Raw genomic sequence first — 57,671 nt, forward strand, 5'->3', positions numbered from 1 at the left:
GTTGTACACGTTCTGAGACCTCAGAACGTGTACAACCACCTGTTCGGCGACGGGGGTCAGCGGCCCAGGACCGCCCGGGTCGCGACGTCGGGCCGCAGGTCGAGGCGCCGCAGCAGCTGCGCGTTGAGGGCCACCACCACGGTGGACAGCGACATCAGGAGCGCCCCGACCGACATCGGCAGCACGAACCCCACCGGTGCGAGCACGCCCGCCGCCAGCGGCACCGACAGCAGGTTGTAGCCCGCCGCCCACCACAGGTTCTGCTTCATCTTCCGGTACCCGGCCCGGGACAGCTCGATCACCGACAGCACCGACCGGGGGTCGTCGCTGGCCAGGATGACGCCCGCCGACGCGATGGCGACGTCCGTGCCGGCACCGATCGCGATGCCGACGTCGGCCTGCGCGAGGGCCGGGGCGTCGTTGACGCCGTCCCCGACCATCGCGACCCTGCTGTCCTCCGCCTGCAGCTCCGCGACACGCGCCGACTTGTCCCCGGGCCGCACGCCCGCGAACCAGCGGTCGACGCCGAGCTCCTCCGCCACGGACCGCGCCACGGCCTCGGCGTCGCCGGTGATCATCACGACCTGCACCCCGAGCCGGTGCAGCGCCGCGACCGCCTCCGCCGACTCCGGCCGGACCTCGTCCGCGAGCTTCAGCCCGCCGACGACGACGCCGTCGCGCAGCACGTGCAGGATGATCGCGCCGTCGCCGCGCCACCCGTCGGCCTCGGCGACCTCGCTCACCCCCTGCTCCTCGAGCAGGCGCGGCCCGCCGACGCGGACCTCGTGGCCGCCGACCGTCGCGACCACGCCGACCGCGGGCGACGACGAGAAGTCCGTCGCGCGGGGGACGTCGAGGCCGCGCGCCTCCGCGGCGCGGACGATCGCCCGCGCGAGCGGGTGCTCGCTGTCCGCCTCGGCCGCAGCGGCCAGGGCCAGGACGGCGTCGTCGTCGAGGTCGGCGCCGGAGGTGGACACCGCCGCCACGGTCGGCTCGCCCTTGGTGAGCGTGCCGGTCTTGTCGAAGAGGACGGCGTCCACGGTGCGCATGCTCTCCAGCGCGAGGCGGTCCTTGATCAGCACCCCGCCGCGGGCGGCCCGCTCGGTGGCGATGGAGACGACCAGCGGGATGGCGAGCCCCAGCGCGTGCGGGCAGGCGATGACGAGGACGGTGATGGTGCGGACGACGGCGTCGTCCGGGAACCCGAGCGCCGTCCACGCGACTGCCGTGACGACGGCGGCGCCCAGGGCGAACCAGAACAGCCAGCCGGCGGCGCGGTCCGCCAGCCGCTGGGCCCGCGACGACGACGCCTGCGCGTCCGCGACCAGGCGCTGGATGCCTGCCAGCGCCGTGTCGTCGCCGGTCGCGACGACCTCGACCCGCAGGCTGGAGTCGGTCGCGACCGTGCCCGCCGTGACGGCGTCGCCCGTCGTGCGGGCCACGGCGCGCGACTCCCCCGTGACCATCGACTCGTCCATCTCGGCGCGACCGTCCACCACGCGACCGTCCGCGGGGACGCTGCCGCCCGGTCGCACGAGGACGACGTCGCCCACGCGCAGGTCCGACGGCGCGACGATGACGACGCGCTGGTCGTCGCCGTCACCCTCGACGCGCTCCGCCTCGTCCGGCAGCAGCGCCGCCAGCGAGTCGAGGGCGGACGTGGTCTGCGCCAGCGAGCGCATCTCGACCCAGTGCCCGAGCAGCATGATCACGACCAGCAGGGCGAGCTCCCACCAGAAGTCGAGCTGGTGGTCGAGCACGCCGAGGCTCGCGCCGAGCGACGCGACGAACGCCACCGTGATCGCCAGCCCGATCAGCAGCATCATCCCGGGGCGGCGGGCCCGGAGCTCCGACATCGCGCCCGTGAGGAACGGCTTGCCGCCCCACGCGAAGATCACCGTGCCCAGCACCGGCGAGACCCAGGAGACCCACGGCGCGGTGGGGAGCTCGTAGCCGAGCACCATCGCGAACATCGGCGACAGCGCGACCGTCGGCACCGCGAGCGCCAGCATGATCCAGAACAGCCGGCGGAACTGTGCCACGTGATCACCGTGACCGCCGTGTCCGCCGTGTCCGCCGTGGCCTCCATGGCCGGCCATGTCGTGACCCGCGTGGGCGTCCCCGACCGCGCCGTCGTGCCCGGTGTGGTCGGTGTGCCCGGCGCGCTCGGCGTGCTGGGTGTGGTCGGGATGACCGTGCTCCAGCACGCGCGCGGCGTCGTCGGGGCGGAGGTGCCCGGTGTGCTGGTCGGGTGGGGTGTGGTCCACGGTTCGATCCTCGTCTCGTCCGGAGGGTTCGCGACTCGATCTGATACCCCTAGGGGGTATTCAACACTCGGAACCATATACCCCCACCACGTATTCCGCCACGCCTGACCACCCCCGCCACGGCGCGCCGAACAGGCGGTTGAGCACGGAATATGGCCTCAGAACGTGCTCAACCACCTGTTCGGCGACACGGCGCGGGCGGGAACGAACTCGCGGCGGCCGGCGTTGGGCCAGGGCCCGTCCGCCGTCCAGATCGAGGTCCCGTGCCCCAGGCTGCCCCCCAGAATCCCGCCGACACCACGCCCGACGCCGACACCACGCCCGACGCCGACACCACGCCCGACGCCGACACCACGCCCGACGCCGACACCACGCCCGACGCCGACACCGCTCCCGACACCCCCACCGACACCGCCCCCGCGCCCGATGCCGCTCCCGACGCCGTGCCCGACGCCGCGAGCCACGCCGTCGCGGAGGAGCAGACGACGCTCGACGCGGCGTGGGCCCGGCGCGCCACGGTGCTCGACGACCTCGACGCGGCGCTGCACACGGCCCGGCCGGAGGACGCGGCCGCCCGCGCCCGGATCGCGCGGCTGCGATCACGGCGCGCAGAGCTGCGCCAGGCAGACCACGGCCTCGTCTTCGGCCGGATCGACGGCGACGACGGGTCGGTGCGGCACCTGGGCCGCGTCGGCCTGCCCGGCGCGACGGAGGACGACGAGCCGCTGGTGGTGGACTGGCGCGCCGCCGTGGCCCGGCCGTTCTACACCGCCACGCCGGTGGACCCGCAGGGCCTGCGCCGCCGCCGGCACGTGCGCACCGACGGGCGCCGGGTGGTGGGCGTCGACGACGAGCCGCTCGACGGCGGCCTGGACGACTCGGGCCTCGTCGGCGAGGGCGCGCTCCTCGCCGCGCTCGACGAGCGACGCACGGGTCGCATGGGCACGGCGGTCGCGACGCTGCAGCGCGAGCAGGACGACGTGGTGCGCGCGGACGCCCGCACGCCGCTCGTGGTGCAGGGCGGGCCCGGGACGGGCAAGACGGTCGTGGCGCTGCACCGGGTCGCGTACCTGCTGTTCGCCCACCCCCACCTGGCGGAGCGCGGCGTCCTGGTCGTGGGGCCGTCGACCCGGTTCCTCGACTACATCGCCCAGGTGCTGCCCGCGCTGGGCGAGACGGCCGTCGTCTCGGCGACGTGCGACACCCTCGTCCCGGGCCTGCGCCCGACACGCTCCGAGGACCGAGACGTCGCGGAGATCAAGGGCCGCTCGTCGTGGCTGCCCGCGCTGCGCCGGTTCGTCGCGTCCCTCGAGCCGGCGGACGGCCCGCTCGCCCTGGTGCTCGACGGTGAGGAGCACGTCCTGCCCGAGGCGCAGGTCACGGCCGCCCGGCGCGCCGCCGCGGGGGCCGGGTCCTATCACCGCACCCGGGACCGCGTCGTCGACCGGGTGCACGACCTGCTCACCGACGCCGTCGCCGACCGGCAGGCCGAGCTGCTCGCCCGCGCGGAGGAGGGCTTCGAGGACGTGCTCGGCCAGCTCGACGCCGCGCTCGCGGCCAAGGACGACCGCGCCGTGCACAGCGGCGCCACGGGCTCCGACGTCGACGGCGTCCTGTCCGACGCGGACCTCGAGACGCTGCGCGAGCGGGTCGCCGTCGACGACGGCGTCGCCGCCGCCCTCGACGCCTGGTGGCCTCCCCGCGACCCGGAGGCGGAGCTCGCCTCCCTGCTGCACGACCCGCGCACGCTGCGCGCGCACGCGCCGGACCTCACGCCGGACGAGGTGGCGCGCGTGGTCGCCGAGCCCGCGGGCGGCGACGCCGGATGGGCGAGCAGCGACGTCCCGCTGCTCGACGCGCTCGCCGAGCTGCTCGGCGAGCGCGACGGCGACGCCTCCGTGCGCACAGGAGGCGACGCGGCGCACGACGAGGACGGCGTCTTCGTCGCCGGCCGGGCGGCCGCGCGCCGCGACTGGACGTACGGCCACGTCGTCGTCGACGAGGCGCAGGAGCTCTCCGGGATGCAGTGGCACATGGTGGTGCGCCGCTGCCCGACCCGGTCGGTCACGGCCGTCGGCGACATCGACCAGGCGTCGTCCGCGCACCGCCAGACGGACTGGGGCGAGGCGGTGGGCGACGCCCTCGGCGACCGCTGGCGACGCGCGGACCTCACCATCTGCTACCGCACCCCGCGCGAGGTCATGGCGCTCACCGGCCCCGTGCTGCGGCAGGCCGGCAGCCGCAACGACCCGCCGCGCGCGGTCCGCTCCGCGCCCGTCGCCCCCTGGCGTCTGGAGGTCGCCGGCGACGCGTGGCCCACCGCCGTGGCCGACGCCGCCGCCCGCCTCGGCGAGCGGTACGACGGCGGCACGGTCGGGGTGGTCGCGCCGGTGCGGCGGCTCGACGTGCTGCGTGCCGCCCTGCCCGACGGCGTCCCCGTGCTCTCGGCCACGGACGCGAAGGGCCTGGAGTGGGACGCGGCCCTGGTCGTGGACCCGGACGGCATCGTGGCGGAGCCTCGTGGCTGGAACGGGCTCTACGTGGCCCTCACCCGTTGCACGCAGGAGCTGGGGCAGGTGGTCGTGGGCTCCCTCTGACGTTCCTCAAATCGCTGCGCGCCGACCGTGCGGGCCAGCAGGATGACGGGGCGAGACACCTGTCGTGAGCTGTGAAGCGAGGAACCACCATGCGCGTCCTGGTGACCGGAGGCGCGGGGTACGTCGGGTCGCACACGGTGCTCCGGCTGCTCGAGGCCGGGCACGACGTCGTCGTGGTGGACGACTTCTCCCGGGGCACGCCCGCGGCGCTGGAGCGGGTGGCGGCCCTTGCCGGCCGGCCGGTCCCGGTGCACGCCTCCGACGCTGCTGACATCGACGCGCTCGAGCGGCTCTTCGACGCCGAGGGCTTCGACGCCGTGCTGCACCTCGCCGGGATCAAGCGCGGGGCGCGCGGCACGCGGCCGCTGGACAGCTACGAGACCAACCTCGGCACCACCTTCACGCTGCTGCGCTGCATGGCCTGGTACGGCGTCGCCCGCCTGGTCGTGTCGTCGTCGGCCGCGGTGTACGGCGAGGGCCGTGACCTGCCGCACCGCGAGGACGCGCCCCTCGCTCCCACGGGACCGGTGGGGCGCAGCCACGCGATGAACGAGCAGATCCTGCGCGACGTCGCGGCCGACGCCGGCCCCGCGCTGCGGGTGGGCGTCGTGCGTCACTTCGCGGCCGCCGGCGCCCACCCGTCTGCGACCCTCGGCCCCGACCGGCCGGGTGCCTCGGCGGGGCTGCTCACCGCGATCGCCGAGACCGCAGCGGGGGTCCGGGACCAGCTCGAGGTGCATGGCGCCGACCACCCGACGCCCGACGGCACGCCGATGCGCGACTACGTGCACGTCGACGACCTCGCGGCCGGGCACGTCGCCGCGCTCGACGCGCTCGACGACGCGGAGCAGCAGCTGTCCACGTGGAACCTCGGCAGCGGCCGGCCCACCAGCGTGCTCGACGCCGTCCGGGCGTTCGAGACCGCGACGGGCCGCCCCGTGCCCTACCGGGTCGCTGCCCGCCGGGCCGGCGACGTCGCCGTGTCGTACGCCGACCCCGGCCGCGCGGAGGCCGAGCTGGGCTGGCGAGCCGGCCGCGGCATCGAGGAGATCTGCCTCGACCTGTGGCGCTGGTACCGGCGCAACCCCGGTGGCTACCCCGCGTCCCACACCCCGTCCGCGCCCTGGCGCGGCGGCGTGGGCCACCGGCTGCGGCTCGTCTCCGCCGTCCCGGCCGCGTCGTCCTGGTAGTCGTCGTCGCAGTAGTCGTCGTCGCAGTAGTCGTCGTCGCGCGGCGGCCTCAGACCTGGCGGTCGCCGAGGTGGCGGCCGAGGGCCCGGCCGAACCGCTCCGAGATGCCCGGCATGAGGCTCTCGCCGTCGGCCGGACGCTCCAGCCCGAAGACGAAGCCGGGGAAGTCGAGGTCCTTCTGCACCGCCCAGATCGCCTCGTGCTCCTGCGGAGGGAAGACCTGGGCGGGGTCCCCGACGGCGACCCAGCCGATCGGCACCAGCGAGTCGGCGGGCAGCGCCGTGCGCAGGTGCACGATCCCGTTGATGCGCACCTCCGAGCGGGCACCGATGCGCGCGCCGTTGAAGACCCGGCTCCCGGTGGCCAGGAACACCTCGTCCTCGACCGAGCAGCCGCTCAGGGAGGAGCCCGGGCCGACCAGGACCTGCCGGCCCAGGACCAGAGGATCACGACGGGTCCCGCGCAGGACAGCGTTCTCCATCACGATGCAGTCCTCGCCGAGCTCCACCGCCCCGCCCTCGGCGCTGAGCACGGCCCCGAACAGCACCCGGCAGCCCGGCCCGACCCGGACGTCCCCGCACAACGTGGCCGTGGGCGCGACATAGGCCGTGGGGTGGACCGACGGCGAACGACCCTCGTGTTCGATGAGCATGCGCGTGATCATGCAGCACGAACGGTCACGCCGACGCGCCCGCCGCGCCCGCCGCGCCGCGCGACTCGTGCGGTCAGTCCTTCGTCTCCCGGTAGTACCGGAGCGCGCCGGGGTGCAGCTCGACCGGGTCGGTGAAGATCGCCCGCACGCGGTCGAGGTTGGCCGCCGACGGCACCTGGGTGGCGATCTCGGACCGCGCGTCGAACAGCGTGGACACCAGGGCGTGCGCCACGGCGTCCGGCATGTCGCCGCGCACCATGAGGAAGTTCGGCACGGCGAGCGTCTCGACCGCCCTCGACGACCCGTACATCCCTTCCGGCACGATGCCGTGCCGGTAGCCGCTGCCGTATCGCGAGCGCACCTTCTCGACCAGGTCGCCCAGGGGCACGAGGCGCACGGGCACGACGTCCGCGAGCGCCGTCAGGCCGGGGGTGCGCAGGCCGCCGGACCAGAAGAACGCGTCGATCTCTCCCGCCCGCAGGGCGGCGATCGAGTCGTCGAGGCCGAGGCTGCGGGCGGTGATCGCGTCGACGGGCAGGTCGGCCGCGGCGAGCAGCCGGTGCGCGATGAGCGCCGTGCCGGACCGCGGTGCGCCGAGCGAGACCCGCCTGCCCTCGAGGTCGGCGATGCCGTGCACGGCGGACCCGGCCGGCACCACGAGGTGCACGAAGTCGTCGTAGACGCGCCCCAGCGTGCGCACGTCGAGCGGCTCGTCGAACTCCCCGACGCCGGCGACGGCGTCGAGGGCGGCGTCGGCGGCGCTGAACGCGACCTGCGCCGTGCCGGCGTCGAGGCTCTGCAGGTTCTCCACCGAGCCGCCGGTCTGGTCGACCTCGACCGGCAGGTCGTACCGGTCCTCGAGCACCCCCGCGAGGGCGACGCCGTACGCGTGGTAGATCCCCGTCGCGCCGCCGGTCGCCACGGTCAGCGCGGCGGGCCGGTGCCCGTCCCACGGGTCGCCCGGGGCGTCGTCCCCGAGGCACCCGGTCAGCAGGGGCAGCACCAGCAGCACGGCCGCGAGCGCCGCGAGCAGGGGTCGGCGGGTCGCGCTCACGACACCACCGCGGCCGCGCGCGCCGGCATCCGCAGGCGCACCTCGAAGCCGCCGCCGTCGGGCAGGGCGAGGCGCAGGCTGCCGCCGCCCGTGGCGAGCAGCTCCGACGCGATGGCGAGGCCGAGGCCCGAACCGCGCACCGTGCTGTGCCCGGGCGAGCGCCAGAACCGCTCGGCCAGCCGCTCCAGCTCGTCGGGCGGCACGCCTGCGCCGTGGTCGCGCACCGTGACCTCGACCGTGCCCGCCGCGCCGTCTGCGCCGTCCGTGTCGTCGGCGTCGTCTGCGCCGTCTGGCCGGACGGCGACCGTCACGTCGATCCGGCCGCCGTCGGGCGAGAACTTCACGGCGTTGTCGAGGACGGCGTCGAACGCGCACTCGAGCACGATCTCGTTGAGCTCGGCCCACGCCCCGTCGGGGACGGCGTCGAACGCCAGGTGCCGGCCGACGGCGATCAGCCGCCAGCTCTCGACGCGCCGTCCGACGAGCTCTGCGACGTCCACGGGGTGCGCGGCGGCGGCCAGGTTGGCGTCGTCGGCGAGCAGCAGCAGGGCGTCGAGGATGTGCGCCATGCGCACGGCCTCGGCGCGGACGTGCGCCACCTCGGTGGCGTGCCCGGGTGGCGTGGACAGGGCCAGGTCCTCGACGCGCAGCATGAGCGCGTTGAGCGGGTTGCGCAGCTCGTGCGAGGCGTTGGACGCGAACTCCTGCTGCCGGCGCATGGAGTGCTCCACCTGCGCGGCCATGGCGTTGAACCGGGAGACGACGGCGCGCAGCTCGGGCGGCCCGGTGGCCGGCGGGATGCGCGCGTCGAGCCGCCCGCGGCCGATCTCGCCCATGGCGGCGTCGACCGCCCGCACGGGGCGCAGCACCCAGCCGGCGGTGCGGTGCGCGACGGCGACGGCGAGCACGCACATCGCGAGGCCCGCGGCGACGAGGATGCCCCAGCTCGACCAGATGCTGCGCGAGATCGACGACGCCTCCGAGACGGTGACGACCGCGCCGACCAGGTCCCCGCCGTCGTACACGGGCTCGGCCACCACGACCCGGTCCGCCTTCCAGGGCAGGGTGCTGAGCACGGCCTCGCCCCGGCGGCCGGCGAGGGCGGCGCGCCGCTCGTCCACGTCCTCGACGTCGAGCCCGTTGGTCGCCCACACGGCTCCCGACTGGTCGAGGACGGTCGCGCCCACCCCGTACACGTCGCGGTAGCGCTGCAGGTCGCCCGCGACGATCGCCGGGTCGTCCGAGGTGAGGGACTGGCGGGCCGTGATGACGAGGTAGCCGGCGTCCGCGAGGCGGTCCAGGTAGACCTCCTGCTGGTTGGCCCGCGCCACGTTGCCGGAGTAGGCGGCGCCGAGCAGCACCAGCACGAGGACGCAGGGCACGAACAGGATGATCGCCAGCCGGGTCCGCATCGGCGCCTACGCCCCCACGACGTGCGGCACGGCCGGGTCCCCGCCGTCGGGCGCGGCCACCCGGTAGCCCACGCCCCGGACGGTCTCGACCAGGTCGGGCTCGCCGAGCTTGCGGCGCAGCGACGCGACGTGCACCTCCAGGGTGCGCCCGAGGCCCTTCCAGCTCGACCCCCACACGTCGCGCAGGATGCGCTCCCGCGTGAGGACCGACCCCTGCTGGCGCACGAGCAGCGCGAGCAGGTCGAACTCCTTGCGGGTGAGCTCGACGACGGTGCCCGCGGCCCGCCGCACCTCCCGTCGTGCCAGGTCGACCACCACGCCCCGCACCCGCACGCGCGCGTCGGGCGCCTCGGCCCGGCCGCCGTCCCACTCGCGGCCGCGACCGCGGCGCAGCACGGCGTCGATCCGGGCGAGCACCTCGCGCACGTCGTAGGGCTTGGTCACGTAGTCGTCGGCGCCCAGCTCCAGGCCGCGGATGCGCGCGTCGAGGCGGGTGCGGGCCGTGACCATGATGATGGGGGTGTCCGAGACGCGGCGGATCCGGCGGCACACCTCGAAGCCGTCCAGGTCGGGCAGCGTGAGGTCGAGCAGCACCAGGTCCGTGCGGGGGCCGAGCTCGCGCAGCCCGGTCTCGCCGTCGCGGGCCCGCACCACCTCGAACCCGTGCTTGCGGAGCACGGACACGAGGGCGCCGGCGACGTGGTCGTCGTCCTCGATCACGAGCAGCTGCACGGGACCGTCCCTCCGTGGGGCGCCTGGAGCGCACAGGTTAGCGCCCGGCCGCGGGCCGTCTCCACCGGGTCCAGGACGGCCGCGTCAGAGCCAGCCGACGCGCCGGAACGCCCGGTAGAGCACCACGCAGCCCACCACCATGAGCGCCAGCGCGAACGGGTAGCCGAGCAGCCAGTGCAGCTCCGGCATGTTCCGGAAGTTCATGCCGTAGATGCCTGCGACCACCGTGGGGTAGACGAGGATCGCCGCCCACGCGGAGATCTTGCGCATGTCCTCGTTCTGCCGCACCGACACCTGGGCCAGGTGCACCTGCAGCATGTCGGACAGCAGGTCGTCGTGGGCGTCGAGGTGCCGGTCGATGCGCTCGACGGCCGACGCGGCACGTTCCAGGGTGCGACGGTCGGCGACGGCACGGCGGGAGTTGCCGACGTCGGTGAGCTCGGGCAGCTCCGCGGAGAACGGCAGCAGGGACCGGCGTGCCTCGGTGATCTCGCGCTTGAGGTCGTACAGCCGCTGCACCGGGTCGGACACGCTGCGGTCGAAGACGATCCGCTCCGTCTCGGCGACGGCGTCCCCGAGCGCCACCTCGACCTCCGACGCGACGCCCACCATCGCCATGAGCACGGCGAGCGCGACGCGCTGCGCGCCCTCCCCGTGCGCCGGGCCGGGGCCCCGCAGGCGGTCGAGGGCACGGTCGTGCACCCCTGCGTCGCCCACCTCGAACGTCAGCACCTGCCCCGGCCCGACCAGGGCGCCGAGCTCGCCGGTGTGCACCTGGCGGTCGGTCTCGGTGTACCAGACGGTCGGGGTGAACACGGCCACCCAGTCGTCGTCGAGCCAGCGCACCGCGGCGAACGGCCGCCGCGGCACGTGCCGCCCGGCGGCGTGCACCGCGGCGAGCCGCTCCCGCAGCGACGGGTCCACCGCCTCCACCGCCGCCAGGAACTCGTCCTTGTCCGCCACCTGGGTCCACCGCGCCGGGTGCGCGTCGTCCGGGGCGTCCACCGGCGCGCCGTGCGGCCCCACGAACCACTGCCCCGCCGTCGCCCGTGTCTCGTCGTCCGTCACCCCCGCATTCTCGGACGAGCCGGGCCGAACGGCGCGAGGGCACGCGACGGCAGTTCGGGTTCACGTCGGCAGTCCGAACTGCCGCGGTGAAGCGGAACTGCCGGCCTGGCGACAGCGGCACGCTTGACGCAGCCGGGATGCCGTGGCGGCCGAGCTGGTGCGGTCGGGGCCCACGGACCCCGCGGCGTCGACCGACCATGTCGGCAGTTCCAGTTCACGTCGGCAGTCCGAGCTGCCGACGTGAAGCGGAACTGCCGACGCGACGCTCAGACCTCGACGCGGACCGGCTCGACGGCGGCCGGGGACGCGGCCCGGGCGGCGACGGCCGCGGCGCCCGCCCCGGCAGCGACGAAGATGGCGCCGAGGGCGAGCCAGCCAGGGGTGCCGTACCGGATGGGCAGCGCGGTGACGACGACGGGCGCGGCCATCCCGGCGAGCGCGTAGCCCGTCTGCGACAGCCCCTGGTAGGCGCCGGCGCGGCGCGGGTCGGCCAGCTCGAAGGCCATGCCCCAGCCGCCGGCCTCGGACACCACCTCGCCGAGGGAGTGCGCGACGGCGGCCAGCACCAGCAGGCCGGTCGCCGCGACGAGGCTGCCGTACCCGGCCGCCGCGTAGAGGACGCACGCACCGGCCAGCAGGACGGTGCCGCGGCGCACCGCATGGCCCGCGCCCCGCACGTCGTGCGTGCCCCGCGAGGCGCGCACCTGCAGCAGCGCGACCAGCACGGTGTTGACGACCAGCAGCGCGGACACGACGGCGGTCGGGGCGTCGGTGCTCGCGACCCACAGCGGCACCCCGACCGTCATGACACCGAACTGCATCGCCACGACGGCGTTGAGCGCGACGCTCGCGACGTAGGTCCGGTCGCGCAGCGGGTGGCGCGCGGGCGGGCCCGCCTCGCCGTCAGCACCCTCGTCGCCCTGGTCGGCGCCCGAGGCGGACGGGTCGGCGAGGAGCCGCGCCGCCAGTTCCGGCACACGACGCGGCAGCGCGACCAGCGGCACGACGGCGCCGAGCAGCAGCGCCGCCGTGGCCACCATCGCGGTGCGGTAGGCGGCCGTCGTGTCGAGCAGCAGCGCGACGCCCGCGGCGAGCGTGCCCAGCCCGATGAAGACGTTCATGACGACGCGCAGCCGCGCCCGCACCTCGACGCGCTCGGGGCCGGTGAACCAGCGGGCGAGCAGCGCCTGGCGGGCAGTGGAGTGCACGCCCCGCGCCGCGGTCGCGACGATCGCGACGGCGGTGAAGGTCACGGCGTCGCCGGCGAACGAGTAGGCCGCCAGCGCCAGCGCCTGCGCCGCGACGCCCCACACCTGGACGCGGTGCGCCCCGGCCCGGTCGGACCAGCGGCCGGCGAAGAACGCCCCGAGGACACCCGCGCCGCCCGCGATCCCGAGCCCGACGCCGACCGTCCCCGCGGACAGCCCGACGACGCGCGTGAAGTACAGCACCGACACCGTGTAGAACACGCCGTTCGACGCGGCGAGCGCCATGGTCGACAGGGTCAGGGCACGCGCGACGGGGTTGCGCGGGAAGAGGGTCTGCAGCACGGCACCAGTAGGCGGCACCCGCAGCGGCAGAAGAACGGATGTAGTGCAGCGCTACATCTATGCTCGGCCTGCGAGATGGTGGCACGACGAAGGGGGGGTACCGGTGGGCTGGATGCACTACGAGCTCGCGGGCATGGACCTGGCGGACGTGCGGTTCGCCGTCTCGCCGCTGAACGAGCTGGTCCTGTCGCTGCGGGCGTGGCGCGACCCGGGCCGCTACCCCATGCACCTGCCGTGGCTGCGCCGGGTCGAGGAGGCACGGGCGTCGCTCGACGACGAGATGCTGCTGGCGCTCACCAACGAGTCGCTGTGGACGCCGGACTACCTCACGCCGCGGCCCGGCAGCCCGCTGACGCGCATCGACGACGAGCTGGCCGCGGTGGCCGCCGTCGACGACGCGACGGTGGCGCACGACCTCGCGCAGGTGCACCCCTGCGGCCTCCCTGCCGCGCTGCAGGGCCCGGTCCCCCGGGTGCGGCGCCGGATCGACGCCGCGCTCACGGCCTACTGGGACGCCTGCCTCGCGCCCGTGTGGCCGCGGATGCGGGCGGTGCTGCAGGCCGACGTCGTGTACCGCAGCACGGTGGTCTCGGCGCGCGGCGCGGGCGCGATGTTCGCGGACCTGGCGCCGCGGGTGTCGTTCGCCGACGGTGTCGTGAGCGTCCAGCTCACCTCGCTGGCGGCGGCGCGGCGGCGCTCCACGACGGGCGCCGGGCTCACCCTGGTGCCGACGCTGTTCACGCGGGGGGCGTCGTGCCCGATCGACCCCGAGGAGCCGCCCGCCATCATGTACGGCGCACGCGGGACGGGCACGCTCTGGCAGGCGGAGCGGCCGGTGGCCGGCGACGCCCTGGTGGCGGTGCTGGGCAGGGCCCGCGCCGGGCTGCTCACCGTCCTTGAGCAGCCGGCGTCGTCCACCGAGCTGGCCCGCCGCCTGGACGTCACGACGAGCGCCGTGAACCAGCACCTGCGCGTGCTGCGCGACGCGGGCCTGCTGACCTCGGCGCGGGCGGGCCGGTCGGTGCTGTACCTGCGGTCCGAGGTGGGCGACGCCCTCGTGGGCGGGACGACCCGCTGACCGGCACGGGCACCGGCCCGAGGACCGCGCGTCTCAGGCGGTGGCGTGGGCCGTCCGGGCCAGGTGCGCGTCCAGGACGTCGAGGGCCCAGCCAGGGTCGGCGTCGGGGTCCTGTCGCACGACGTGCAGCGCCAGGCCGTCGACGAGCGCGTGCAGCTCGCGGACGGCGCCGTCGGGGGCCGGCCCGCCGGCGAGGGCGGCGAGGGCACCCGCGCACACGTCGCGCACGGCGTCCTGCGCGGCGCGGTGGCCCTCGCGCAGCCCGGGGTCGGTCATGGCCGCGGTACCGAGGGCCAGGTAGACCTCCATCTCGGTACGACGTTCGGCGTCGAGCGGCAGCAGCTGCGCCAGCACGGCTCGCGGCCCGCCGGGGGCGGCGACGTCGACGGCGTCCACCCGCTCGCGCAGGCGCTCGACGACGAGGGAGACGGCGCGCTCGCGCACGCTGGCGACGGTCGGGAACGTGTAGCGCAGCGAGCTCTGGGGCAGCCCGGCCTCGGCGGCGACGTTCCGCACGGACAGGGCCTCGAGGCCGTCGCGCACGAGGACGCGCCACGCGGCCTGGGACACCTGGCGCCGGCGTTCGTCGCGGTCGAGTCTCTGGGGCACGAGCCCATGTTCGCACAGTCGTGCGAGATGTGATAGAACTTTGTTCGCACGCTCGTGCGAAAACAGCGGGGTGCCCGATCGAGAGGTTGTGAGAGCCGTGGACTGGCTGATCCTGATCCTGGCCGGCGTGATGGAGGCCGTGTGGGCCACCGCGCTCGCCACCTCCCACGGGTTCCGGCGCCCCGTGCCGACGGCGGTGTTCGTCGTCGGCCTGGCACTGAGCATGTGGGGGCTGGCGCACGCGATGCTCACCATCGAGGTGGGCACCGCGTACGCGGTGTGGGTGGGCATCGGCGCGGTCCTGACCGTGCTGGTCGCCATCGTGCGCGGCGACGAGCGACTGACCGTCGCGCGGGCGCTGCTGCTGGTCGGCCTCGTCGGGTCGGTCGTCGGACTCAAGGTGGTGAGCTGACATGAGCGCACGGAACGCGAACGGCGTGGCCTGGGGCGTCCTCCTGGCCAGCGCGGTGCTGGAGGCCGTGTGGGCCACCGCCCTGCACGCCAGCCACGGTTTCACCGTGGCAGGCCCGACGATCCTCTTCGTCGCGGCGCTGTCGCTGAGCATGGCCGGGCTCGGCCACGCGGCCCGGCACATCCCGATCGGCACCGCCTACGCCATCTGGACCGGCATCGGCGCGGCGCTCACGGTCACGTGGGCGATGGTCAGCGGCGCCGAGACGGCGTCGGCCCTCAAGGTCCTGTTCCTGGCCGGAATCATCGGCTGCGCCATCGGGCTCAAGCTGGTGGGCGACCCGCCGCCCCGCCGCGCCGCCGCGGACCAGGTGGACTGACGGCGCGGTCCCAGGGCGTCAGACCTCGCGCCGGTGCACGACCTGCGCCGCGGCCTGGTCGCGCGGCATGAGCAGCACCTGGTCCACGTTCACGTGCGCGGGCCGCGTGGCGATCCACGCCACCGTCTCGGCGACGTCCTCGGCCGTGAGCGGCTGGACGCCGGCGTAGACGGCGTCGGCGCGCTCCTGGTCGCCCTTGAACCGGACCAGGGAGAAGTCGGTGTGCACCATGCCGGGGTCGATCTCGCTGACCCGCACCGGCTGGCCGAGCAGCTCCAGGCGCAGCACCCGGGTCAGCGCCGCCTCGGCGTGCTTCGCCGCGTTGTACCCGGCCCCGCCCTTGTAGGGCTCGCGGCCGGCGATGGAACCGATGGTGATGACCTGGCCGTCGCCGCTCTCGATCAGCTCCGGCAGGAGCGCCTTGGTGACCCGGACGGTGCCGAGCACGTTGATGTCGTACATGCGCTGCCAGTCGGCGAGGTCGGCGTCGGCCACCGACTCCGCCCCGAGCGCGCCGCCGGCGTTGTTGACGAGCAGGTCGCAGCGACCCAGACGCTCGTCGACCGCGCGCGCGAAGGCCTCGACGGACGCGTCGTCCGTGACGTCGAGCGGGAGCGCGGTGCCGCCGGTCTCGGCGGCCACCTCCTCGAGCCGGTCCATGCGGCGCGCGCCCAGGACGACGTGGAACCCCGCTGCCGCGAGCGCGCGGGCGCTGGCCGCGCCGATCCCGCTGCTGGCTCCGGTGACGACGGCGACCGAACTGCTGATCATGGACCCTCCCGCAAGCGACGACTCTCGCTGTGATGCTAGCCGCCCGTCCCCGCGCCTTCGTTCGGCAGCGGTCGGGCGGCGACTCAGCCCTGGAAGGCCGACGGGTGCGGGCCGGTGCGGCCGTCGCGCTCGAGCCCGTCGACGGCGGCGAGCTCGGCGTCGGTGAGGTCGAAGCCGAAGACGTCGAGGTTCGCGGCGATCCGCTCGGGCGTCACAGACTTGGGGATGACGACGCGCCCCTGCTGCAGGTGCCAGCGCAGCACCACCTGCGCGGGCGTGACCCCGTGCGCGCGGGCGGCGTCGAGCACGGGCGCGTCGCCCAGGACGGCGCCCTGCGCCAGCGGGCTCCACGCCTCGGTGACGGCGCCGTGCCGGGCGTTCGCGGCCACGGTCTCGCGGTTCTGCAGCGCCGGGTGCAGCTCCACCTGGTTGACGACGGGCACGGCGCCGCCCAGCGCCGTGATGCGGTCGAGGTGCTCGGGCAGGAAGTTGGAGACACCGATCGAGCGTGCGAGGCCCGCGTCGCGCAGGTCCTCCAGGCCCTGCCAGGCGTCGAGGTAGGCGTCCGTGGCGGGGGCCGGCCAGTGGATCAGGTAGAGGTCCACGTGGTCGAGGCCGAGCCTGTCGAGGCTCTGCTCGAGGCCCTCGCGGGCGGCGGCCCGGCCCAGCCGGTCGACCCACAGCTTGGTGGTGACGAACAGCTCGTCGCGGGCGACGCCCGACTCGGCGAGCGCGCGGCCCACGCCGCGCTCGTTGCCGTACACGGCGGCGGTGTCGATGCTGCGGCAGCCGGACTCGAGCGCGGTGCTGACCGCAGCCGTGGTGTCGGCGTCGGGCACCTGGAAGACGCCGAAGCCCAGCTGGGGCATGGTGCGGCCGTCGGAGAGCGTGACGGAGGGGACGTGCGTGGTCATGAGGGTCCTTTCGGTGGTGCGAGGTCGAGGGGTCAGGCGGCGACGGTCGCGCGCTCGGGCTCGGGCTGGTGGGGCCGGGCGAGCTCGCCCCCGCGGGAGCGGACGGCGAGCAGCAGGACGCCGAGCCCGGCGAGGGTGACGGCGGCGCCGACCCAGAGGGGCGAGGTGTAGCCGGCGCCCGCGGCGAGGGCGAGGCCGGCCGCCCAGGCGCCGAAGGCGTTGCCGACGTTGAAGGCGGCGATGTTGGCGCCCGAGCCGAGGGTCGGGGCCGCGCCGGTGAAGCGCATGATGCGCGTCTGCAGCGCGGGCACGGTGGCGAAGCCGAAGCCGCCCATGAGGAGCAGCGACACGACCGTCGCGACCTTGCTCTGCGCGGTGAGCGCGAAGAGCACGAGGACGACGGCGAGCACGGCGACGACGGTGACGAGCGTCCGGACGAGGTCACGGTCGGCGGCGCGGCCGCCCAGCACGTTGCCGGCGAAGAGGCCGACGCCGAAGACGACGAGCAGCCACGGCACGGCGGCGCTGCTGAAGCCGCTGACCTCCGTGAGCGTGAAGGCGACGTAGCTGAACGCGCCGAACATGCCGCCGTAGCCGAGCACGGTGACGGCCATGGACAGCCACACCTGGCGGTCGCGGAAGATGCGGAACTCCGCCAGGACGGAGCCGGTGCTGCGGTGCGACGTCGCCGGCACGAGCACCGCGATGCCGATCAGGCCGAGCACGCCGATGACGGTGATGGCCCAGAAGGTCGCGCGCCAGCCGGCCGCCTGGCCCAGGAACGTGCCGAGCGGGACGCCCACCACGTTGGCGACGGTGAGCCCGGCGAACATGACGGAGACGGCGGCGGCGCGACGGTGCGCGGGCACCAGGTCGGCCGCGACGACCGCCCCGATGCCGAAGAACGCGCCGTGGCACAGGGCGGCGACGACCCGGCCGGCCATCGTCATCCCGTAGGTGGGCGCGACGGCGGAGATCAGGTTGCCGGCGATGAACAGGACCATCAGGAGCATGAGCGCCCGCTTGCGGGGCACCCGGGAGAGCGCGGCGGTCAGGGCGATGCCGCCGACGGCGACGGAGAGGGCGTAACCGGAGATGAGGTAGCCCGCGACCGTCTCGGTGACGCCGAAGTCGGCGGCAACCTCCGGCAGCAGGCCCATGATGACGAACTCGGTGAGTCCGATGCCGAAGCCCCCGAGGGCGAGGGCGTACAGGGCGGCGGGCATCGTGGCCTCCAGGGTGGGGAACGAGAACGTTGCGCGTGCATTAGTTGCACGCGCAACGTTCTAGATAGTTGCACACGCCTTCTATCCGCGCAAGGCGCTATGCTGGGGGCTGGGCAACGGGCCGGCACCAGGCCCCCGAGGAGGCCGACATGGGAATCGCCGACGACGCCGTCGAGATCCGCGCGCGCGGCTGGCGCACGCTCGCCGCGCTGCACGGGCTGATCGAGACCGACCTGGAGCGCGCGCTGCAGAAGGACCACCAGCTCTCCGTGGTGGAGTTCACCGTGCTCGACGCCCTGAGCCGCCAGGACGGCTGGCACATGCGGATGCAGCAGCTCGCCCGCGCCGCCGCGCTGTCCAGCAGCGCCACGACCCGGCTGGTGACCCGTCTGGAGGACCGCGGCCTGCTCACGCGCATCCTGTGCGCCGACGACCGCCGCGGCATCTACACCGAGCTCACTCCCGCCGGGCGCGACCTGCTGGACGCCGCGCGGCCGACGCACGACCGCGCCCTGGAGGACGCCCTCGCCCGCGCCGACGAGATCCCGGAGATCGCCCCGCTCGCCGCGTCCCTGCACGCCGGCGCGGTCGCGTAGCCGTCCCGGAACCTCAGCTTCGCGTCAGGCCAGAGGGGTGGCCGCGTCGAGGAAGCGGGTCAGGGCGGTGGCGAGCTCGTCGGGCGCCTCCTCGGCCATGTGGTGCCCGGAGTCGATGCCGTGGCCCTGGACGTCGTGCGCCCAGTCGTGCCAGATGAGTCGAGGGTCGCCGTACAGCTGCTCCAGGTCGTCCCGCAGCGACCAGAGGACGAGCACAGGCATCGTGAGCATGCGGCCCGCGGCGCGGTCGGCCCGCTCGTGGTCGGCGTCGACGGTCAGCCCGGCCCGGTAGTCCTCGAGCATCGCGCGCACGACGCGCGGGTCACGCACGGCCGCCCGCCACTCGTCGTGGTTCTCGCGGCCCATCACCTCGGGGTCACCGCGGTACCAGGCGTCCGGGTCGGCGTTGATCACCCGCTCGGGCGTCTCCGGCTGGGCGAAGAAGAACCAGTGCCACCACAGGGTCGCGAACCTCGCGTCGGCCCGGGCCAGGTGCTCGCTCACGGGGATGCAGTCCAGGCCGCCGAACGCGCTCACCCGGTCCGGGTGGTCGAAGGCCAGGCGCAGGGCGACGAGGCTGCCGCGGTCGTGCCCGACGACGGCGAAACGGTCGTGGCCCAGTCGGTCCATGACCTGCACCATGTCGCGCGCGACCGCACGCTTCGAGTGCGCCGCGTGGTCGCGCGTGGGCTCCGGGCCGACGGAACGGCCATATCCCCGCAGGTCGGCGCACACCACCGTGAAGCCGGCCTCCAGCAGCCGCGGCGCCACGCGGTGCCACGTCGCGGACGTGCGCGGGTGGCCGTGCAGCAGCAGCACCGGGCGGCGGCCGTCCCCGGCGTGCCGCACAAGGATGCGCGCGTCGGCCACGTCGACGAACTCTTCGGTGAACCCCTCGAACATGCGGGCATCGTGTCAGCGCTCCGGGATGCCCGCGCCTCGGGGCACCCCGGCCGTGGCGAGGAGGTCCTCGTGCAGCTCCATCCACACCCCGTGGACGGAGGCCGCCCCGACCCCCGCCACGCGCGCGCCGTCGCCGGAACGCGCGCCCGCGAGCGCGTCGTCGAGCCGTTCGTCGTACCCCGCGAACCGGTCGAGCTCGGCCGCAAGCCCGGCGAGCAGCGGCCGCGCGGCGTCGACCACGGTGCCGAGCGCGTCGAGCACGCGAGCGTCCCAGGCGGCGTCGCCGTGGTCGTTGACGTCGAGGCGCCCGTCCCCCGCCGGTCGGAGTTGCCAGTCGGTGCACGCCCGCAGCAGGCGGGCGTTGAGCGGGTCGAACGTCGGGAGCGCCGCCCGCACGACGGCCTCCGTGCGCCCCGACGGGTCCGCCGCCAGCTCGGCCGCGAGCCGCTGCTCGCCCTCGGCGCGACCCCGGGCGGTGAGCGACCAGGCGCCCGTGCCGGCGAACTCCGACCAGGTCAGGCAGCCGAGCGCCTCCAGGTCGAGCAGGGTCTCGCGCACGACGTCGAGGGCGAGCCCGGAGCGGGCGGCGACCGCGTCGTCGTCCGCGGCGCCCCGCACCCGGACGGCGTGGAGGACCAGGAGCTCGGGGTCGGACGGCCGGCTCATCCCGCCTCCCCGCCGTCGTGCGTCCAGTGCGTACCGTCCGACCGCGCGACGAGCCGGTCGAGCCGCTGCTGCACGGCTTGCGGCGAGCCGAGCCCGAGCGCCCCCGCCATCCGGCCCCAGGTGTGCCCGGCGGCGCGCGCCGTGAAGAGCGCCGCGGTCTCGAGCTGCTCGGCCTCGGACCGCGCGGCGGGCACCAGCGCGAGGGCCGCGAGCGCCCCCGCGGCGTCCTCCTCCGCGGTGAGGCCACCGGCAGCCGAGCGCCACAGGTAGTGCCGGACGAGGTCCGTCGCCGACGGCGGAACCCCGGCCGGCTGCCACGGACGTCGGGCGAGCGCGTCCCCGCCGAGGTCGAGCAGCGTGCGCCGGGCCCGCGCCTCGACGTCGGCAACGTCCTGGTCCGAGCCGTGTCCGGAGCGATGTCCGGAGTCCTCGGCGTGGGGCTTGCGTTCCATCCCGTGACCGTGCACCATCAACACACTGTTGTCAACACCGCGTTGACAACGCTCTGTTGATGTCGCCGGGCGGAGGTGTGGTGTGGAGACGGTCGTGTCGCTCGACGGCGCCACCGCGGCGCACGGAGGCAAGGCCGCCGCCCTCGGTGCACTGCGGCGGACCGGCCTCCCGGTGCCGGCGGGCTTCGTGGTGCCCGCCGGCGTCCCGGACCACGACCTGCCCGCCGCAGTCGCCGCCGGGCTGGACGACCTCGCCGGGCCCGGGGCCGAGAGAGCCGCCGTCGCGGTGCGGTCCTCGGCGACGGACGAGGACGGGCCGCGCGCGTCGGCGGCAGGACAGTACGAGACGGTGCTCGGCGTCGTCGGCCCGCGCGCCGTCGCGGCCGCGGTCGTGGCCTGTCGCGCGTCCGCGACGAGCGTGCGCGCCACCGCCTACCGCGGGGCGACGGCGGGCACGAGGACGGGCACCGCGGCCGGGCAGGGCGAGATCTCCGCCGTCGAGGTCGCGGTCCTCGTGCAGCGCCTGGTCGACGCCCGCGCCGCCGGTGTGCTGTTCACGGACGGCGGGCGCACGGTGGTCGAAGGCTCGTGGGGTCTGGGCGAGAGCGTCGTGCGCGGAGCGGTGGACCCCGACCGCTGGACGGTCGACGGCGGCGGCCTCCGGGACCGGCACCCGGGGTCCAAGCGCACCCGCGTCGACCGCTCCCCCGGCGGGACCGCCGTCCGCGACGTCCCCACGTCCCACCGCGACCGGCTCTGCCTCGACGACGCCACGGTGCTGCGCGTCGCAGCGCTCGGCGACCGCGCGGCCGCGCTGCTCGGCGGGCCGCAGGACGTGGAGTGGGCGGTGGACGACGACGGCGCCGTCTGGCTGCTGCAGGCCCGCCCCGTCACGGCCCCCCTGCCCGCTGGTTGTGGGCGGGCGTTTGGCCCCGTTCCAGGCCGAATCAAGGGCCAAATGCCCGCTCACAGCGACAGGGACGCGGTGGTGCGGGGCGTGGGGGCGAGCGGTGGACGAGCGACCGGGCCCGCACGCGTGGTACGCGGGCCCGAGGACTTCGGCAGGGTCCGCGCTGGCGACGTGCTCGTGTGTCGCGAGACGGACCCGGCGTGGACGCCCCTGTTCGGCGTCGTCTCCGCCGTCGTCACCGAGACGGGCGGGCTGCTGTCGCACGCCGCGATCGTCGCGCGCGAGCTGCGGCTCCCGGCGGTCCTCGGCGTGCTCGGCGCGACCGACGTCCTGCGCGACGGCGGGACGCTCGCCGTCGACGGCGACGCGGGCACGGTCACCGCGCACCCCGCCCGCTGAGCAGGGGCTGGGCACGCCATGGACGCGGACGCTCGCCCGTGTAAACATCCCGCCATGACCTCGCCGGCACCGGTGGCGCCTCCGCCCGCACCACCGAACCCGCCCCTGACGATCGAGCACGCCCTCGGCCTCTTCTCCGACGAGCGGCCGCGAGCCGCCTGGGGTCTGCGCCTGCTCGCCGTGCTGCTGGACTCCGCCGTCGTGGGGTCGGTCGTCTTTCTCGCCACCGGCGACGACACGGGGCTGGCCGCGCTCCCCGGCCTGGGGGACAGCGGCGGCCCTTCCGACGACGCCGCCACCGCGGCGTGGGCCGCGGGCACGTTGCTGCTGCTCGGCGTGCTCCAGGCGTACACGGGCATGACACCGGGCAAGCGGGTCGCGGGCATCTCGGTGGTCGACGACCGGTCCGGCCGCCCGATCGGGCTGCCGGGCACGGCGCTGCGGTGGTTCGCGCGTGCTCGACGCGATCCTCCTGATCGGCTACATCCGTGCCGCCTTCCACCGCGAGGGCCGCACGTTCGCCGACTCGCTGCTCGGTACCGTCGCCGTCCGCACCACGGCTCCCCCGCCGCACCCGCTCGTGGCTCGCCTGCGGGCCGCCCGTGACTCCCGCGCGCCGTGGCTGCGCTGGCCCAGGCGCGTGACCGGCGCCGTCGCCCTCGTCGTGTGCGCGGCGGCCGCGGCCATGAGCCTCACCGGGAGCAGCGCCGCCGGCGAGCAGATGTCCGAGCAGCAGACGTCCTGCGTGAGCAGCGGCCCGTACGTCGCATCGGCGATGTTCAGCAGTGCGCGACACGTCGAGCGGGAGTCGCGCTTCGGCATCACGCACACCGCGGAGCACGACTGGCGGGTGGCGGCAGGGTGGTCCACCGGTCTCGGGCTCGGCGCGAGCAAGAACCCGCACGTCGACGGGATGTCAGCCCGGCTCCGGGTCATGTCGCCCACCGGAGTCGTCTACGACGACGGGTTGCCCGGCGAGGACGAGCCGGGCGACGAGGTCGCCGACCAGGACGACCTCTGGGGGGACGTGCCAGATCTGGTCGCGTCAATCGAGCTCACGGCTCCTGAGGACGTGACGGGCTGGACGGCGACAGCCACGCTCGTGGACGACGACGGGGCGGTCCTCGCCGAGTGTTCGGCGCCGGTGCCGCACATCGTCGCCGACCCCGCCGACCTGTGACCCGTCAGGGGCGGAACGTCGTCTGACCGTGCGGCGACTTGGCGAACGCGAGCACCTTGTCGGGGACGACGCGGTAGACCAGGGCGCGCTGGCCGTGCGGGTCGAACGCCTCGTCGTCGTTCTCGAAGTCCCAGGCGTCGCCGTACTTGGCGCGGAACGCGTCGGCGAGCCGGCGCAGCTCGGGGCCGCCGGTCGCGCGGACGGCGTCGCCCTCGACGACGACGTCCAGCCCGGCGTCCCAGGTGTCCGAGCCGATGGTGACGGCCACATGCGGTCCGTGGGCGAGGTTGCGGGCCTTCTGCTCCTCGGGCCCGGTGCAGAACACGAAGCCGTCGTCCACCCACACCCCGACCAGCGGCGTGACGTGCGGGCGACCGTCCGCCCGCACCGTCGTCAGGCGGTAGGACGTCGCGGCCGTCAGCGCGTCGTCGACCTCCTGCCACGGCGTCGGTGCGGTGGCCTCGCTGAAACGGGCGTCGAGCCTTCCGGTGAGTGTCATGGCGGGCAGACCCGCCGGAGCGACGAAACTCGTCGCCCCGGCGAGCCTGTGCGCCGGTGCCACCCGCTCAGAGGCTGTGGGCGGAGATGTCGCCCATCGCGGTGGTGGCGCGGATCTGCAGCGTGACGGCGCCGCCGGTGCTGGCGAGCGCGTTGCGCACCCGGCCGAGGGCGGTGCCGGAGTCGAGCGACGCCGTCACCCCGGCGGCGACGCCCACGGTGATGCCGCCGAGCTGCGTGTCCAGCTCGAGCGTGCCCGCGGTCGCCTCGTCGACGCGCAGGTCGCCCTTCGCGGTGCGCAGCGTCGAGGAGTCCGTGAGCCGGCCGACGGTGATGTCCCCCGCCTGGGTGGTGAGGCGGGCCGTGGCGGCCTCGTCGACCTTGATGTCGCCGTGCGCGTTCTCGACGACGACGTCGCCGAGGCGGCCGACGACGCGCACCTCGGCGCTGGCGACCTCGGCCTGGAGCCGGGACCCGGAGGGCACCTGCACGGTCACGTCGACGAAGCCGGTGCTGCCGAGGGCACGGTGCTCCGCGGGCGTGGTGACGCTCACGACTCCGTCGGCGAAGTCGACGGTCGTGCGCTCGGCGGCCTCGACGTCCCGGCGCTTCGCAGGGTTGGCGGGCCGCACGTCGACGGTGGTGTCCTGGCGGTCCGCCGCGACGACGGTGAGCCGGCCGGCCGGAAGGTGGACGACGGCGGTGGCGGTGGCGGTCTGGAAGGTCTGCATCGTGCTCAGCTCCTGTGGTGATCCGTGCGGTCGCTTTCTGACTTGCGAAACGCTACGTTGCGTTCGCCATCTCGGCAAGAGTGTTTGTTGCACGAGAGATATGTTTACGCAGGTCATATGCCCTTTATCGTTGCATCCGCCGTGAAGAGTAACGCAACCTCGAGCGCGCTATTCGTTGCATCCAACCCAGGATGAACGTAACGTGGGTGCCCCACGACCCAGGAGGACCGCCATGCCGGGAGGCCGGCTCACCGCCCAGGAGCGTCAGCAGATCGCCGCCGGCCTCGCCGACGACCTCGCCTACGCCGAGATCGCCCGACGCATCGACCGGCCGACGTCGACGGTCACGCGCGAGGTGCTGCGCCACGGCGGCCCCGGCGCCTACCGCGCCGACCTGGCCCACCGCACGGCGCAGCAGGCGGCGCACCGCCGTCGTCCCGCCGCGCGCGGCACCCGCACCACGAGTGCGGCGGGCCAGGACGACGCGGCGCTGCGCGCGTACGAGGAGACCTTCACGACCCTGCTCATGCAGTCCGGCCTGCCCCGCACGGCGGCGGGCGTGCTCACCCTGCTGTACGTCGCGGACTCCGGCAGCCTGACCGCGGCCGAGCTCGTCGAGCGGCTCCAGGTCAGCCCGGCGTCGGTCTCCAAGGCGATCTCCCTCCTGGAGAACCTCGGCCTCGTCCGGCGCGAGCGTGCCGAGGGGCGCCGGGAGCGCTACGCCGCCGACGGCGACGCCTGGTACCAGTCGATGATCGCGGCGGCGCGCTCCAACGCCCAGCTCGCCGAGGCCGCCCGCGCGGGCGTCGGCGTCCTCGGTCGCGACACGCCTGCGGGCGCGCGCCTCGAGAACATGGCCCGGTTCATGGACTTCGTCGGGGAGAGCATCAGCCGTGCCGCCGAGCAGGCACGCGAGCTCCTGCACACCCCGGCAGAGCGGTAGGCGGACGGCGTCAGCGCCTCTCGACCCAGCGGTCCACGGCCCACAGCACCGCGAGCGCGAGCCCCGGGACGACACCGTCGGCGACGTCGAGCGTGTAGGTGTCACGCACGGTGACCCACTTCTGGGTGATCACGGCGACGGGCACACCGCCCGAGGTGACGGTGTACTCCTTCTCCACGAAGTTCCCCTGCAGCTCCCACGCCGGCCCGTCGGGCACCGTGAGCGTCATCCGCGACCGCACGGGCGAGAACAGCTTGCCGTGCAGCGAGGCGACCTCGGTGCCCGCCGCGTCCGTGATCGTCATGTGCTTCGGGACGTTGAGCACCCGGCCGGCGACGCGGTAGAGGACGGTGCCCGCGGCGTCGAGCACGTCGGCCCGCTCACGCGGCCCCACCTTGCCGTCGACGACGAAGACGTCGCTGCCGGCGAGGTCGGTGACGCGGAAGTCGCGGCCCACGCTCAGCGCCTTCGCCTTCACGACGTAGCGGGTCCAGCCTGGTGAGGGCGGAGGGAGTGCCATGGACCCAGCATGCCGAGCCTCGCGCGGCCGTGCCATCGGGTCTGCCTTGCGGGCATGCCCGCACGCATCGAGCCTGGTGGTGTCCCTGGTGGCACCCCGCCGCCGCGCCTGAGGAGGTCGCCGTGCCCGACACCGAAGATCCGCGCACCGAGCCCGCGCCTGACGACCCCCGCAAGCCGGACTCCCCGAAGGACCTGAAGAAGCCATCGTGGCGACTGGCGTCCAAGGGGGCCGTCCGGGAGTTCATGGACGACCAGTGCACCGACCTGGCCGCCGCGCTGACCTACTACGCCGTCCTGGCCGCGGCCCCCGCCCTGCTGGCGCTGGTGTCGTTGCTCGGCTTCGTCGGCGACCCCGAGAAGGCGATCGACTCGATCCTGTCGACCGTGAGCGACTTCCTGCCCGAGGAGACGCTCGCGATCGTCAAGCCGCTCGTCGAGAACCTGGTGAACTCCACCGGCGCCGGACTGGCCCTGGTGGTCGGCCTCGTCATCGCGCTGTGGTCCGCCTCCGGGTACGTGACGGCGTTCGGACGTGCGATGAACCGCGTGTACGAGGTCGAGGAGGGACGCCCGATCTGGAAGCTGCGGCCGCTGCTGCTGCTGGTGACGCTCGTCGTGGTCGTCCTGGCGGCGATCATCGTGGCGTCGCTGGTGCTGTCCGGGCCGGTCGCCCGGTCGATCGGGGACGCGGTCGGCCTCGGGGACGCCGCCCTGACCGCGTGGAACATCGCCAAGTGGCCCGTCGCGCTCCTGCTCGTCGTCGTCGTCGTCGCCCTGCTCTACCACCTCACCCCCAACGTGAAGCAGCCCAAGTTCCGCTGGATCAGCGTCGGCGCCGTGGTGGCGATCGTCGTCTGGTTGATCGCGTCGACGGCGTTCGCCTTCTACGTGGCGAACTTCGGGAGCTACGGCTCTTACGGGATGCTCGGGACCGTCATCGTGTTCCTGCTGTGGTTGTGGATCACGAACCTCGCCCTCCTCTTCGGCGCCGAGCTGGACGCCGAGCTGGAGCGCAGCCGCGAGCTGCAGGGCGGGATCGCCGCGGAGGAGGCCATCCAGCTGCCGCCGCGCGACACCCGCGCCAGCGACAAGAAGGCCGCCAAGCGCGCCGACGCCGTCGCGGAGGCCCGCGCGGTCCGCGAGTCCGCCGCCCGCGACGGGCGCGGCGACTGACCGCGGCCCACGGTCACCGCGGGCCTCGGTCTGAACGGGCGGGGTCCGGGAGGTCGGGGTCGACAGGGACGCGGGCGTCGACGAGGCGCGCGCCGGTGAGCGCGCAGGCGAGGCCGCGACGGTCACGGGTCGCGGCGACGCCGACGAGCGCCGCGAGGGCGACGACGTTCTGCAGCGTGCCGGCCCACGCGTTCGACGCGTCGCCGGGCGGCACGGCCTCCACGACCCCGAGCGCACCGTACAGGCCGAGCAGCAGGTAGCCGCGGGCCACCCGGTGCGGCAGCGACCCGCGGCGCAGACCGCCCGCGCCGTCGGGCCAGCGCGGCTCGAGCCACACCGCCCGCTGCCCGAGCGACGCCCCCGTCCCGACCCACGGCGGCACGAAGAAGACCAGCACGGCCGGCACCACCGTGCCGAGCAGCACGTCGGGCCAGGTGGTGGCCGAGGGCAGGTCGTGGCCGGTCGCCACGACCCCCGCGCGGTACGCCAGCTGCAGCGCGGCGCCCAGCGCGAACGCCGCCAGCAGGTCCGTGAGCATCCCGAGGAGACGGCGCCAGAACGTCACCGGGCGGGGCTCCAGGCGTGCCGCGGAGAGCGCGCGCGACTGCGGCATCCAGCGCAGCACGACCGGCGCCACGAGGGCGCCGACCAGCCCGCCGAGGGTGTTGGCGAGGACGTCGTCGACGTCCGCGACGCGGTACGAGCACGGGATGAGCCCGAAGATGCCCGTGTACTGCACGGTCTCGATCCCGACCGACGCGACCAGCGCGCTCACGGTGGACACCGCGACGCCCCAGCCGAGGTAGCGGCGCGCCAGCACGCCCCACGGCACGAAGAGCAGCACGTTGAACGCCACCTGCAGCACCGCCACGCTGCGCAGCGTGGCCAGCAGGCCGAGCCCGGCCGTGTCCCGGCGGACGTCGTCGAGCGAGTGCAACGGCGTCAGCTCCGCCCCGGCGACACCGTGCGCGGCGCACCACTGCACGAGGTCGCCCGACGGCAACGGCAGCATCGTGTACGCGAGCAGCGTCACGACGTACACCGCGAGCGCCGCCGCCCCCAGCACGCGCCGCGCGTCGAGCCGCCCGTACCGGCGCTGCTGCACCAGGAGCACGGGGACCAGCACCGCGAGGAACGCGACCACCCCGAAGCCGATGCCGATCATCGCCGGCCATGCCCACCGATCCACCACGCGGCCGACCGTAGCGGCGCCGTCCCGCTCCCGCCGGTCGGACGGCGGAGATCACACCGGAGCCGCCCAGGGACGGGAGGTCACGGCTGCGTCAGGGCGCGGAGGTCGTCGAGGGTGCCGTCGAAGACGTTCATGTCGATGTACTGCTCGTCCCCGGCGTAGCCCGGCAGGGTGTCGTGGTCGGAGTACTGCCAGAACTCCCAGTCGCGCCGCGGCACGTCGGGGCTGGTGGCGACGGACCGGATCCACAGCGGGTAGCGGTCGTACGCGCCGCCCAGGTACTCCGACCGGATCTGCTCCGTCGTGTAGATGATCGGCGGGACGCCGTAGTGGTCCTCGAGGGCGTCGAGCATCGGGTCGAGGATGCCCCGCAGCTTCGAGACCTCGGGCGGGTGGCTGGCGAAGTCGCCGTAGTACTCGACGTCGACGACGGGCGGGAGCGTGCCGCTCTCGGCGGGGACGACGTCGATCATGTGGGCGGCCTGGTCCGCGCCCGTGCTCTCGAAGCTGAGGAAGTGGTACGCGCCGACGAGCAGGTCGGTGTCACGGGCGGCGGCCCAGCTCGCCGCGAACCGCTCGTCCTCGTGGCTGGAGCCCTCGGTGGCCTTGATGAACGCGAAGTCGATGTCCTGGCCCGCGAGCGTGGGCCAGTCGATCTCGCCCTGGTAGGCGGAGACGTCCACGCCGCGGACGGCGAACTTCGCGGCCGTCACCCGGTTGGGCCACAGCACCCCCGCCCACACCAGGAAGGCGAGGACCGCGAGCACCAGGACGACCGCCCCGGCAGCGATCCACACGGCCCGCCAGGGCCTTCGACGCGGCGTTGCACTGTCGTTCACCCTCTGATCCTGCCGGACTGCGGTGCCTGCGGTCTCCCTCGCGCGTACCGTGGAGGGATGACGGCCGAGACCGTGGGTCCCTCGAACGGGCCCGACCCGCGAGAGCGCTACCGGCACCTCGACGCGCCCGCAGCACCTGACGAGCTCCGCGCCTCGCTCGACGTCAGCCCCGTCCCGGACCAGAAGGACGACGAGCTGCGCGAGGCGGAGTGGCTGCTGCGGACGGTCGGAGCGGGCTGAGCGGGCTCACAGCGCGGCGTCCAGCATGACGAGGGCGGCCTCGTGCCGCTGCCGTGCATACGTCCGGAGCACGTCGTCCACTGTGTGCGGGTCGTGGACGGGAGCGCCGAGCGGGTACGTCGAGGCGAGCGTGTAGGCGCAGCCCACCGCCACGACCGACGCGAGGGCGGCCGGACGCACGGCAGGGTAGGCCGTCTCGTAGGCGTCGAGGAGTGCCGACAGCCCGTGCTGCCATCCAGGGGTGGTGACGACGGTGCGGGGGTCGCAGGCGATCCGGGCGATCTCCCAGGCGAGGTACCCGGCCGAGGGCGGCTGGAAGTCGATCACCGCCGCCACGGCATCCCCGCGCACCAGGACGTTCGGTGCCGCCAGGTCGCCGTGGAGGGTCTGGACCGTCAATGGCGGCAACGCGTCGAGCAGCCCTCCGACGTGCGGCAGCAGCGCCCGCCTCTCGACCAGGGCGTCGTGCGCCCACGCACCGAAGTCGTCGGTGACGCCGCTCCGGCGGTACTCCTCGACGAGCCGGTCATACCGGGCCCTGGCGGCCGGGAGGTCGACCAGCGCGGACGCCGGGATCGTCGTCGGCGGTCCGGCCGGGTGGGTCGCCAGGTGTCGGTGCAGCTGGCCGACCGTCGTCCCGACGGCGCGCCACAGGTCACCCCGGAGCCCGCCCTCCGCGGTGGATGCCTCCTCGACGAGCTCCCAGACCGAGACGCTCAGCCCGTACCCCTGCCCGACCACGCCCCCGGAGGCGTCCCGGTACACGCGGGGCACCGGCGTCCCCCCTGCCCCGGCGAACTCGGTGAGCTCGATCGCGGCCACCGCGGCCGGCACCTCCCCGGGCGTGCGGTACGACTTCACGAAGCGGCGCGCGCCGTCCGACGTGGTCACGACGACGTTGTCGGTCGCCGTGCCCGCGGGGACCCGCTCCACGCCGTGCACCTGCACGCCGAACGCGTCCCGGAGCAGAGCCGTGAGGGGCCCGGCGGCGGGCGACGGTGCGGCATCCACCTGGCCACCCTCTCACCGCGTGCTCGTCCTGGGACCGGTGCCTCGGCACACCGTCCGGGAACAACTCCACCCTGTGGCACGTTATGTCAGCGGATTCACGGCACCGAACGAGGAGCACCGTTGCGACGCATCGCCCGAAAGGTCGAAATCGAGCACGAGCCGGGGAAGTTCACCCGCTACCTCCGGCACGACAACGGCGAGGGGTACGTCTCGCCGCACGCCACCGTCCACCCCGACGCAACCATCAGGCCCGGCGCGTACGTCGAGGCGGGGGCCCGCGTGGGCGCGCACGCCCAGGTGGGCCGGTTCAGCTGGGTCGACGTGGACGCGGTCGTCGGCCGCGGCGCCCACGTGGACGAGAACGTGCACGTCGGCGTCCGCGGCGTCGTCGGCGACGGGTCACGGGTCGGCGCCGGGAGCCGGCTCGGCACCGACAGCCGCGTGCCCGCCGGCACCGTGGTGCCGCCCGACGCGATCGTGCCCGACGGCGAGACCGCGCACGGCACGCGCCGTCGCAAGGACTTCGGCACCGCGGCCTGACCGCACCGCCACCCAGCCTCACGCACCATCAGCCCGCCACCTGCGCGGACGCTCCGCGCGCCGCGCGCTCGGCGGCCGTGCGCGGGATGATGCTCGGGACCGACCCGAGGAGAGCCGTGCCGGACCCCGCCCCCGAGACCGCCCACGCACCCGGCGAGCGCGTGCTGCGCCTGGGCCGGATCGGATGGGCCGTGGTCGGCATCGCCGCCGCCGCGGTCGTCGTCTATGCCACCGTGTCCGCGATCAGCGGGCTGGCCGTGCCGCTCGTCGTCGCGGCCGTCCTCGGCCTGCTGCTCCATCCCCTCGTGGACCGGCTCGAGCGCCTCGGGCTGCGCCGCGGCCTCGGGTCGCTCGCCGTCCTCGTCGCGCTGGGCGGCGTCCTCGCGCTCGCCGTGGGCGTGACGGCCGACGGCATCTCCGACCAGTCCGCGGAGATCGCCGCCCGGCTCGCCAGCGGGCTCGCCACCCTCCAGGAGCAGCTCGCCGGCACGACGTTCGACCTGTCCGGGGTCGACCTGCAGGACACGTCGGGCGCCCTGGCAGGCGGCGTCGCCAGCCTGTTCGGCAGCGTGTTCTCCAGCGCGGCCGCGTTCGTCGTCGGCACGTTCATCGCCGTGTTCTTCCTCTTCTACGTCATGGCCGACTGGCCCCGCATCGAGGAGTTCGCGGCGCGGCACTCGTCCGTCGGCGGCACCTCCGGCCACGTCGTCGTCGACGAGGCCACCACGACGCTGCGCCGCTACTTCGGTGCGCTGACGACGTCGAGCCTCGTCACGGCCGCGCTCATCGCGCTCGCCGCGGTCCTGCTCGACGTGCCGCTCGCCTTCTCCATCGCGCTCGTCACCTTCGTGACGTCGTACATCCCCTACCTGGGCGCGATCTTCTCCGGCGCGTTCGCCGTCCTCATCGCGCTCGGGTCGCAGGGCCCCACGCGGGCCCTCATCCTGCTCGGCGTGATCCTGCTGGTGCAGAACGTGGTGCAGACCCTGATGCTCACCAAGCTGTCCTCCGACCAGCTGCGCCTGCACCCCATCGTCAACCTCGGCTCGACGATCGTCGGTGCCGTCCTGGCCGGCCTGCTGGGCGCGATGCTCTCCGCGCCCGTGACAGTCATCGTGCGCGACGTCCTCGGGCACGCAGGCAGCCAGGCCGACCGCGACACCGAACACCCCGAGCCGCAGCCACGGCCTGAAGGTCGCCGCTCGCGCTGACGCACCGACGGCGCCGGCCCCGCGAGTGCGGGACCGGCGCCGTCAGTAACTACCTCGGCATCCTCCGAACTACCTCGGCAGGCTTGGTGCTACCTCGGCAGGTCCAGAACTACCTCGGCAGGCTTGGTGCTACCTCGGCAGGTTTGGTGCTACCTCGGCAGGTTTGGTGGTACCTCGGCAGCGTCGACCTCCCTGTCAGTGCTGGTGGCGGCGGCGGATGCCGACGAGGACCACGCCACCGGCGACCAGGACGACCGCGATCCCGAGCCACAGGATGATGTCGGCACCGGTCCGCGGGAGGAACCCGCCGTTGTCGCCCCCGTTGTCAGGGGGGCCCGGCGGGGTCGGGGGTGCCGGCGGGGCCGGGAACGTGTTGGTCACCGTGAGCTGCGCCGGGTCGCCGGCCGCGACGGTCACCGCGCCCGGGTCGCCGTCGCCGACGGTCGAGATCGTCGACGACGCAGCGCCGCCGTCGTCGGTCTCCGTCACCACGCAGTCGGCGCCCACCGGGAGGCCCGCGTAGGTGACGGTGTCACCGGCCGCGATCTCCCGCGCCGCTCCGTCCGGGATCGTGATGTCCTCGCCCTGGAACGTGCAGGCGAGGGTCACCTCGAACGGACCCACGTCGTAGGCGTCGCCCTCGAAGTCGACCACCTTCTCCACCGCGATCGACCCGGCGTCGAACGTGTTCGTCACCGTGACGACCGCGGGGTCGGCGTCGGCGCCCGGCACCACGACCTGGCCCGGGTCGCCGCCCTCGACGGTCGTCGAGACCGTCGACGACGCCGCACCCGCGGCGTCGGTCTCCGTGACCACGCACTCCGCGCCGATCGGCAGGCCGTCGTACGTGGCGGGCTCGTCCGGCGTCACCGTCCGCGTGGCCCCGCCCGGGACCTCGATGTCCTGGCCCTCGAACGTGCAGGCCAGCGACACCTCGAACGGCGCCGTCACGAACGCCGCGGCGTCACCGTCCACCACCTTGTCGACCTCGACCGACCCGGTGTCGTAGGTGTTGGTCACCGTGACCTCTTGCGGGTCCTCGAACGTGGTGTCGCCGTCGATCTCCACCGGCTGGTCCGGCGAGATCGTCGACGACGTCGCGCCGCCGTCGTCCGTCTCCGTGACGGTGCACAGGTCGCCGTCCTGGAGCCCGAAGTACACCGCGGGGAACCCGGGACCGAACCGGCGGTCGGCACCGCCGGGGATGACCTCCACGGGCTGGCCCTGGTTGTCGGTGCACTCCAGCGTGACCTCGTACGGGAAGTCCTCGAACGGGATGGCGCTGAAGTCGTAGTCCGCCAGCTCCTCCAGGGTGGTGGGCAGCGGCTCGAAGTCCGGCATCGGCGGCGCGAAGTCCGCACCGTCACCGTCCACCACCTTGCGGACCACCAGCGGGCTCGTCTCGAAGGTGTTGGTGATCCCCACGTCCACCGTGGTCGGGTCGCCGTCGGTCGCCGGGGGCACGGTGATGTCGACCGTCGTGCCGTCGACGGGCTCGCCGCCGTCCACCGTGATGGTGGTGGACGACGCCCCGAAGTCGTCGGTCTCCGTGAGCGTGCACTCGGAGCCCACCGGGAGGCCCGAGTAGAGGACGCCGTTGCCGCCGGCCTCCAGCTCCCGGTCGGCACCGCCCGGGATGGTGAGGTCTTCGCCCTCGTAGGTGCACGCGAGGCTCACGTCGAACGGCCCGGGCCCGTACAGCGCCCCGAGGCCGGCGAGGTCCTTGTCGACCTGGATGGCGCCGACGTCGAACGTGTTGGTGATGACCACGTTCGCCGGGTCGTCGGCGTCGACGGTCACCTGGTCCGGGACCACGACCGATCCCGTCGCCCCGGAGTCGTCGGTCTCGACGATGTCGCACTCCGCGCCGGCGGGCAGGTTGCTGATCTGGGCCGACAGCGGGCCGGCGCCACCGAGCACGACCGTGTCGTCGTAGACGGTCTGCGGCCCGGTGCCGTCGCCGTCGTCGAACGTGCAGGTCACCTGGATGTCGAACGGCCCACCGCCGTAGGCGCCCGCGCCGTCGCCGTCCACCACCTTCTGCAGGTTGATGACGCCGACGTCGTAGGTGTTGGTCAGCGTGACCGCGTTCCGCGGCTCGCCGACGATGTCGCCCGCCAGGGTGAGGTTGGCCGACGTGCCGTCCGTGACCACCGGCTCACCGAGCGGGCCCTGCTGCACCGTGATGGTCGTGGACGACGCGTTGCCCGCGCCCGTCTCGGTCACCGTGCACTCCGCGCCCACGGGGAGGCCGTCGAACTCGATCGTGCCGCCGTCGTCCAGCTCGAAGGTCATCGGGTCGTCCGGACCGTAGCCGTCCGCGTACACGTCCTCGCCGAGGAACGTGCACTCGACGGTGCCGTCGAACGGCCCGAACTCGACCGGGTTGCCGTCCTGGTCGACGGCGTCGCTGACGACCTCTTTGTCGATGACGATGCTGGACAGGTCGTACCGGTTGTCCGCCGTGATCGTCGTCGGCTCGTCCGGGTCCTCGCTGTCGATGGTCACCGTGCCGACGATGAGCTGGGTCTGCCCGGCGTCCCCGTCCTCCGTGATCGTGCACTCGGCGCCGTACGGCAGGTCGGGCACCACCACCGGCGTGTCCGGGGTGACGGTGATGGGTATCGGATCCAGGTCCTCCTCCACCCAGGTGCCCACGGCGGACGTGCACTGGACGGTGAGGTCGAACGAGTCGGGGGCGTTCGCCGCGCCGTCACCCGTGACGATCTTGTTCACCTGGAGCGGGCCCGACGCCGTGGCGACGCCGACCTTCGTGCCCTCGGTGGACAGCGAGTTCAGCCTGTCCCCCGAGGACGTCACGATGGCACCGGACGCCGCGGCCGAGTTGAACGCGATGGAGCGGTCGCCCGCCTCCGGCACCTCGGGCGGGGTGGTCGTCGTGCCCTCCAGCGAGAGCGAGCTGCCCGGCCGGAAGAGGTTCCCGTCCGCCATCGTGATCACGGCCTTGAGCGCCCTGATCTGCTCGTACGTCGCCTCCGAGGTGTCGGCGGTGAGCTCGGCCCAGCCGGTCTCCGGGTCGTCCGGGCACGTCGGCTCGTTGACCGGGTCCGACAGGTCGTCCCCGCAGTAGTCGTCGACGGTCGTGTAGTAGAACGTCGTCGTGCTGCCCAGCGGGGCGTTGACGATCTGCGGAGGCGGGTCGTTGGTGAGGATCGGCGTCCACTCGGAGTCACGCGGCGAGACGCTGTCGGGGTCCGACCCCGTGTCCCCGGGCCTCGGCAGACGGTCGTAGATGACCACCTTGTCCATGGGGAGGTTGCCGACGTTGTTCACCTGGACCCGCCAGGTCTCGTTGTGCCCCGGGATGATCACCGGCGTGCACGGGTAGGCGTAGAAACCGTCCGGGCCGTTCGGCGCGCTGCAGTCGACGCTCTGGTCCGGCGCGGCCGGGTCGAGCATGACGTCGATCTCGTCGTCGTCGGTCGCCTTGACGTACTTCGACTCCGACAGCACGCCGGAGGGGATCGGCGTCACGTCCGAGTCCGCCTCGCACGCCCCGGTGTCCTCGTTGATCCGTCCGTCGATCGTGCTGCCGTCGTCGCCGGACTGCGCCTGGCAGACGTCCCACGGCCGGTCGCCGGTGATGCCGGCCGTGTTCTCGACCAGCGTGTTGGCGGGCAGCGTGTCCCGGAAGATCACCTCGACGGTGATCGTGTAGGTCTGCCCCACCTCGAGCACCGTGCCCTCGGGGAACGTCCAGGTCAGGTTGAAGATGTTGCCGGTGCGGTCGACCGTCACCTGGTCCGGGTCCGTGGGCATCTGCGGCCCGTTCGGCTGCCCGGGGGGCGGCGTGTCGGGCTCGGTCAGCGCGTAGCTGTACGGCTGGTCGACGTCCGCCAGCCGCAGCTGCGGCCCGTCGGCGTCGCGCGGCATCACGTCCTCGATCACGGGGTCGTAGATCGGCCGGTTGCCGACGTTCGTCACCGTGATGTTCATCGGGAACGGCGACCCCGGGGGCTTCGTCCCGCCGGAGATGTCGGTGTCGAAGTCCTTGACGATCTTCACGCCGTTCTCGGCGTGCTGGTAGGTGATCGTCGCCGACGCGTCGTCCTCGCTGGACACCGGGATCGGGTTCTCCGGGTCGTCCGGGTTGAAGACGAGGTCGGCGCCGGTGACCGTCGAGGTCACGTCGTTGGTCGCCAGCCCGGGGGCGTCCTCGCCCGGGGCGGGGTCGTTCTCCGCCAGGTCGTTCGGCACCGGGGTGCTCGGGTCGGAGCGCAGCGTGTCCCGCACCTGGACGGTGAGGTTCACCGGCTGGGTCGGGTTGGCGGGGTTCTCCCAGATCGCGCCGTCGGCGCGGGTGAACGTGAACCGCAGCCCGGTGACGTCGCCGGCGGCCACGCCCGCCGGCAGCGCGAACGTTGCGGCCGGTTCGCCGTCCGTCCACGTGCCACCCGTGAAGGTGTCGCTCGCCGCGTCGTACGAGCCGCCGGTGTAGGCGTCCACCTGGACCTGGTCGATCGGCGTCACCAGAGCGGAGCTGTCGAAGTCGACGAGGTCGTACTGGTTCCAGAAGCTGCCGTCGACGTCCGTGAGCGTCATCTCGACCGCACGCGACGGCCCCGTGGGCTGGCCGGTGATGGTGAGGGTGGACGTCGGGTTGTCCTCGGCGTCCGAACCGGGCTCGACGATGGTCGCCGGGTCGAAGGACTTGGTCTCCTCCATCGTGATCTCCGCGTCGCGGAGCTCCATGTCCGCCGTGTCCCACGCCTGCGGCGTCTGGTCGCTCGTGCCGCCCGGGTCCGACACCTCGGCGCCGGCGCTGTTCGGCACGGGGTTCGGGTCGTGGTCCACGGTGATGCGCTCTTCGGTGTACCGGTCGAACTCACGGAGCTTGAGGTTCATCTGCAGGACGCCCTCGTTGTTGCCCGACTCCGTGGACGCGATGCGGCCGTCGAACGTCACCTCGACGCCGACGACGTCCGCCAGCTGCGCCGCGGTAAGCGCCTCGGCGGCGGCCTCGTCGTAGTCCGTGGTCGTGCCGTCCACGGTGGTCAGCGTCACCGTCGTCGTCTCGGCCCCGTCCGGCGGCGAGACGTCGATGATGTCCGTCAGCGTGAACGCGTCGAACGGGCTCGTCCCCGCGGCGACCTCGGGCTCGACGACGTTGTCCGGGTTCGCCGTCGACGGCTCGGCGATCCGCAGCTCGTCCACCCGCGCGACCGAGTTGTTCGACCCGGTGACGGTCACCACCGTCGACGGGAAGTCGGCGTACGGCGTGCCCTCCGGAGGTACCGAGAGCGGCCCGCCGGTCCACTCCTTGTCGATCCCGACGTTGATCGGCTCGTCGATGATGAGCACCTGGTCGTCGTCGGTGTCCGTGCGCTCGACCGGCTCGCTGCCGTCCGGCGGGTTGAACGTGGCCGTGCCGCGCGCCGTGTCGGTCACGAGGCCCGGGTCGTCGCCGTTGTTGTAGATCTCCCCCTGGTCCCGGCCGAGCGCAGGTCCGCCGCTGCGGCGGTCGTCGCGCAGCTCGAACGTCAGGTCGAGGTGCCGCCCGTCCGCCTGGGTCGAGCGGGCCACGCCGCTGCCGGCGGCGGGGACGGTCGGGTCGGTCGGGAACTCGGCCCGCGACGGCGACTCGGTGTAGGTGAGCCGGACCGAGGTCGCGGCCTCCTGCTCAGCGGCCGTCAGCGTGTAGCCGGGGAACGACCCGTCACAGGGCGCGGCCACGCTGCACGGGTCGCCGGACGCGTCGACCCAGGCGCCGTCGATGAACAGCTCGACCCCGGTGATGGCGTCGTACTGGATCAGCGGGTCCACCGAGCTGTCGATCGCCTCGACGCGCGTGAGGTTGAACGCGTCATAGAACGAGCCGGAGATCGCCGGGTCGTCCGCGGCGACGGGGTCGGCGATGTCGCTGATGACCATCGGGTCCACGTTCTCGAACCCGTTGGTCGACCACGTGATCTGCGCCGTGATCCCGTCCTGGGTGCGCGCCCGCAGCGTGTAGGGCTCGCCGGTCTGGCCCTCGGGGGCGAGGAAGTCCTTCGCGATGAAGTCGAGGTCGCCCGGGCCCACCGGCACCGGGAACGGGTCGACGGTGTCGCAGCCCTCGGCGGGGTCGGTCGGCGCGATCGCGCTGTTGGACGCGCTCGACGCGCCGCAGTTCTCGATCGGGGCGTCGCGGTCCTCGGGGCCCGTGTACGCGGCGACGAAGTTCGGGGAGAAGCTCGTCCCCGGCGGGATGCCCTCGCCGGTGTTGTCCTCGTAGACGAACTGGACGCCCTGCGCCCCGTCCGGCAGGTCGCAGTTCACCGTCGCGGCGCCCTCCACGGGGCTGCCGCAGTCCGGCGCCTCCACCCACGCGGTGCCGTCCCAGTAGTTGATGGTCAGCGACGTGCCGGCGGGCACCTCGGTGGACCGGACGGACGAGGCGGTGAAGTTGTCCCAGAACTCGCCGGGTGCACCCGTGTCGGTCGGGTCCTGGATGACGACCTCGTCCGCGTTGGTGGTCGACCCGTCCGGGCCGAACGGCAGCAGCTGGGTCGGGAGGCCGACGACGACGGTCTGGCCGGGCAGCGCCGGGATCGTGGACGGCGAGATCGACTTGGTCGTGTCGGTCGCGAGCCGGTCCGTCAGCGTCGTGAGGTCGTCGGACGCGGTCTCGGAGTCGTTCGGGATCGTCGCCGTGATCTCGTTCGGGTGGACGACGTCGTCCACCTCCTGGTCCGGGTCGGTGTCCGCGGTGAACGGGATCGTCGCCTCGGCGCCGGTGACGATGTCGCCGGTGAACTCGACGGAGAACCCGACGACCTCACAACCGGCAGGCGGGTCGGGCAGCGTGTCCTCCGCCTCGGCGGGGATCGGGTCCGTCGTGGTCCCGTCGGCGCAGGTGAACGTCACGCTCGCGGCGTCCGCGTTGTTCGGCCACACCACGCCCGCGCCGGCGCCGTCCGTGCCCCACCCGGTGAAGGTGAGCGGGTCGGCGCCCTCGAACGGGCTGTCCGTGCCGGGCGACGGCTCCGTGATCGTCAGCTCGGTGGTCGGGTCGCCGTCGTTCGTCGCGCCCAGGGTCACCGTCGTCGGGTCGCCCGCGCTCACCACGTCGGGGCTGAACGTCTTGGTCGGCGTGACGCTGTTGTTCGGCGGCGTGATCACGTAGGTGTCGGTCGCCGTCGTCGGGTCCGACTCGTCGTCGCCGTGGACCACGTTCGACGACGTGGAGTTGGTGACCGTGGTCTCTGCGGTGAGCTCCGTGACGGCGTCGGTCTGCTCGACGGCGATCGGGATCGACGCGGACGCGCCCTGCTCGATCGCGCCGGTGAACGTCACCGTGAAGCCCTCGACGTCGCACCCGGCCGGCGGGTCGGGCAGCGTGTCGGCGGTGGTGCTGGTCGCCGTCGGCGTGGTGCCGTCCGCGCAGGTGAACGCCACGTCGGCCGCCGTCGCGCCCGCGGGCCAGGAGACGTCGCCCCACCCGGTGAAGCCCAGGTAGGTGAACGGGTTCGGGTCGGTGCCCGCCGTCGGCTCGACGATCACCAGGGAGTCGACCGTGTCGTTCGAGGTGTTGGTGCTCCCGATGGTCATCGTCGCGGCCGTGCCGGGGTTCGCGATCGCGCCCGCAGGGTCGATCGTCTTGGTGGTGTCGGAGTCCAGGCTCAGCGGCACCTCGGGGATGATGTCGTCGCTCGCGGACTGCTCGGCGGCGTTGTCCGAGTCCACCGTGGCGGTGTTCGTGATCGGCTCACCGCTCGCGCTGTACGGGATGTCGTCGGCGATCGTGCCGGTGATGAGGATCTGGACCTGGCCGCCGTTGTTCACGCTGTCGGCCGTGTACGTCACGGTGTCCGTGTCCGTGTCGGCGTCGAGCGAACCGCCCGTGGCGCCGTCCTGGTTCTGGATCGACGCGCTGACCAGCTCGACGTAGTCCGGCAGCGGGTCGGTGACCGTGGTCGGCGTGCACGGGTCCTGGTTCGGGTCCGAGCACGACACCGTGATCACCCACGTGACGGTCTCCCCCGGCTGGTACGGCCCGGTGCTCGTCTCGAGCTTGCCGATCTGCCAGTCCGCCGCGGACGCCGACGTCGCCGGGATGACGGCGCCACCGAGCGCGAGCGCGACCACGCCGAGCACGGACCAGCCGCGGCTGAAGCGTCTGCCCTGCCGCCTGCGTGCGTGCCGTGCGCCGTGCCTCGTCGTGCGTCCGTCTGCCATCGAAGCTCTCCCCCACCCCGGTGCCACCACCCCGCGCACACCCTCGTGCGCAGACCACACCGACGGTGTCAGAGTTCACACGACTTGGCGCGTTGAACGACGATTTCTTCGCGTTCGCCCCCACCAGGCCGCGTCCGGGTCATTCCTCCCGTCGTCGCGTCCCGAAGCGGTAGAGCAGCGCCCCACCCAGCAGGAGCACGACCGCGGCCAGGAGCGCGGCGACCACGTCCGCGCCCGTCCGCGGCAGGAAGCCGCCCCCGGAACCGGGCACGACGTCCGTGGAGGTGGTGCACCCGTCGTCCGCCGCGCAGGACCCGCCGGAGCCTTCCGGCGTCACCACGACGTTCACCATCGTCCCGTCGCCCGCGGCCGGGTCGTCCACCCGCAGCGCGTACGTCACGGTCACCGTGCCGCCGACGTCCAGCGGCCCGCGCCAGGCGAGGACCGGGTCGTCGAACCGCAGCTCGCCCGCGCTCGCCGTCGGCAGGCCCGCCGGCGTGGCGTCGTCCAGCACGTCGGACAGGTCGTCGGAGACGCTCGCCGGCACGTCGTCCGTGTACGGCGCGGCGCCCGTCGAGGTCACCGTGACGGTGTACGTCACCAGGTCGCCGGGGGCCGCCTCGTCCGTGTCGACGGACTTGGTGACCTCGAACGCCCGGACCGGCGTGACGACCTGGCAGCCCTCCGGCAGCTGCGGGGTCGCGGTGGACACCCCGGCGGCCATCCCGCCGCCGCCGGTCGGGATCGCCACCGGGCAGTTCGACTCCGGCGGGCCGAGGACGGCGTTCGCCAGGGTCGCGTCCCCGCCCGGCGGGTCGCCCACCGTCACCGAGTAGGTGATCGTCGCGGTCTGGCCGGGATCGAGCGCGCCCGACCAGGACAGCTCGGGCTCCGCGTACGAGACCTCACCGACGTCCGCCGTCGCGTCGCCGTCGTACACGGCGTCGTCCAGCACGTTCGTGAGGTCGTCGGTGACCGTCGCGGGGCTCTCGTCGCTGTACGCGGTCTGACCGGTGTTCGTCACCGTGATCGTGTACGTGACCGTGTCTCCGGCCGTCACCGCACCCTGCGGGTCCGCCGTCTTGCGGATCTCCAGGCCGTTGACCGGCACGTCCGTGGTGCAGCCGTCCTCCGTGCCGTCGTCACAGTTCGACTCGGGCGGCCCGACGACGGCGTTCGTCAGCGTGCCGTCGCCGTCCTCGGCCGGCGGGCTGTCCACGGTCACCGAGTACGTGATCGTCGCCGTCTCCCCCGGTTCCAGCGCGCCGGACCAGGAGAGCGTCGGCTCGGCGTACGACGCCGTCCCGACGTCGGCCGTCGCGTCGTCGTTGAACGCCGCATCGTCCAGGACGTCCGACAGGTCGTCCGTGACCGACGCCGGGTCGTCCGCCGAGTACGCCACCTGGCCCGTGTTCGTCACCGTGACCGTGTACGTCACCGTGTCCCCGGGGCTGGCGGAGCCGGCGGGAGCGGCTGTCTTGCTGATCTCCAGCGCCCGGACCGGCACGTCGGTGGTGCAGCCGTCCTCCGTGCCGTCGTCACAGGTCGACTCCGGCGGTCCCACGACGGAGTTCGTCAACGTGCCGTCGCCGCCCTCGGCGGGCGGGTCGTCGACCGTCACGGAGTACGTGATCGTCGCCGTCGCCCCGGGCTCCAGCGCGCCCGACCAGGAGAGCGTCGGCTCGGCGTAGGTCGCCGTCCCGACGTCCGCGACCGCGTCGTCGTTCCAGGCCGCGTCGTCCAGCACCCCGGTCAGGTCGTCCGTGAATGTCGCCGGGTCGTCCGCCGTGTACGGCGCCTGCCCCGTGTTCTGGACGGTGACCGTGTACGTCACCGTGCCGCCCGGAGCCACCTCGTCCGCCGGATCCGCCGACTTCGTGATCAGCAACGCCCGCACCGGCACGTCCGTGGTGCAACCGTCTTCCGTGCCGTCGTCACAGCTCGACTCCGGCGGTCCCACGACGGAGTTCGTCAACGTGCCGTCGCCGTCCTCGGCCGGGGGGTCGTCCACGGTCACCGAGTACGTGATCGTGGCCGTCTCCCCCGGGGCCAGCGCGCCGGACCACGACAGCGTCGGCTCGGCGTAGGTCGTCGTCCCGACGTCCGCTGTCGCGTCGTCGTTGAACGTCGCGTCGTCCAGCACGTCCGACAGGTCGTCCGTGACCGAGGCCGGGTCGTCCGCCGTGTACGCCACCTGCCCGGTGTTCTCCACCGTCACCGTGTACGTCACCGTGCCGCCCGGAGCCACCGCGTCCGCCGGGTCCGCCGACTTCGTGATCTGCAACGCCCGCACCGGCACGTCCGTGGTGCAGCCGTCCTCCGTGCCGTCGTCACAGTTCGACTCGGGCGGCCCGACGACAGCGTTCGTCAACGTGCTGTCGCCGTCCTCGGCGGGCGGGTCGTCCACCGTCACCGAGTACGTGATCGTCGCCGTCTCGCCGGGCTCCAGCGCGCCGGACCACGACAGGGTGGGCTCCGCGTAGGTCGCCGACCCGACGTCGGCCGTCGCGTCGTCGTTGAACGACGCGTCGTCGAGGACGTCCGTGAGGTCGTCGTCGAACGTCGCCGGGTCGTCCGCCGTGTACGACGCCTGCCCGGTGTTCTGGACGGTGACCGTGTACGTCACCGTGTCGCCCGGAGCCACCTCGCCCGCCGGGTCAGCGGTCTTGGTGATCGTCAACGCCCGGATCGGTACCGTCGTCACGCAGTCAGCCGGCGAACCGGGCGGCTGCTCCGGGGTGTTCGGGTCACCAGCGCAGTTCGACTCGGACGGGCCGAAGACGAGGTTCGTCAACCTGCCGTTCCCACCCGCTGCCGGCGGGTCGTCGACCGTCACCGAGTACGTGATCGTCGCCGTCTCCCCCGGGTCCAGCGCACCCGACCACGACAGCTCCAGCTGCGTGTACGACGTCGTCCCGATGTCGGCCGTCGCGTCGTCGTTCCAGGTCGCGTCGTCCAGCACCCCGAACAGGAGGTCTGTGAACCTCGCCGGATTCTCCGCGGTGTACGGCACCTGCCCGGTGTTCTCCACCGTCACCGTGTACGTGACCACGCCGCCCGGGGTCACGGCGTCCGCCGGGTCGGCCGACTTGTGGATCTCCAGCGTCCGGATCGGCACGTCCGTGGTGCAGCCGTCTTCCGTGCCGTCGTCACAGGTCGACTCCGGCGGCCCCACCACGGCATTCGTCAACGTGCCGTCGCCGTCCTCGGCGAGCGGGTCGTCCACCGTCACCGAGTACCTGATCGTCGCCGTCTCTCCGGGCTCCAGCGCACCCGACCACGACAGCGTCGGCTCCGCGTACGACACGGCACCCGTGTCGGCAGTCGCGTTGCTGTTCCAGCTCGCGTCGTCCAGCACCCCGGTCAGGTCGTCCGTGACCGTCGCCGGGTCGTCCGCCGTGTAGGCCACCTGCCCGGTGTTCTCCACCGTCACCGTGTACCTCACCGTGCCGCCCGGGGCGACCTCGGCGGCCGGGTCGGACGTCTTCGTGATCTGCAGCGCCCGCACCGGCACCGCGGTGGTGCAGCCGTCCTCCGTGCCGTCGTCACAGGTCGACTCCGGCGGCCCGACGACGGCGTTCGTCAGCGTGCCGTCACCGTCCGCGGCCAGGGGATCGTCCACCGTCACCGAGTAGGTGACGGTCGCCGTCTCCCCGGGCTCCAGCGCGCCCGACCACGTCAGGATCGGTTCGCCGTAGTCCACCGTGCCCACGTCCGCGGTCGCGTCGTCGCCGTACGCGGCGTCGTCGAGGACGTCGGTCAGGTCGTCGGTGAACGTCGCCGGGTCGTCCGCCGTGTAGGCGTACTGCCCCGTGTTCTCCACCGTCACCGTGTACGCCACCGTGCCCCCGGGCAGCACCTCGCCGGCCGGGTCCGCGGACTTGGTGATCTCCAAGGACTGCACGGGCGTCTGCGTGGTGCAGCCCTCCTCGGTGCCGTCGTCGCAGTTCGACGCCGGTGGCCCGACCAGGGCGTTGACCAGCACCCCGTCACCCGTGGCCGGGTCGTTCACCGTCACCGAGTACGTGACGGTGACCGCCTCGCCGACCTCCAGCGGCCCCACCCAGAACAGGTCCGTCCCGAACAGGCCCAGGTTGTTCGTCTCGCCGTCGGCCGCAGCGTCGTCGTTGTACGTCGCGTCGTCCAGCACCCCGGACAGGTCGTCCAGCAGGAACGCCGCCGACTGGGACTCCGCGGTGAACGGCGCGGTGCCCGTGTTCGTCAGGGTCACCGTGTAGCCCACCGTGCCCCCGGGCGCCACGCTCTCGACGTCCGCGGTCTTCTCGATCTCCATCATCAGCACCGGCAGGGTGACCGTGCAGCCCTCCTCCGTGCCGTCGTCGCAGTTCGACTCCGGCGGGCCGGTCACCGCGTTGACGAGCTCCTCGTCGCCCGCCGGGGGGTCGCCGACCGTCACCGAGTACGTGATCGTCGCGACCTCCCCGACCCCGAGGGCCCCCGACCAGGACAGCTCCGGTTCGGTGTACGACACCGTCCCGACGTCCGCGGCCGCGTCGTCGTCCCAGGCCGCGTCGTCCAGCACCTCGGTCAGGTCGTCGGTGAACGTCGCCGGGGCGTCGGCCGTGTACTCCACCTGGCCGGTGTTCTCCACCGTCACCGTGTACGTCACCGTGCCCCCCGCGGCCGCCGCCGCCGCCGGGTCGGCCGTCTTGGTGATCTGCAACGACCGGACCGGCAGGTCGGTCGTACAGCCCTCTTCGGTGCCGTCCACGCAGCTCGACTCCGCCGGGCCGACGACGGCGTTCGTCAACGTCCCGTCCCCGCCCGCAGGCAGCGGGTCGCCGACCGTCACCGAGTACGTGATCGTCGCGGCCTCCCCGACCGCGAGGGGGCCCGACCACGACAGCGTCGGCGCGCTGTAGTCCACGGTGCCGGCGTCCGCGGTCGCGTCCCCGCCATACGTCGCGTCGTCGAGGACGTCCGTCAGGTCGTCGGTGAAGGCGGCCGGGTCGTCCGCGGTGTACGGCACCCCGCCCGTGTTCTCGACGGTCACCGTGTAGGTCACCGTGTCGCCCGGCAGCACCTGGTCCGCGGCGTCCGTCGACTTGGTGATCGTCAGACCCGCCTGCAGCACGTCGGCCGGGTAGTCCTCCACCTCGCCGCCGTCCGCCGGACCCATCGGCGACGGAGCCGGCACGTCGCCGGGGAACAGGCGGAAGCGCGCGTACGTACCGGCCGTCGTCGTCGCGGCGCCGAAGGCCAGCTCGTAGTCCGCCGTGCCGGACGACGCCGGGACCGTCACGCTCTGACGCTCGTCCGCCTGGAACGCACCGTCCCCGTCCAGGTCCACCCAGCCGGCGAGCGTGGCCGCCGCGTCGGTGTCGTTGGTGACGGAGACCGTCACCGTGGTCGCCCCCACCGGGCTGAGCCTGATCGGGGCGGCGACGCCGTCCTCGTCGTCTGCCGCACCGGCCGTGTCGTCGCCGTCCGCTCCCGCTGACGGGACGCCGTCGTCCTCCGCGTCGACCGCCGACCCGAGCATCAGCGGGGACGTGCCCGCCTCCGGGTCGAACGCGAGGAGCTCGTGCCGCGGGCCGTCCGAGGCGACCGTGGTGCCGTACGAGTCGGGCGCGTCGCCGAGGTCGGTGGGGCAGGCGAAGCCCAGGACGCTCGTCGCCAGCCCGCGGACGGCGGGGTCGAGGTCGAGCGTGTACACGTAGAGCTGGCCGTCCGCGGGGTAGTCGAAGCCGTCGAGGGTCTCCGTCACGGCGTCCGGCGCGATCCGCCACGGCACGGTGTCCAGGACGGTCCCGTCGGAGTCGGTGACGTACGCCGTGAGGACCGTGTTGGTGCTCGGCTTGCTGAGCGTCAGCGACACCGGCGCCCCCGGCGTGCCGCTCACGTGGCTCACCGTGACCATGACCTCCGAGCGTGGCACCAGGCCGTTCGCCGCCGCGGCGTCGGTCACCGTCTCGCCGTAGTCCCCCATGTCCGACGCGTCCGGGATCTGCGTCGTCGCGACCGGTTCGCCCAGCAGCCCCCCGTCGACCGCCGTCGCTCCCGTGGCGTCGTTGATGTAGACGGGGCTCAGGTACGGGTTCGCGTCTCCCGCCACCCCGTTGTTCGTGGTCTCCGCACCGTCCGGGTCGATGGCCACCCCGCCGTCCGGCACCCAGAGGTTGCGGACGGACGCCGTGCCGAAGTCGTCGTTGTAGAACGTGTTGGTCGTGATCCACCGGTACCGGGTCGCCGTCCCGCACTGCAGCGGCAGGTCGGGGACGAACGGCTCCGCCACCACGGCGGCCGGGTAGTCCTCGACCTCACCCCCCGACACCGCCCCCATCGGGGCAGGGTCGTCGACCGCACCCGAGAACACGCGGAACCGGGCGAACGTGTCGCCCGACGTCGCGGCCGCCGGGAACGTCAGGTCGTACGCGGCCGTGCCCGAGCCCGCCGGCACCGCGGCCGTGGCCCGCTCTCCGGCCGTAAAGGTGCCGTCGCCGTCCAGGTCGACCCACCCGGCCAGCGTGGCGGGCTCGTCCGCGTCGTTCGTGACCGTGACGCTCACGGTGGACTCCGACGTCGGGCTCACCTCGACCGGGCTCGCGACGGCGGCCTCGTCGTCCACGCCCGCCGCGTCGTCGCCGCTCGCGTCCGTCGTCGGCGCGCCGTCGTCGTCCGGGTCGACGGTGTTCGCGTCGCCCAGCATGAGCGGCGCGGTGTTCGTCGTGGCGTCGAAGCCGACCAGCCCGTGCCGGGCGCCGTCCCGCGACAGCGTCGTGCCGTAGGTGTCCGGCGCATCCCCCAGGTCCGCCAGGATCGGCGCGGTGGCGCACCGTGCGCCGTCGTTGTTGTTCGTCGGGCCGGGTCCGTAGGCGAAGAACGTCGCCGACGTCGGGTCGTCGGCCGGGATACGCCAGATCTGGCCCGTCTGGTTGTTCGCCCCGTACAGGAACCCCGGGCTGCCGTACGTGGCACCGAAGGGAGAGCTGCCGCCCGTCGCCGACTGGCCGTTCGGGGCGGTGAGGGCGCCCAGCGCGGCCACCTGGACGAACCCCGCCGACGGGTTGTCCGGGTCGAACGCGTAGATGAACGCGTTGCCGTTGTTGGTGTTCACCCCGAAGGAGTAGAGGCGTCCGTCGTCCGGGTTGTAGACCCAGTCCAGGCCGGCGTTGACGGGCGCTGCCGGCGCGGGCACGGTGCCCCCGTCGAGCACCTGGAGGTATGTCGGCGAGTCCTGGTCGACGTCCACCGCCATCCAGGACCGGGTACCCGAGCCGCCGCCGCCCAGGTAGAGCACGCCGTCGGGTGAGACGTCACCGATGGGGACCCCGCCCGGGAAGAGCTGGGCGAACGTGAAGGACACGTTCGAGTAGTCCGGCGACCCTAGGTTCGCCACGGTCGTGTAGTCCGGCGAGACCAGGTAGATCTGGTCCGTCGGGTTGTCCATGCCGAAGAACGCGTCGGCGAGCTCGCTGTACCCGACGCCGTTGAACGCGACGTCCGTGAGGGCCGGCCGGTCCACGAGCTCGCCGGTGACCAGGTCGATCTCCGTCGGCGTGGCCGACGGCGCGTTCTGGAAGAGGAACGCCGGCGTCGGGCACGCGCCCGAGCCGACGAACGGGGTGAACGTGACCGACGTCTCGGCGGGGAGGTCGAGCCCTGTGGTGGGTTCGACGTCCGACGGGCCGTTCGTGTACGTCCCGGCGGTGCGCGACGTGACGTCGACGCTGATCGTGCACGACGTCTCGCCGGCAGCGAGCACGCCGTCCGTCACCGCGACGGTCGTCCCGCCGCCGGTGGCGGCGACGTCGGCGTCGCAGTCCGTCTCGACCGACGGCGGCCGGGCCACCTCGAGCCCGGCGGGCAGGTTGTCCGTGAACTCCCAGCCGTCCTTCGCCGCGAGCTCCGAGGTGTTCGTGACCGTGAACGTCAGCGTGGACCGCCCGCCGACGACGGCCGACGTCGGCGAGAACTCCTTGTCGAGCTGTGGGCTGACGTCGAGCACCTGGATGTTGTCGTAGGCGCCGTCGTTGCCGTTCGCCGCGCTGTTCTGGTTGCGCAAGCGGATGCCGAGGCTGTCGCCCGTGACGAGGGTGGAGCCGTTGGCGGCGAACGTGCCGACGCGCACGGTCCGGCTCGTGCCCCCTGGGGTCGGGACGCCGGTCAGCGTCTCCCCCCGCGGGTCGGTGCACACGTTGATGGGCGAGCTGGACACCGCCGTCTCCGTGTTCGCCGCGTCGAGGAAGTAGAACCGCAGCAGAGGGGCGGAGACGTTGCAGTTCATCGCGCCGGCGTCCACGGAGAACGTCACGAAGCGGTTGGCCACGGGCAGCGCGACCGGGGTCGCGGTCTGGAACTGGATCTGGGCGCCGGTCGCGCCGTCCGCGGTGTACGACGCCGCCGCCCCGTTGGTCTGAGGATCAACCCCGCGCAGCTGCCCCAGCGCGTGCGGGATGGCCAGCATGGCGTCGTACACCGAGGCGGCGTTGCTCACGTCGGTGCAGTCGGCCGCGTCGCGCGGGCTCCCCCAGTCGACGATGAAGCCGTTGCAGTTGGCCCGGTTCGCCCAGAAGGCGGCGGCCGTGTAGCTCGTCCCCTGGGCGCCCGTGTAGTCGGTGAGGAGGACGTTCGAGCCGTTGGGGGCGTTCTCGAAGTCCTCGGTGTAGAGCACCTCGGGGTCGCCGGGGACGCCAGGGTTGCCGGGTACGGCGGCCGCGGTCGGTGCGGACGTTACGGGCGCGGCCACGACGACGAGCGCCCCGCCCAGGGCCAGCACGCCTGCGGTCACCGCGGACACCCCACGGCGTAACCTTTCCGGCGAACCCGACATACCTCGACCCCCAGGAGCACTTCGGCGTCCGACACCGGGCCCCGCGCGGATGTGACCTGCGCCACCCCGGAACTAGCCTCACCCTGGCACGTGACACCCCGGTTGTCGCTCGAAACCGCGCTCGGCGATGCCCCCGACCCTTCCTGCGGCCCCCCGGTCGCGCTGCTCGAGGGTGTGGTGCAGGGTGCTGGATGTGCCGAAACCCACCCCCCGCGACGTGGTCTCCGGCTTCGTGACCGGCCTCTTCTCCATCCCGGAGGGCATGGCGTACGCGACCGTCGGGGGGTTCGCCGCCCCGCTGGGCCTGTGGTCGGGTGCCGTGCCCACGGTGATCGGGTCGATCTTCTCCCGCACCGTGCTCATGGTCACCACCCTCACCAGCGCGATCGCCTTCACCGCGAGCAGCGTCCTGTCGGACGCCGGGCTCGACCCGGGCGACGTCGGCGCCGTCGCCACGATGACGCTGCTGGTCGGGCTGTGGATGGCGCTGCTGGGCGTGCTGCGGCTCGGCTCGGTGATGTCGTTCGTCTCGACGGCGGTGATGACGGGCTTCACGGCCGGGATCGCGGTGCAGATCGTCGCCGGGGTGGTCAAGGACGCCACCGGGTACGTCCCCGAGGCGCACAACACCGTGGGCAAGCTCGTCGAGGCCCTGGTGCACGTGGGCGACTGGGACCTGTCGACCGTGCTGGTCGCCGCCGCCACCGTGGCCGTCTGGGCGGTGCTCCACGCGGTGCGACGCCTGCGCAAGACCGCGACCCTCCTCGCCCTCGTCCTCGTGACCGTGGTCGTCGCGATCCTCGGCACGGAGGTCGAGCGGGTCTCCGACATCGCCGCCATCCCCCGGTCGCTGCCCCCGTTCACGCTCCCCGACCTCGGCGCGCTGCCCGCGCTCGCCACCGGGTCGTTCGCCATCGCGCTCGTCGCGCTCGCGCAGGCCGCCGGGATCGGCGCCGCCGTGCCCAACCCGGACGGCACGCGGACGAACGTGTCCAGGGACTTCACGGCCCAGGGCCTCGCCAACGTCGCCGGCGGCTTCTTCGGCGCGCTGCCCACCGGCGGGTCGCTGTCGCGCACCGGCGTCGCGACCAGCGGCGGCGCGCAGACCCGCTGGGCCGGCATCTTCGCCGGGCTGTGGCTCGTCGTCCTCGTGCTGCTCCTCGGCCCGCTCGCCGGCGAGATCCCGATGGCCGTGATCGGCGGGCTGCTGCTCGTCATCGGCGGCGAGCTCGTCGTCGGGCGCTGGGCCGACATCGTGCTGGTGTTCCGCACCTCGTGGCTCTCCGCAGCCGCGCTCGTCGTGACCTTCGCCGCCACCACGCAGCTCCCCCTGCAGCAGGCGATCTTCCTCGGCGCCGCGCTGTCGATCGTGCTGTTCGCCGTGCAGTCCGCCCGGCGCGGTCGGCTGGTCGAGCTCGTCCCGACGACGGACGGCGAGTTCCGCGTCGAGGACGCGCCCGCCGTCCTGCCCAGCGGCCGCACCACCGTGCTGCACTACCTGGGCAGCGGGTTCTTCGCCGAGGTGAACCGCCTCGAGGAGGAGTGGCCCCACACCGCCGGCACCCGCGACGCCGCCCTGGTCATCTCGCTGCGCGGCTCGGCCGGCATCCCGTCCACGACGTTCCTCAAGTCCCTCGACCGCCTCCTGGACCGCTGGCACGACCACGGCGTCGAGGTCGTCGTCTGCGGCGTCCCCGCCGCCCTGGCGGGCCGGTTCGCCACCGGCGGCGTGTCGCAGCGGCTGCAGGACGCCGTCGTCCCCGAGTCCGACGTGCTGCTCGGCTCCGTCCGCGAGGCCTACGACCTGGCCGAGCGCCGCCGCACCGCACGCGCGCCGAGCACCCCGACAGACCCGACCACCGAGCAGGAGCCCTCGTGACCGACGTCCTCACCGCCATCGCCCAGGTGGCGATCCTCGTCTTCGTGCTCGCGTCGATGATCGGCCTCGGCCTGTCGTTGACGGTGCAGCAGATCCTCACCCCGCTCAAGGACGCCAAGCTCGTGGTCCTCGGCCTGGTGACCAGCTTCGTCGTCGCGCCCGCCGCCGCCTGGGCGATCGCCGCGCTGTTCGGCCTCAGCGACTCCCAGTCCCTCGGCCTGCTGCTCCTCGGTGTCGCCGCCGGCGCACCCTTCCTGCCCAAGCTGGCGCAGCTCGCCAAGGGCGAGGTGCCCTACTCCGTGGGCCTCATGGTGCTGCTCATGGTCGTCACCGTCGCGTACGTGCCGCTCGTGCTGCCGCTGCTGGTCGACGGCGTCACCGTCAGCGCCTGGGACATCGCCCGCCCGCTGCTCCTGCTCATGCTGCTGCCCCTCGCCGTCGCGCTGGCCGTGCGGGCCCGCTACCCCGAGTCCGCAAAGCTCGCGCCGATCCTCAACCGGGTGTCGACGACGGCGCTCGCGCTCGGCATCGGCTCCGCGGTGCTGGTGGGGCTGCCCCAGATCTGGGACCAGGTGGGTACCGGGGTGCTGCTCGCGACCCTCCTGTTCACCGCGGTGTGCCTGGTCGTCGGCTGGCTGCTCGGCGGCTCCGGCCGCGCGCAGCGCTCGGTCACCTCGCTGGGGACCGCGCAGCGCAACCTGTCCGCCGCCCTGCTCATCGCCGGGACCAGCTTCGTCGACACGCCGGAGGTGCTGGTGACCGTCATGGTGGCGTCCCTGCTGCTCACCGCCGCGCTGCTGCTCGTCGCGGCGGAGCTGGGCCGAAGGCACCGCTGAGCGGAGTGCGAGGGCCCGACCGAGCACTCGGTCGCTCCCTGATCACCGCGGTCATCGCCCTCTGGCCCACGGCGTCCCGACCGGACAGAGCGAGCTCGTTCACTCTCGGAAGGCCCCAGAAGAAGCGAGCAGCTGACGTGGCAGGAGTCGAACCTGCGCGGGGTGACGTTGCGGAAGCCGAGGGCGGAGCCGCGGAGGAGTGGGGCGAGTTCGCTCTGTCTGGGTCGGAACCCCCGCGCGCAACGCTCGGCCACCTCGCTCGGTACCGCGCAGCGCGAACGTCATGGTGGCGTCCCTGCTGCTCACCGCCGCGGAACTGGGCAGACGCGCACCCGCGAATGCATAGTTATATAACTCTGCCGACACCCAACTTGGAGTTATATAACCGCCGTCCTGAGGTCCACGGGTACGGAGCAGGCAGTGCAGCTCATCGAGCGGGGCGGGTTGACGCTTTGCGCTATCGCGCCGCAGCGTTCTCCGACGGCGCGTGGCGCAGGAAGCGCCAGGCGATGCCGAACAGCACGGTGAAGAGGATCGCGAACACCAGCGTCGTCGTCCGGTAGGCGCCGACGTACGCGTCGGTCGAGGCGGCGACGACCTGGTCGAACAGGTCGGAGCCGCGGGCCCAGGCGGGCACGGCGTCGTCGGAGAACCACCCCACCACCTGTCCCTGCTGCTCCGGCGTGAGGCCCAGCTCGGTCAGGCGGTCCCCGAGGCCGCGGCCGATCCCGGCGTACAGCAGCGTGGAGCTGAGCGCGGACGCGAGGGCGAACGACGCCTGCCCGATGGCGGGCTTGCTCGCGACGGTCGCGCCCACGAGGTCGGGCGGCGGCACCTCGACGAAGAACTCGCCGGCGGCCGTCTCCGTCAGCATGCGCGAGAAGCCGCCGATCACCAGCGCGACGCCGAACACCCAGTACGGGGTCGACGCCCCACCCAGGGTGAACAGGAACATCGTGAGCGCCACGCCCGCCAGGCCGAGGAGGACCAGGGACTGCGGACGCCGCCCGCGCGCCGCGAGCCGCCCGGCCGCGAAGGCGCCGAGCACCATGGCGAGCGTGGCGGGCAGCTGGCCGAGCGTGACCTCGAGCGGCGTGTAGGAGTACACGTACTGCCACAGCAACGACAGCTGCAGCACCATGACGGCCTGCCACATGTTGAAGGACATGTCCGCGGTGAGCGCGCCGGCCAGGTTGCGGTCCTTGAAGAGCTTCACGGGCAGCGCCGGCTCGTCATGGTGGGACTCCCACCACAGGAACGCCACCATCGACACCACCCCGACCAGGAGCGGCACGAGCACGCGCGCCGTCAGCCAGCCGCCCGAGGCACCGCTCACGCCCCAGATGATGCCGACCAGCGCCAGCGCGACGAGCACCAGGCCCACGGGGTCGGACTTGCGGCGGTGCACCGCCTTCGACCGGGGGACGAAGACCTTGTTCAGCGCGAACGCCGTCGCGCCGACGACGGGGACCACCAGGTAGCCCAGGCGCCAGTTCTCCCCGATGAGCCAGCCACCGAGGATCGTGAGCGGCAGGGTGAACCCGACCTGTCCCGTGAAGTAGAGCGACATCGCCGACGGGATGTGGTCGGGCGCGACGGTCCGGATGAGCGCCATCGACAGGGCGAGCGTCCCGGCGAGTCCGACGCCGGTGATCACCCTGCCCGTGAGGTAGAGCTCGAAGCCCGGCGCGACCGCCGTGACCAGCCCCCCGACGACGAGCGCGACCGCGCACCACATGAGCGTGAGCCGGCGCCCGTACCGGTCGCCGACCGTGCCGATCGTGAGGATCGACGCCGCCAGGGCGAGCGTCGCCGCGGACGCGGCGACGGAACGCTGCGTCGCCGACATGCCGAACTCTGCGGCGGCGGACGCGAGCGCCGTGTTGTGCAGGGACACGTCGGCCGCCTGCGCCACGCCCGCGACCGTCAGCGCGAGGATCGCCAGTCCCGGGCGCCGCGCGACGCCGTCGACGGAGGCGGGCGTCGACGCCGACGCGCCCCCGGTGCCCGTCGGCGCGGACCCGCTCATGACGCGGCGGACGAGGAGTCGTGCACGGTGACGCCTCGCTTGAACGTCCGCAGCACCACGATGTCCTGGATCTCGTCCACCGCGACCTCCAGCGGGTTGGCGCTGAGCACGGCGAGGTCCCCGAGCTTGCCCACCTCGATCGACCCGCGGTCACCCTCCGTCCGGTGCTCGTAGGCGGCGTTGATCGTCAGGGCGCGCAGGCCTTCGAGCGGGGTGACGCGCTGGTCCTCGCCGAGGACGACCCCGCCGGTGGAGGTGCGGGACACCGAGCTCCACAGCAGCAGGAACGGGTTGATCGGCGTCACCGGGTAGTCGGAGTGGTTGGTCGGCCGCAGCCCCCTGTCGATCGCGGAGCGCATGGGCGAGATGCCGAAGGCCCGCTCCTCGCCGAAGTTGGCGATGTGGGTGTCGCCGAACAGGAGGGTGTGCACGGTGAACATCGACGGCTCGAACCCTGCGGCCACGTAGTCGTCGAGCTGTTCCAGGCGCATGACCTGCGAGTGGATCGGGATGGTGCGCCCGGTGGGCGTGGCGCCCGCCGCGACCGCCGCCCGGTGGGCGTCCAGGAGCCGGTCGACGGCCGCGTCGCCGTTGCAGTGCGCGAACACCTGGACGCCGTGGCGGTACGCCGTGGTGACGACGGCGTCGGTCTGGTCCTGGTCCATGTTGGCGAGGCCGTGCCAGTGCTCCTCGCCGCCCGGCCCGCCCGTGCGGTACTCCTCCGTGACGAACGCGGTACGCCCCTGCGGGGACCCGTCGATGATGAGCTTCACGCCCTGGACCGTGTGCCCGCCGACCGTCGTGTCGAACAGCCCGGACTCGATCACGGCGTCGAGCTCGGGGTACGCCGCCAGGGAACGCACGTCGACCAACAGGGGGCGTTCCGCGGCGAACGCGCGCAGCTTCTCGACCTGCGCGTGCGTGGCCGCGCCGTCCTGCACGGTCGTCATGCCCCAGCGCGCGTACTCCGCGAGCATCGCGTCGGTCTCTTCGCGGCCGTAGTCGAGAAGGCCGAACACGAAGCCCATCCACGCCTGCTCCCACAGCACGCCGTTCGGTACGTCGGTGCCCGGGTACCGGCCGATCGTGCCGCCCTCCGGGTCGGGCACCCCCGGGGTGAGGTCGAGCTCCTGGAGCACCTTCGAGCTCACGACGCCGCCGTGGGCGGAGACGTGCACGATGACGACGGCCTGGTCGGGGAACTCCCGGTCGAGGATCTCGGCCGTGATCTCGCCGCCGTCGTCCATGGCCTCCGGGTAGTACCCCCACCCGATGATGTACTCCCCCGGTCCGGGGTGGTTGCGGTCCTTGGCCTCGTGCAGCTTGCGCAGGACGTCGTCGACGGTGCGGGTGTCGCCCACGGGCGGGGCCGCGAGCGCGGCGTGCTTGATGAACGGGGCGCCCATCGAGACGTGGCTGTGCGCGTCAACGAAGCCGGGGACGACGGTCTTGCCCCCGAGGTCGACCACCTCGGTGCCGGGGCCCGCGAGGGCCTCGACCTCGGCGGCGGTCCCGACGGCCGTGATCGTCCCGGAGGTGACGGCCACCGCCTCGGCGATCGTGTCGACGTCGTCCACCGTGATCACGGTGCCGTGGGTGAGGATCAGGTCGGGCGCGGTCATGGCTTCCTCGTTCCTTCTCGGGCTCAGCTCTGGGGGCCGGCGTCGCCGCCCGCGAGCGCCGCCGGGCGCCCGTCGAGCGTGAGGGGCCCGTCGACCAGGCGGCCGGCCTTGCGGTCCCGGTTCGCCTTCACGAAGAACAGCGTGCTGATCACGGCGAAGAAGGTGAGGAAGCCCGCGATGATGAACATCGTCCCGTTGAACGAGCTCAGGAAGACGTCGGACGCCTCGTCGATCACCTTCTGCACGACGGCGGGGTCGTAGTCGGACAGGTCCCCGCCGGAGATGTACTGCTGGATCATGCCGGTGTACTGGCCCTGCTGGGCCGGTTCCACGTTGGCGGCGGCGAAGGCGTCGGCGATGCCGCGGCCGTACTGGCCGAACAGGAACGTGGACGACAGCGCGGTGCCGAGGGCGAAGCTCGTCTGCCCGATGGCCGTCTTGGACGACGCCATCGCGCCCGTCAGGGCGGGCGGCGGCTTGGCCACGAAGAACTGGCCCATGGTCGTCTCGTTGAGCATGCGGGCGAACCCGCCGACGATCATCGGGATCGCGAAGAAGATGTACGGCGACGTGGTGGTCGAGAACCCGAACAGCAGCATCGTGCCGATCAGCAGCACGTGGCCCACGATGAGGTTCGCCGAGGCGGGGATGCCCCGGGACAGCAGCCGTCCTGCGATCACCGCGCCGACGACCATCGCGAGGCTCATGGGGAGCTGACCGAGGCTCACCTGCAGCGGCGTGTACTGGTAGACGTACTGCCACAGCATGGACAGCTGGATCATCACCACGGCCTGCCACATGTTGAACGAGAAGCCGACGGCGACCGAGCCGGCGAGCTCCGGGTCCTTGAACAGCTTGACGGGGAACGCCGGGGCCGGGATCCGTCCTTCCCACCAGATGAAGACCGCCATGAACACGAGCCCGACCAGCACCGGGACGAGCACCTGGGCCGAGCCCCAGCCGTAGCTGGCCGCGTTCGACAGGCCGTAGATGAGGCCGATCAGCGAGACCGCGATGGAGGCGAGCCCGACGTAGTCGAACGCGCCGACCGTGTCGGCCTTCGCCTCGGGCAGCCCGCGCATGCACATGAGGAACGCGACGACGGCGACGATCGGCATCGTGAGGTAGCCGAAGCGCCAGCCGAACCCGGCCATCCACCCGGCGACCACGCCGAGCACGAGGGCCGCGGCGGTCTGGCCGGCGAGCCAGAACGCGACGGCCTTCGGGATGGCGTCGGGCAGCACCTCGCGCAGCAGCGCGAAGCTCAGCCCGAACGAGGCGGCGATCCCGATGCCGGTGATCCCGCGCCCCAGCATGAAGATCGCCGTCGTGGGGGCGATCGCGGTGATGATGCCGCCCGCGATCGCGGTCAGGAGGCCGAGCAGCATGATCCTGCGGCGGCCGATCCGGTCGCCCAGCGCGCCCGTGGTGAGGATGAAGGCGGCCAGCGCGAGGGTGCCGACGCTCGCCGCGAACGCCCGCGCCGAGCTGGACATGTCGAGGTCGACGCTGGCGCCGACGATCGCGATGTTGTTCGCGGTCGGGTCCACCACCTGCAGGCAGGACGCCGCGGTGAGCGCGACCAGCGCCGCCGTCGTCCCCTTGGCGTGCCCTGCGACCTGTGTGCTCATCTCGGTGCCTCTCGGTGCGCAGCGATCTGACCTGGTGGGACACACGCTAGGCAGGGCGACGACGATCCGCGCGCGGAACGGCGCACCACTCGACGGGCGCTCCGACGGCGCCGAACCTAGGCTCGCGGCGGAAAGCCCGAACCGCGGAGAGGAACGACGCATGACGACCGACCGGTACGAGGAGCTCGCTGCACTGCCTTTCGACGGCGGCTATCCGACGACCGAGACGCGCGACGCCCTCGACGACGAGCTGTTCTTCCAGCGCGCCACGCAGACCTACCTGTGGGCGCTCCCGGCCGTGAACATGTACGCGATGAAGGTCGGCATGGGCAAGGCCGGCGGCGGCACCGGGTACAACGTCATGGCCGTGACGGAGCAGCGGCTCAAGCCGAACACCGTCATCACGACGCCGAACTCCGACGTCATCTACGGGCTCGGGTTCGCGAACCTCGCCGAGTCGGGCCCGCTGGTCATCGAGGCCCCGCCGAAGCTGCAGGCCCTGCTCGACGACTTCTGGCACCGCCCGCTGACAGGCCCCACGATCGACGGCCGCACCTACCTGGGCGACGTCGGCATCCCCGGCCCGGACCACGGCGAGGGCGGCACGTACCTCATCGTGCCCGAGGGGTACGACGGCGAGGTCCCCGAGGGCCACTTCGTGTTCACCAGCCCCACCGACGGCGTGTTCATCTTCGTGCGCGGCTTCTTCTCCTCCAACGAGGACCTGAGCCCGGGCGTGCAGTCCGTCGAGGCCATCACGGTGCGCCCGCTGCACGGCGAGGCGC

Annotated in this window: 41 protein-coding genes (1 of these 41 running past the window's edge); 16 read left to right on the plus strand and 25 right to left on the minus strand. The window is 73.4% G+C overall.

What is annotated here, in order from left to right:
- Window positions 1-56: 56 nt before the first annotated feature.
- Window positions 57-2,099 carry a heavy metal translocating P-type ATPase gene (locus ACWGKI_RS08870; RefSeq protein ID WP_452186396.1) on the minus strand — a complete coding sequence of 681 codons (2,043 nt, stop codon included), beginning with the start codon at window positions 2,097-2,099 and terminating at the stop codon, window positions 57-59.
- Window positions 2,100-2,530: 431 nt separating this feature from the next.
- Here ACWGKI_RS08870 and ACWGKI_RS08875 point away from each other — a divergent pair, with 431 nt between their 5' ends.
- Both ACWGKI_RS08875 and galE read left to right on the plus strand, forming a co-directional pair.
- Window positions 2,531-4,864, plus strand: coding sequence for a HelD family protein (locus ACWGKI_RS08875; protein ID WP_452186327.1), 2,334 nt, complete (start codon window positions 2,531-2,533; stop codon window positions 4,862-4,864).
- 89 nt (window positions 4,865-4,953) lie between these two features.
- Window positions 4,954-6,054: a UDP-glucose 4-epimerase GalE gene (gene galE / locus ACWGKI_RS08880; RefSeq protein ID WP_380240379.1), complete on the plus strand. Its 1,101-nt coding sequence runs from the start codon at window positions 4,954-4,956 to the stop codon at window positions 6,052-6,054.
- Window positions 6,055-6,103: 49 nt separating this feature from the next.
- Here the strand turns inward: galE and ACWGKI_RS08885 are convergent, their stop codons facing one another.
- The 6 genes from ACWGKI_RS08885 to ACWGKI_RS08910 form a co-directional block, all read right to left on the minus strand.
- Entirely contained in the window at window positions 6,104-6,706 is a 603-nt protein-coding gene (locus ACWGKI_RS08885) for a gamma carbonic anhydrase family protein (RefSeq protein ID WP_452186329.1), read from the minus strand.
- A gap of 73 nt (window positions 6,707-6,779) precedes the next feature.
- Window positions 6,780-7,760, minus strand: a complete 981-nt coding sequence (locus ACWGKI_RS08890) for a TAXI family TRAP transporter solute-binding subunit (RefSeq protein WP_452186331.1) — start codon at window positions 7,758-7,760, stop codon at window positions 6,780-6,782.
- Window positions 7,757-9,172 (minus strand): ATP-binding protein, encoded by a 1,416-nt coding sequence (locus tag ACWGKI_RS08895; RefSeq protein WP_452186333.1) that lies wholly within the window; start codon window positions 9,170-9,172, stop codon window positions 7,757-7,759. The genes ACWGKI_RS08890 and ACWGKI_RS08895 overlap by 4 nt, the downstream gene beginning before the upstream one ends.
- 6 nt (window positions 9,173-9,178) lie before the next feature.
- Window positions 9,179-9,904 carry a response regulator transcription factor gene (locus tag ACWGKI_RS08900; RefSeq protein WP_380240388.1) on the minus strand — a complete coding sequence of 242 codons (726 nt, stop codon included), beginning with the start codon at window positions 9,902-9,904 and terminating at the stop codon, window positions 9,179-9,181.
- Between the two features lie 84 nt (window positions 9,905-9,988).
- A complete protein-coding gene (locus ACWGKI_RS08905; RefSeq protein WP_452186336.1) occupies window positions 9,989-10,972 on the minus strand; it encodes a CorA family divalent cation transporter in 984 nt (327 codons plus the stop codon).
- A 266-nt stretch (window positions 10,973-11,238) separates the two neighbouring features.
- Window positions 11,239-12,522, minus strand: a complete 1,284-nt coding sequence (locus ACWGKI_RS08910) for an MFS transporter (protein ID WP_452186338.1) — start codon at window positions 12,520-12,522, stop codon at window positions 11,239-11,241.
- A gap of 112 nt (window positions 12,523-12,634) precedes the next feature.
- On the opposite strand from ACWGKI_RS08910, the gene ACWGKI_RS08915 reads away from it, so the two are divergent.
- Window positions 12,635-13,600 (plus strand): DUF5937 family protein, encoded by a 966-nt coding sequence (locus ACWGKI_RS08915; protein ID WP_452186398.1) that lies wholly within the window; start codon window positions 12,635-12,637, stop codon window positions 13,598-13,600.
- A 33-nt stretch (window positions 13,601-13,633) separates the two neighbouring features.
- Here ACWGKI_RS08915 and ACWGKI_RS08920 read toward each other — a convergent pair whose 3' ends face one another.
- Window positions 13,634-14,209: a TetR/AcrR family transcriptional regulator gene (locus ACWGKI_RS08920; RefSeq protein WP_452186340.1), complete on the minus strand. Its 576-nt coding sequence runs from the start codon at window positions 14,207-14,209 to the stop codon at window positions 13,634-13,636.
- A gap of 97 nt (window positions 14,210-14,306) precedes the next feature.
- Between ACWGKI_RS08920 and ACWGKI_RS08925 the strand changes: the two genes are divergently transcribed.
- Both ACWGKI_RS08925 and ACWGKI_RS08930 read left to right on the plus strand, forming a co-directional pair.
- A complete protein-coding gene (locus ACWGKI_RS08925; protein ID WP_380240396.1) occupies window positions 14,307-14,621 on the plus strand; it encodes a DMT family transporter in 315 nt (104 codons plus the stop codon).
- Window position 14,622: 1 nt separating this feature from the next.
- Window positions 14,623-15,000: a DMT family transporter gene (locus tag ACWGKI_RS08930; protein WP_452186342.1), complete on the plus strand. Its 378-nt coding sequence runs from the start codon at window positions 14,623-14,625 to the stop codon at window positions 14,998-15,000.
- An 18-nt stretch (window positions 15,001-15,018) separates the two neighbouring features.
- Here the strand turns inward: ACWGKI_RS08930 and ACWGKI_RS08935 are convergent, their stop codons facing one another.
- From ACWGKI_RS08935 to ACWGKI_RS08945, 3 genes are all read right to left on the minus strand, one after another.
- A complete protein-coding gene (locus tag ACWGKI_RS08935; protein ID WP_452186344.1) occupies window positions 15,019-15,771 on the minus strand; it encodes an SDR family NAD(P)-dependent oxidoreductase in 753 nt (250 codons plus the stop codon).
- Between the two features lie 83 nt (window positions 15,772-15,854).
- Window positions 15,855-16,685, minus strand: coding sequence for an aldo/keto reductase (locus ACWGKI_RS08940; RefSeq protein ID WP_452186346.1), 831 nt, complete (start codon window positions 16,683-16,685; stop codon window positions 15,855-15,857).
- Between the two features lie 32 nt (window positions 16,686-16,717).
- Window positions 16,718-17,911, minus strand: coding sequence for an MFS transporter (locus ACWGKI_RS08945; protein WP_452186348.1), 1,194 nt, complete (start codon window positions 17,909-17,911; stop codon window positions 16,718-16,720).
- Window positions 17,912-18,060: 149 nt separating this feature from the next.
- Between ACWGKI_RS08945 and ACWGKI_RS08950 the strand changes: the two genes are divergently transcribed.
- Window positions 18,061-18,507, plus strand: a complete 447-nt coding sequence (locus tag ACWGKI_RS08950) for a MarR family winged helix-turn-helix transcriptional regulator (protein ID WP_380240406.1) — start codon at window positions 18,061-18,063, stop codon at window positions 18,505-18,507.
- A 24-nt stretch (window positions 18,508-18,531) separates the two neighbouring features.
- Here ACWGKI_RS08950 and ACWGKI_RS08955 read toward each other — a convergent pair whose 3' ends face one another.
- From ACWGKI_RS08955 to ACWGKI_RS08965, 3 genes are read right to left on the minus strand one after another with little or no spacing between them, the layout of a single operon-like run.
- A complete protein-coding gene (locus tag ACWGKI_RS08955; RefSeq protein ID WP_452186350.1) occupies window positions 18,532-19,410 on the minus strand; it encodes an alpha/beta fold hydrolase in 879 nt (292 codons plus the stop codon).
- A gap of 12 nt (window positions 19,411-19,422) precedes the next feature.
- On the minus strand, window positions 19,423-20,076 hold the full coding sequence (locus ACWGKI_RS08960; protein WP_452186352.1) for a transcriptional regulator: 654 nt from the start codon (window positions 20,074-20,076) through the stop codon (window positions 19,423-19,425).
- The gene (locus tag ACWGKI_RS08965; RefSeq protein ID WP_452186354.1) at window positions 20,073-20,528 is read right to left on the minus strand and encodes a DNA-binding protein; all 456 of its coding nucleotides are present in this window, start codon (window positions 20,526-20,528) and stop codon (window positions 20,073-20,075) included. Before ACWGKI_RS08965 ends, ACWGKI_RS08960 begins: the two co-directional genes overlap by 4 nt.
- Before the next feature lie 82 nt (window positions 20,529-20,610).
- Between ACWGKI_RS08965 and ACWGKI_RS08970 the strand changes: the two genes are divergently transcribed.
- Window positions 20,611-21,837, plus strand: a complete 1,227-nt coding sequence (locus ACWGKI_RS08970) for a PEP/pyruvate-binding domain-containing protein (protein WP_452186356.1) — start codon at window positions 20,611-20,613, stop codon at window positions 21,835-21,837.
- Between the two features lie 54 nt (window positions 21,838-21,891).
- Window positions 21,892-22,443, plus strand: coding sequence for an RDD family protein (locus tag ACWGKI_RS08975; protein WP_452186358.1), 552 nt, complete (start codon window positions 21,892-21,894; stop codon window positions 22,441-22,443).
- Window positions 22,444-23,021: 578 nt separating this feature from the next.
- Here the strand turns inward: ACWGKI_RS08975 and ACWGKI_RS08980 are convergent.
- Together ACWGKI_RS08980 and ACWGKI_RS08985 are read right to left on the minus strand one after the other, a co-directional pair.
- Window positions 23,022-23,516, minus strand: a complete 495-nt coding sequence (locus ACWGKI_RS08980; RefSeq protein WP_452186360.1) for a pyridoxamine 5'-phosphate oxidase family protein — start codon at window positions 23,514-23,516, stop codon at window positions 23,022-23,024.
- Window positions 23,517-23,583: 67 nt separating this feature from the next.
- A complete protein-coding gene (locus ACWGKI_RS08985) occupies window positions 23,584-24,246 on the minus strand; it encodes a DUF4097 family beta strand repeat-containing protein (protein WP_452186362.1) in 663 nt (220 codons plus the stop codon).
- 232 nt (window positions 24,247-24,478) lie between these two features.
- On the opposite strand from ACWGKI_RS08985, the gene ACWGKI_RS08990 reads away from it, so the two are divergent.
- Window positions 24,479-25,189 (plus strand): MarR family transcriptional regulator, encoded by a 711-nt coding sequence (locus ACWGKI_RS08990; RefSeq protein WP_452186364.1) that lies wholly within the window; start codon window positions 24,479-24,481, stop codon window positions 25,187-25,189.
- A gap of 10 nt (window positions 25,190-25,199) precedes the next feature.
- Here the strand turns inward: ACWGKI_RS08990 and ACWGKI_RS08995 are convergent, their stop codons facing one another.
- Window positions 25,200-25,709 carry an LURP-one-related/scramblase family protein gene (locus tag ACWGKI_RS08995; RefSeq protein ID WP_452186366.1) on the minus strand — a complete coding sequence of 170 codons (510 nt, stop codon included), beginning with the start codon at window positions 25,707-25,709 and terminating at the stop codon, window positions 25,200-25,202.
- A 122-nt stretch (window positions 25,710-25,831) separates the two neighbouring features.
- On the opposite strand from ACWGKI_RS08995, the gene ACWGKI_RS09000 reads away from it, so the two are divergent.
- Complete coding sequence (locus ACWGKI_RS09000; protein ID WP_452186368.1) at window positions 25,832-26,884, plus strand: YihY/virulence factor BrkB family protein; 1,053 nt, start codon at window positions 25,832-25,834, stop codon at window positions 26,882-26,884.
- Between the two features lie 13 nt (window positions 26,885-26,897).
- On the opposite strand, the gene ACWGKI_RS09005 is transcribed toward ACWGKI_RS09000, so the two are convergent.
- Together ACWGKI_RS09005 and ACWGKI_RS09010 are read right to left on the minus strand one after the other, a co-directional pair.
- Window positions 26,898-28,076, minus strand: coding sequence for a VanZ family protein (locus ACWGKI_RS09005; RefSeq protein ID WP_452186370.1), 1,179 nt, complete (start codon window positions 28,074-28,076; stop codon window positions 26,898-26,900).
- 80 nt (window positions 28,077-28,156) lie between these two features.
- Window positions 28,157-28,915, minus strand: a complete 759-nt coding sequence (locus tag ACWGKI_RS09010; protein WP_452186372.1) for a GH25 family lysozyme — start codon at window positions 28,913-28,915, stop codon at window positions 28,157-28,159.
- 57 nt (window positions 28,916-28,972) lie between these two features.
- On the opposite strand from ACWGKI_RS09010, the gene ACWGKI_RS09015 reads away from it, so the two are divergent.
- On the plus strand, window positions 28,973-29,155 hold the full coding sequence (locus tag ACWGKI_RS09015) for a hypothetical protein (RefSeq protein WP_380240441.1): 183 nt from the start codon (window positions 28,973-28,975) through the stop codon (window positions 29,153-29,155).
- A gap of 6 nt (window positions 29,156-29,161) precedes the next feature.
- On the opposite strand, the gene ACWGKI_RS09020 is transcribed toward ACWGKI_RS09015, so the two are convergent.
- A complete protein-coding gene (locus ACWGKI_RS09020) occupies window positions 29,162-30,166 on the minus strand; it encodes a phosphotransferase enzyme family protein (RefSeq protein WP_452186374.1) in 1,005 nt (334 codons plus the stop codon).
- 120 nt (window positions 30,167-30,286) lie between these two features.
- Here ACWGKI_RS09020 and ACWGKI_RS09025 point away from each other — a divergent pair, with 120 nt between their 5' ends.
- Entirely contained in the window at window positions 30,287-30,706 is a 420-nt protein-coding gene (locus tag ACWGKI_RS09025) for a transferase (RefSeq protein ID WP_380240446.1), read from the plus strand.
- Between the two features lie 116 nt (window positions 30,707-30,822).
- Window positions 30,823-31,917, plus strand: a complete 1,095-nt coding sequence (locus ACWGKI_RS09030; protein ID WP_452186376.1) for an AI-2E family transporter — start codon at window positions 30,823-30,825, stop codon at window positions 31,915-31,917.
- Between the two features lie 195 nt (window positions 31,918-32,112).
- Here the strand turns inward: ACWGKI_RS09030 and ACWGKI_RS09035 are convergent, their stop codons facing one another.
- Both ACWGKI_RS09035 and ACWGKI_RS09040 read right to left on the minus strand, forming a co-directional pair.
- Window positions 32,113-40,095 (minus strand): DUF5979 domain-containing protein, encoded by a 7,983-nt coding sequence (locus ACWGKI_RS09035; protein WP_452186378.1) that lies wholly within the window; start codon window positions 40,093-40,095, stop codon window positions 32,113-32,115.
- Window positions 40,096-40,234: 139 nt separating this feature from the next.
- Entirely contained in the window at window positions 40,235-48,856 is an 8,622-nt protein-coding gene (locus ACWGKI_RS09040; RefSeq protein WP_452186380.1) for a DUF7927 domain-containing protein, read from the minus strand.
- Window positions 48,857-49,082: 226 nt separating this feature from the next.
- Between ACWGKI_RS09040 and ACWGKI_RS09045 the strand changes: the two genes are divergently transcribed.
- Together ACWGKI_RS09045 and ACWGKI_RS09050 are read left to right on the plus strand one after the other, a co-directional pair.
- Window positions 49,083-50,768, plus strand: a complete 1,686-nt coding sequence (locus ACWGKI_RS09045; RefSeq protein WP_452186382.1) for a SulP family inorganic anion transporter — start codon at window positions 49,083-49,085, stop codon at window positions 50,766-50,768.
- Window positions 50,765-51,604 (plus strand): bile acid:sodium symporter family protein, encoded by an 840-nt coding sequence (locus ACWGKI_RS09050; RefSeq protein WP_452186384.1) that lies wholly within the window; start codon window positions 50,765-50,767, stop codon window positions 51,602-51,604. Before ACWGKI_RS09045 ends, ACWGKI_RS09050 begins: the two co-directional genes overlap by 4 nt.
- A gap of 457 nt (window positions 51,605-52,061) precedes the next feature.
- Here the strand turns inward: ACWGKI_RS09050 and ACWGKI_RS09055 are convergent, their stop codons facing one another.
- The 3 genes from ACWGKI_RS09055 to ACWGKI_RS09065 are packed head-to-tail and all read right to left on the minus strand — an operon-like array spanning window position 52,062 to window position 56,886.
- The gene (locus tag ACWGKI_RS09055; RefSeq protein ID WP_452186386.1) at window positions 52,062-53,633 is read right to left on the minus strand and encodes an MFS transporter; all 1,572 of its coding nucleotides are present in this window, start codon (window positions 53,631-53,633) and stop codon (window positions 52,062-52,064) included.
- Window positions 53,630-55,255: an amidohydrolase gene (locus ACWGKI_RS09060; RefSeq protein ID WP_452186388.1), complete on the minus strand. Its 1,626-nt coding sequence runs from the start codon at window positions 55,253-55,255 to the stop codon at window positions 53,630-53,632. The genes ACWGKI_RS09055 and ACWGKI_RS09060 overlap by 4 nt, the downstream gene beginning before the upstream one ends.
- Window positions 55,256-55,278: 23 nt before the next feature.
- Window positions 55,279-56,886 (minus strand): MFS transporter, encoded by a 1,608-nt coding sequence (locus ACWGKI_RS09065; protein ID WP_452186390.1) that lies wholly within the window; start codon window positions 56,884-56,886, stop codon window positions 55,279-55,281.
- Window positions 56,887-57,046: 160 nt separating this feature from the next.
- Here ACWGKI_RS09065 and ACWGKI_RS09070 point away from each other — a divergent pair, with 160 nt between their 5' ends.
- On the plus strand, window positions 57,047-57,671 hold the 5' portion of the coding sequence (locus ACWGKI_RS09070) for a DUF1254 domain-containing protein (protein ID WP_452186392.1). It continues 839 nt past the right edge of the window; 625 of the gene's 1,464 nt are visible here — the first part of the coding sequence; the start codon lies at window positions 57,047-57,049; the stop codon falls past the right edge of the window.

The sequence above is a fragment of the Isoptericola sp. NPDC055881 genome, assembly GCF_053615895.1.

What these genes read in the sequence shown, in the direction of transcription:
- ACWGKI_RS08870 (WP_452186396.1), bottom strand. Translation starts at nt 2,099, where the DNA reads ATGGCCGGCCATGGAGGCCACGGCGGACACGGCGGACACGGCGGTCAC.
- galE (WP_380240379.1), top strand. Translation starts at nt 4,954, where the DNA reads ATGCGCGTCCTGGTGACCGGAGGCGCGGGGTACGTCGGGTCGCACACG.
- ACWGKI_RS08885 (WP_452186329.1), bottom strand. Translation starts at nt 6,706, where the DNA reads ATGCTCATCGAACACGAGGGTCGTTCGCCGTCGGTCCACCCCACGGCC.
- ACWGKI_RS08895 (WP_452186333.1), bottom strand. Translation starts at nt 9,172, where the DNA reads ATGCGGACCCGGCTGGCGATCATCCTGTTCGTGCCCTGCGTCCTCGTG.
- ACWGKI_RS08915 (WP_452186398.1), top strand. Translation starts at nt 12,635, where the DNA reads ATGCACTACGAGCTCGCGGGCATGGACCTGGCGGACGTGCGGTTCGCC.
- ACWGKI_RS08930 (WP_452186342.1), top strand. Translation starts at nt 14,623, where the DNA reads ATGAGCGCACGGAACGCGAACGGCGTGGCCTGGGGCGTCCTCCTGGCC.
- ACWGKI_RS08935 (WP_452186344.1), bottom strand. Translation starts at nt 15,771, where the DNA reads ATGATCAGCAGTTCGGTCGCCGTCGTCACCGGAGCCAGCAGCGGGATC.
- ACWGKI_RS08940 (WP_452186346.1), bottom strand. Translation starts at nt 16,685, where the DNA reads ATGACCACGCACGTCCCCTCCGTCACGCTCTCCGACGGCCGCACCATG.
- ACWGKI_RS08945 (WP_452186348.1), bottom strand. Translation starts at nt 17,911, where the DNA reads ATGCCCGCCGCCCTGTACGCCCTCGCCCTCGGGGGCTTCGGCATCGGA.
- ACWGKI_RS08950 (WP_380240406.1), top strand. Translation starts at nt 18,061, where the DNA reads ATGGGAATCGCCGACGACGCCGTCGAGATCCGCGCGCGCGGCTGGCGC.
- ACWGKI_RS08955 (WP_452186350.1), bottom strand. Translation starts at nt 19,410, where the DNA reads ATGTTCGAGGGGTTCACCGAAGAGTTCGTCGACGTGGCCGACGCGCGC.
- ACWGKI_RS08960 (WP_452186352.1), bottom strand. Translation starts at nt 20,076, where the DNA reads ATGAGCCGGCCGTCCGACCCCGAGCTCCTGGTCCTCCACGCCGTCCGG.
- ACWGKI_RS08965 (WP_452186354.1), bottom strand. Translation starts at nt 20,528, where the DNA reads ATGGAACGCAAGCCCCACGCCGAGGACTCCGGACATCGCTCCGGACAC.
- ACWGKI_RS08975 (WP_452186358.1), top strand. Translation starts at nt 21,892, where the DNA reads ATGACCTCGCCGGCACCGGTGGCGCCTCCGCCCGCACCACCGAACCCG.
- ACWGKI_RS08980 (WP_452186360.1), bottom strand. Translation starts at nt 23,516, where the DNA reads ATGACACTCACCGGAAGGCTCGACGCCCGTTTCAGCGAGGCCACCGCA.
- ACWGKI_RS08985 (WP_452186362.1), bottom strand. Translation starts at nt 24,246, where the DNA reads ATGCAGACCTTCCAGACCGCCACCGCCACCGCCGTCGTCCACCTTCCG.
- ACWGKI_RS08990 (WP_452186364.1), top strand. Translation starts at nt 24,479, where the DNA reads ATGCCGGGAGGCCGGCTCACCGCCCAGGAGCGTCAGCAGATCGCCGCC.
- ACWGKI_RS08995 (WP_452186366.1), bottom strand. Translation starts at nt 25,709, where the DNA reads ATGGCACTCCCTCCGCCCTCACCAGGCTGGACCCGCTACGTCGTGAAG.
- ACWGKI_RS09015 (WP_380240441.1), top strand. Translation starts at nt 28,973, where the DNA reads ATGACGGCCGAGACCGTGGGTCCCTCGAACGGGCCCGACCCGCGAGAG.
- ACWGKI_RS09035 (WP_452186378.1), bottom strand. Translation starts at nt 40,095, where the DNA reads ATGGCAGACGGACGCACGACGAGGCACGGCGCACGGCACGCACGCAGG.
- ACWGKI_RS09055 (WP_452186386.1), bottom strand. Translation starts at nt 53,633, where the DNA reads ATGAGCGGGTCCGCGCCGACGGGCACCGGGGGCGCGTCGGCGTCGACG.
- ACWGKI_RS09060 (WP_452186388.1), bottom strand. Translation starts at nt 55,255, where the DNA reads ATGACCGCGCCCGACCTGATCCTCACCCACGGCACCGTGATCACGGTG.
- ACWGKI_RS09065 (WP_452186390.1), bottom strand. Translation starts at nt 56,886, where the DNA reads ATGAGCACACAGGTCGCAGGGCACGCCAAGGGGACGACGGCGGCGCTG.